The 57,671-nt window shown below is 57.4% G+C and carries 49 protein-coding genes and 3 tRNA genes (2 of these 52 cut by a window edge); 21 read left to right on the top strand and 31 right to left on the bottom strand.

From position 1 onward, the window contains the following. The 3 genes from TU74_RS01305 to TU74_RS01315 all read right to left on the bottom strand — a co-directional run. Positions 1 to 869 carry the 5' portion of a high-affinity branched-chain amino acid ABC transporter permease LivM gene (locus TU74_RS01305; RefSeq protein ID WP_047274095.1) on the bottom strand. It extends 388 nt beyond the left edge of the window, so the window shows 869 of its 1,257 coding nt (coding positions 1-869); its start codon is at positions 867 to 869; its stop codon lies off the left edge, out of view. Next, the gene (livH, locus tag TU74_RS01310) at positions 866 to 1,789 is read right to left on the bottom strand and encodes a high-affinity branched-chain amino acid ABC transporter permease LivH (RefSeq protein WP_047274097.1); all 924 of its coding nucleotides are present in this window, start codon (positions 1,787 to 1,789) and stop codon (positions 866 to 868) included. Before livH ends, TU74_RS01305 begins: the two co-directional genes overlap by 4 nt. A gap of 248 nt (positions 1,790 to 2,037) precedes the next feature. Beyond that, entirely contained in the window at positions 2,038 to 3,159 is a 1,122-nt protein-coding gene (locus tag TU74_RS01315; protein WP_048374663.1) for a branched-chain amino acid ABC transporter substrate-binding protein, read from the bottom strand. 364 nt (positions 3,160 to 3,523) lie between these two features. Here TU74_RS01315 and TU74_RS01320 point away from each other — a divergent pair, with 364 nt between their 5' ends. After that, positions 3,524 to 3,829 (top strand): DUF2288 domain-containing protein, encoded by a 306-nt coding sequence (locus TU74_RS01320; RefSeq protein ID WP_047292627.1) that lies wholly within the window; start codon positions 3,524 to 3,526, stop codon positions 3,827 to 3,829. 147 nt (positions 3,830 to 3,976) lie between these two features. On the opposite strand, the gene TU74_RS01325 is transcribed toward TU74_RS01320, so the two are convergent. The 3 genes from TU74_RS01325 to rapA form a co-directional block, all read right to left on the bottom strand. Beyond that, on the bottom strand, positions 3,977 to 6,160 hold the full coding sequence (locus tag TU74_RS01325) for a hypothetical protein (RefSeq protein ID WP_047292530.1): 2,184 nt from the start codon (positions 6,158 to 6,160) through the stop codon (positions 3,977 to 3,979). Positions 6,161 to 6,373: 213 nt separating this feature from the next. Further along, on the bottom strand, positions 6,374 to 8,578 hold the full coding sequence (locus TU74_RS01330; protein WP_048374665.1) for a putative bifunctional diguanylate cyclase/phosphodiesterase: 2,205 nt from the start codon (positions 8,576 to 8,578) through the stop codon (positions 6,374 to 6,376). Positions 8,579 to 8,838: 260 nt separating this feature from the next. After that, on the bottom strand, positions 8,839 to 11,685 hold the full coding sequence (rapA, locus tag TU74_RS01335) for an RNA polymerase-associated protein RapA (protein ID WP_048374666.1): 2,847 nt from the start codon (positions 11,683 to 11,685) through the stop codon (positions 8,839 to 8,841). Positions 11,686 to 11,857: 172 nt separating this feature from the next. On the opposite strand from rapA, the gene TU74_RS01340 reads away from it, so the two are divergent. The 3 genes from TU74_RS01340 (at position 11,858) to ccoM (ending at position 12,687) form a co-directional block, all read left to right on the top strand. After that, positions 11,858 to 12,193 carry a hypothetical protein gene (locus TU74_RS01340; RefSeq protein WP_048374668.1) on the top strand — a complete coding sequence of 112 codons (336 nt, stop codon included), beginning with the start codon at positions 11,858 to 11,860 and terminating at the stop codon, positions 12,191 to 12,193. 76 nt (positions 12,194 to 12,269) lie between these two features. Continuing rightward, complete coding sequence (locus TU74_RS24410; protein ID WP_088500173.1) at positions 12,270 to 12,431, top strand: hypothetical protein; 162 nt, start codon at positions 12,270 to 12,272, stop codon at positions 12,429 to 12,431. Between the two features lie 142 nt (positions 12,432 to 12,573). Beyond that, entirely contained in the window at positions 12,574 to 12,687 is a 114-nt protein-coding gene (gene ccoM, locus TU74_RS24865; RefSeq protein WP_019411060.1) for a cytochrome c oxidase subunit CcoM, read from the top strand. A gap of 190 nt (positions 12,688 to 12,877) precedes the next feature. On the opposite strand, the gene TU74_RS01350 is transcribed toward ccoM, so the two are convergent. From TU74_RS01350 to TU74_RS01370, 5 genes are all read right to left on the bottom strand, one after another. After that, positions 12,878 to 14,350, bottom strand: a complete 1,473-nt coding sequence (locus tag TU74_RS01350; RefSeq protein WP_047278665.1) for an inorganic phosphate transporter — start codon at positions 14,348 to 14,350, stop codon at positions 12,878 to 12,880. A gap of 429 nt (positions 14,351 to 14,779) precedes the next feature. Next, positions 14,780 to 14,980, bottom strand: a complete 201-nt coding sequence (locus tag TU74_RS01355; protein WP_047274113.1) for a hypothetical protein — start codon at positions 14,978 to 14,980, stop codon at positions 14,780 to 14,782. 855 nt (positions 14,981 to 15,835) lie between these two features. Continuing rightward, complete coding sequence (gene adeC, locus TU74_RS01360; RefSeq protein ID WP_047278661.1) at positions 15,836 to 17,287, bottom strand: AdeC/AdeK/OprM family multidrug efflux complex outer membrane factor; 1,452 nt, start codon at positions 17,285 to 17,287, stop codon at positions 15,836 to 15,838. Next, on the bottom strand, positions 17,284 to 20,445 hold the full coding sequence (locus TU74_RS01365) for an efflux RND transporter permease subunit (RefSeq protein WP_048374670.1): 3,162 nt from the start codon (positions 20,443 to 20,445) through the stop codon (positions 17,284 to 17,286). The genes adeC and TU74_RS01365 overlap by 4 nt, the downstream gene beginning before the upstream one ends. 3 nt (positions 20,446 to 20,448) lie before the next feature. Further along, positions 20,449 to 21,600: an efflux RND transporter periplasmic adaptor subunit gene (locus tag TU74_RS01370; protein ID WP_047274117.1), complete on the bottom strand. Its 1,152-nt coding sequence runs from the start codon at positions 21,598 to 21,600 to the stop codon at positions 20,449 to 20,451. A 267-nt stretch (positions 21,601 to 21,867) separates the two neighbouring features. Between TU74_RS01370 and TU74_RS01375 the strand changes: the two genes are divergently transcribed. The 3 genes from TU74_RS01375 (at position 21,868) to TU74_RS01385 (ending at position 24,250) form a co-directional block, all read left to right on the top strand. Next, positions 21,868 to 22,539, top strand: coding sequence for a TetR family transcriptional regulator (locus TU74_RS01375; RefSeq protein WP_048374672.1), 672 nt, complete (start codon positions 21,868 to 21,870; stop codon positions 22,537 to 22,539). Positions 22,540 to 22,919: 380 nt separating this feature from the next. Further along, on the top strand, positions 22,920 to 23,618 hold the full coding sequence (locus TU74_RS01380; RefSeq protein ID WP_047274119.1) for a CoA transferase subunit A: 699 nt from the start codon (positions 22,920 to 22,922) through the stop codon (positions 23,616 to 23,618). 2 nt (positions 23,619 to 23,620) lie between these two features. Continuing rightward, positions 23,621 to 24,250, top strand: coding sequence for a CoA transferase subunit B (locus tag TU74_RS01385; protein WP_047274121.1), 630 nt, complete (start codon positions 23,621 to 23,623; stop codon positions 24,248 to 24,250). Positions 24,251 to 24,378: 128 nt separating this feature from the next. Here TU74_RS01385 and fdxA read toward each other — a convergent pair whose 3' ends face one another. Together fdxA and mutS are read right to left on the bottom strand one after the other, a co-directional pair. Next, positions 24,379 to 24,702 (bottom strand): ferredoxin FdxA, encoded by a 324-nt coding sequence (fdxA, locus tag TU74_RS01390; protein WP_047292542.1) that lies wholly within the window; start codon positions 24,700 to 24,702, stop codon positions 24,379 to 24,381. A 130-nt stretch (positions 24,703 to 24,832) separates the two neighbouring features. After that, on the bottom strand, positions 24,833 to 27,412 hold the full coding sequence (mutS, locus tag TU74_RS01395; protein ID WP_047274125.1) for a DNA mismatch repair protein MutS: 2,580 nt from the start codon (positions 27,410 to 27,412) through the stop codon (positions 24,833 to 24,835). Between the two features lie 192 nt (positions 27,413 to 27,604). Between mutS and TU74_RS01400 the strand changes: the two genes are divergently transcribed. The 5 genes from TU74_RS01400 to recX all read left to right on the top strand — a co-directional run bounded on the left by TU74_RS01400 (position 27,605) and on the right by recX (position 31,204). Continuing rightward, positions 27,605 to 28,327, top strand: coding sequence for a LexA family transcriptional regulator (locus tag TU74_RS01400; protein ID WP_047292544.1), 723 nt, complete (start codon positions 27,605 to 27,607; stop codon positions 28,325 to 28,327). Positions 28,328 to 28,600: 273 nt separating this feature from the next. Next, the gene (locus tag TU74_RS01405; protein WP_047274129.1) at positions 28,601 to 28,915 is read left to right on the top strand and encodes a phage holin family protein; all 315 of its coding nucleotides are present in this window, start codon (positions 28,601 to 28,603) and stop codon (positions 28,913 to 28,915) included. 111 nt (positions 28,916 to 29,026) lie between these two features. Next, a complete protein-coding gene (locus tag TU74_RS01410; protein ID WP_048374675.1) occupies positions 29,027 to 29,527 on the top strand; it encodes a CinA family protein in 501 nt (166 codons plus the stop codon). A gap of 83 nt (positions 29,528 to 29,610) precedes the next feature. Continuing rightward, the gene (gene recA, locus TU74_RS01415; RefSeq protein ID WP_048374676.1) at positions 29,611 to 30,729 is read left to right on the top strand and encodes a recombinase RecA; all 1,119 of its coding nucleotides are present in this window, start codon (positions 29,611 to 29,613) and stop codon (positions 30,727 to 30,729) included. 7 nt (positions 30,730 to 30,736) lie between these two features. Next, positions 30,737 to 31,204, top strand: coding sequence for a recombination regulator RecX (recX, locus tag TU74_RS01420; RefSeq protein WP_048374678.1), 468 nt, complete (start codon positions 30,737 to 30,739; stop codon positions 31,202 to 31,204). A 100-nt stretch (positions 31,205 to 31,304) separates the two neighbouring features. Here the strand turns inward: recX and TU74_RS01425 are convergent, their stop codons facing one another. Next, positions 31,305 to 32,405 carry an LOG family protein gene (locus TU74_RS01425; protein ID WP_047292550.1) on the bottom strand — a complete coding sequence of 367 codons (1,101 nt, stop codon included), beginning with the start codon at positions 32,403 to 32,405 and terminating at the stop codon, positions 31,305 to 31,307. Positions 32,406 to 32,611: 206 nt separating this feature from the next. Then, a complete protein-coding gene (locus tag TU74_RS01430) occupies positions 32,612 to 33,022 on the bottom strand; it encodes a PA3611 family quorum-sensing-regulated virulence factor (RefSeq protein WP_047278646.1) in 411 nt (136 codons plus the stop codon). Positions 33,023 to 33,249: 227 nt separating this feature from the next. Here TU74_RS01430 and TU74_RS01435 point away from each other — a divergent pair, with 227 nt between their 5' ends. The 3 genes from TU74_RS01435 to TU74_RS01445 all read left to right on the top strand — a co-directional run bounded on the left by TU74_RS01435 (position 33,250) and on the right by TU74_RS01445 (position 35,384). Continuing rightward, positions 33,250 to 34,002 (top strand): tRNA-uridine aminocarboxypropyltransferase, encoded by a 753-nt coding sequence (locus TU74_RS01435; RefSeq protein WP_047279228.1) that lies wholly within the window; start codon positions 33,250 to 33,252, stop codon positions 34,000 to 34,002. A 295-nt stretch (positions 34,003 to 34,297) separates the two neighbouring features. Further along, complete coding sequence (gene erdR / locus TU74_RS01440) at positions 34,298 to 34,948, top strand: response regulator transcription factor ErdR (RefSeq protein ID WP_048374680.1); 651 nt, start codon at positions 34,298 to 34,300, stop codon at positions 34,946 to 34,948. A gap of 73 nt (positions 34,949 to 35,021) precedes the next feature. Then, entirely contained in the window at positions 35,022 to 35,384 is a 363-nt protein-coding gene (locus TU74_RS01445) for a diacylglycerol kinase (protein ID WP_047274143.1), read from the top strand. Here TU74_RS01445 and TU74_RS01450 read toward each other — a convergent pair. Further along, a complete protein-coding gene (locus tag TU74_RS01450; protein ID WP_048374682.1) occupies positions 35,381 to 36,307 on the bottom strand; it encodes a LysR family transcriptional regulator in 927 nt (308 codons plus the stop codon). The genes TU74_RS01445 and TU74_RS01450 overlap by 4 nt on opposite strands. Positions 36,308 to 36,424: 117 nt before the next feature. On the opposite strand from TU74_RS01450, the gene fpr reads away from it, so the two are divergent. Then, the gene (gene fpr, locus TU74_RS01455; protein ID WP_047274148.1) at positions 36,425 to 37,204 is read left to right on the top strand and encodes a ferredoxin-NADP reductase; all 780 of its coding nucleotides are present in this window, start codon (positions 36,425 to 36,427) and stop codon (positions 37,202 to 37,204) included. 64 nt (positions 37,205 to 37,268) lie between these two features. Here the strand turns inward: fpr and tsaA are convergent, their stop codons facing one another. The 5 genes from tsaA to rimO form a co-directional block, all read right to left on the bottom strand. Beyond that, the gene (tsaA, locus tag TU74_RS01460; RefSeq protein WP_048374683.1) at positions 37,269 to 37,964 is read right to left on the bottom strand and encodes a tRNA (N6-threonylcarbamoyladenosine(37)-N6)-methyltransferase TrmO; all 696 of its coding nucleotides are present in this window, start codon (positions 37,962 to 37,964) and stop codon (positions 37,269 to 37,271) included. A gap of 52 nt (positions 37,965 to 38,016) precedes the next feature. Then, the gene (locus tag TU74_RS01465) at positions 38,017 to 38,478 is read right to left on the bottom strand and encodes a YehS family protein (protein ID WP_047274152.1); all 462 of its coding nucleotides are present in this window, start codon (positions 38,476 to 38,478) and stop codon (positions 38,017 to 38,019) included. A gap of 75 nt (positions 38,479 to 38,553) precedes the next feature. Beyond that, positions 38,554 to 39,264: an rRNA pseudouridine synthase gene (locus TU74_RS01470; RefSeq protein WP_047274154.1), complete on the bottom strand. Its 711-nt coding sequence runs from the start codon at positions 39,262 to 39,264 to the stop codon at positions 38,554 to 38,556. 50 nt (positions 39,265 to 39,314) lie between these two features. Further along, complete coding sequence (locus TU74_RS01475) at positions 39,315 to 39,800, bottom strand: GNAT family N-acetyltransferase (protein ID WP_048374685.1); 486 nt, start codon at positions 39,798 to 39,800, stop codon at positions 39,315 to 39,317. Positions 39,801 to 39,904: 104 nt separating this feature from the next. Continuing rightward, positions 39,905 to 41,242, bottom strand: coding sequence for a 30S ribosomal protein S12 methylthiotransferase RimO (gene rimO / locus TU74_RS01480; protein ID WP_047274158.1), 1,338 nt, complete (start codon positions 41,240 to 41,242; stop codon positions 39,905 to 39,907). A 291-nt stretch (positions 41,243 to 41,533) separates the two neighbouring features. On the opposite strand from rimO, the gene TU74_RS01485 reads away from it, so the two are divergent. Further along, complete coding sequence (locus tag TU74_RS01485; protein ID WP_047274160.1) at positions 41,534 to 43,435, top strand: potassium transporter Kup; 1,902 nt, start codon at positions 41,534 to 41,536, stop codon at positions 43,433 to 43,435. Positions 43,436 to 43,502: 67 nt separating this feature from the next. Here TU74_RS01485 and TU74_RS01490 read toward each other — a convergent pair whose 3' ends face one another. From TU74_RS01490 to TU74_RS01510, 5 genes are all read right to left on the bottom strand, one after another. Further along, complete coding sequence (locus tag TU74_RS01490; RefSeq protein ID WP_047292563.1) at positions 43,503 to 44,783, bottom strand: virulence factor family protein; 1,281 nt, start codon at positions 44,781 to 44,783, stop codon at positions 43,503 to 43,505. Continuing rightward, on the bottom strand, positions 44,783 to 47,425 hold the full coding sequence (gene mprF, locus TU74_RS01495) for a bifunctional lysylphosphatidylglycerol flippase/synthetase MprF (RefSeq protein ID WP_048374687.1): 2,643 nt from the start codon (positions 47,423 to 47,425) through the stop codon (positions 44,783 to 44,785). Before mprF ends, TU74_RS01490 begins: the two co-directional genes overlap by 1 nt. A gap of 259 nt (positions 47,426 to 47,684) precedes the next feature. After that, positions 47,685 to 47,761 (bottom strand) — tRNA-Met (locus tag TU74_RS01500). Between the two features lie 147 nt (positions 47,762 to 47,908). Next, positions 47,909 to 47,985: transfer RNA gene (locus TU74_RS01505), tRNA-Met, on the bottom strand. Positions 47,986 to 48,183: 198 nt separating this feature from the next. Continuing rightward, positions 48,184 to 48,260, bottom strand: a tRNA-Met gene (locus TU74_RS01510). A gap of 284 nt (positions 48,261 to 48,544) precedes the next feature. Here TU74_RS01510 and dinB point away from each other — a divergent pair. Then, on the top strand, positions 48,545 to 49,612 hold the full coding sequence (gene dinB / locus TU74_RS01515; protein ID WP_047274163.1) for a DNA polymerase IV: 1,068 nt from the start codon (positions 48,545 to 48,547) through the stop codon (positions 49,610 to 49,612). Positions 49,613 to 49,620: 8 nt separating this feature from the next. Here dinB and TU74_RS01520 read toward each other — a convergent pair whose 3' ends face one another. The 4 genes from TU74_RS01520 to TU74_RS01535 form a co-directional block, all read right to left on the bottom strand. Continuing rightward, complete coding sequence (locus tag TU74_RS01520) at positions 49,621 to 50,574, bottom strand: hypothetical protein (RefSeq protein WP_047274165.1); 954 nt, start codon at positions 50,572 to 50,574, stop codon at positions 49,621 to 49,623. 19 nt (positions 50,575 to 50,593) lie between these two features. After that, positions 50,594 to 52,309, bottom strand: a complete 1,716-nt coding sequence (locus TU74_RS01525) for a proline--tRNA ligase (protein ID WP_048374689.1) — start codon at positions 52,307 to 52,309, stop codon at positions 50,594 to 50,596. Positions 52,310 to 52,412: 103 nt separating this feature from the next. Then, positions 52,413 to 53,957: an AmpG family muropeptide MFS transporter gene (locus TU74_RS01530; RefSeq protein ID WP_047274169.1), complete on the bottom strand. Its 1,545-nt coding sequence runs from the start codon at positions 53,955 to 53,957 to the stop codon at positions 52,413 to 52,415. 42 nt (positions 53,958 to 53,999) lie between these two features. Further along, complete coding sequence (locus TU74_RS01535) at positions 54,000 to 54,353, bottom strand: MGMT family protein (protein ID WP_047274171.1); 354 nt, start codon at positions 54,351 to 54,353, stop codon at positions 54,000 to 54,002. A 165-nt stretch (positions 54,354 to 54,518) separates the two neighbouring features. Between TU74_RS01535 and TU74_RS01540 the strand changes: the two genes are divergently transcribed. Then, entirely contained in the window at positions 54,519 to 55,532 is a 1,014-nt protein-coding gene (locus tag TU74_RS01540) for a DUF481 domain-containing protein (protein WP_048374692.1), read from the top strand. 123 nt (positions 55,533 to 55,655) lie between these two features. Here the strand turns inward: TU74_RS01540 and TU74_RS01545 are convergent, their stop codons facing one another. Continuing rightward, positions 55,656 to 56,414, bottom strand: coding sequence for an SDR family oxidoreductase (locus TU74_RS01545; protein ID WP_048374694.1), 759 nt, complete (start codon positions 56,412 to 56,414; stop codon positions 55,656 to 55,658). Positions 56,415 to 56,570: 156 nt separating this feature from the next. Between TU74_RS01545 and TU74_RS01550 the strand changes: the two genes are divergently transcribed. Together TU74_RS01550 and TU74_RS01555 are read left to right on the top strand one after the other, a co-directional pair. Further along, the gene (locus TU74_RS01550) at positions 56,571 to 57,296 is read left to right on the top strand and encodes a HugZ family pyridoxamine 5'-phosphate oxidase (RefSeq protein WP_048374696.1); all 726 of its coding nucleotides are present in this window, start codon (positions 56,571 to 56,573) and stop codon (positions 57,294 to 57,296) included. A gap of 71 nt (positions 57,297 to 57,367) precedes the next feature. Next, positions 57,368 to 57,671, top strand: partial view of an FxsA family protein gene (locus TU74_RS01555; protein ID WP_048374698.1) — the 5' portion only. 170 nt of this gene lie beyond the right edge of the window; the window shows 304 of its 474 coding nt (coding positions 1-304); it begins with the start codon at positions 57,368 to 57,370; the stop codon falls past the right edge of the window.

Genomic DNA, 57,671 nt, shown 5'->3' on the forward strand with positions numbered 1-57,671 from the left:
CGGCCGATCGGCATGCGCAGCAAACGGTTGATCACGAACAGCACCAGCAGCACCAGCAGTAACGCGATCAGGTACAGGAAAATAACCTTGTTGATCGAGTTATAGGGGATGCCGAAGTATTCGTGGAATGTCTGCATCCCCTCGGCAGCGGTGCGGTCGAAACTCAATCCGAACAGCGTGGGCTTAGGGATGTTGCTGATGCCGTTGGGGCCGCCGGTGATGTCGGTCAGGTTACGCAGGAACAGGCGAATGATCTCGCCAAAGCCCAGGGTCACAATGGCCAGATAGTCACCCCGCAAACGCAAGACCGGGAACCCCAGCAAAAAGCCGAAGGTGGCAGCCATCAGGCCCGCCAGTGGCAGGCACACCCAGAAGCTGAAGCCAAAAAAGTGCGACAGCAACGCGTAGGTGTAAGCGCCGACGGCATAAAAGCCGACATAACCCAAGTCCAGCAAGCCCGCGAGCCCCACCACGATGTTCAGGCCAAGGCCCAGCATCACGTAGATCAGGATCAGGGTCGCAATGTCCACCGCGCCACGCGAGCCATAGAACGGCCACACCAGTGCCACTACCACCAGACCGAGGATGATCCAGCGCTGAGTGCTGGGCAATGTCAGAAAGTTAGTGGCTTTGGCAGGGACTTTCGGCAGGTTGGGCGACGCTTTCCAGGCTGCGCTCAATTGCTGGTTGAACAACACGCGCACAAACATCAGCAACGAACAGAGGGCGATCACGCTGAGCGTGAAGGTGCTGGTGTTGTGAACTTCGATGTTGATGCCGACGATGGTCAGTTTCAGACCCAGTACCGGGTAGGCCACAGCCCAGACCAACAGGGCGCTGAAGAACGCCGATTTAAGATTCCTAGTCATACTTTTTCGATCTCCGGACGCCCCAGAATGCCGGTCGGACGGAACAACAGCACCAATACCAGCAGGCCAAACGCCACAACGTCTTTGTATTGGTCGCCGAAAATATCAGCGCCAAAGGCTTCAGCTACCCCCAGTACCAGCCCGCCCAGCATGGCGCCAGGAATGCTGCCGATACCCCCCAGCACGGCGGCGGTAAAGGCTTTTAGCCCCACCAGAAAACCGGCGTTGGGGTTGATCACACCGTATTGCACGCTGATCAGAACCGCCGCGACGGCGGCCAGAGCAGCACCAATCACAAAGGTCAGCGCAATCACGTTGTTGGTATTGATGCCCAGCAGGTTGGCCATCTTCATGTCTTCGGCACAGGCGCGGCAGGCGCGGCCCAAGCGTGAACGGGAGATGAACAGCGTCAGGCCCAGCATGGCCAGGAAGGTGACGATGAAGACCACAATCTGCATGTAGGAAATAACCACTTCGCTCGCGCCACCCGGCCCGAAGGTGAAGCCTCCCGGAATCAGGTTCGGGATGGATTTGTCTTTTGAGTCCTGTGACAAGAGCACCATGTTTTGCAGGAAGATCGACATACCAATGGCAGAGATCAAAGGGATCAGGCGATTGCTGCCGCGCAACGGACGGTAGGCAACCCGTTCGATGCTGTAGCCGTAGGCACTGGTCACCACAATGCTGGCGAGGAACGCTGCCGTCATCAGCAACGGCACGCTGTCCAGCCCCATCATGGTCAGTCCGGCAATGGCGATAAACGCGATGTAGGAACCAATCATGTACACCTCGCCGTGGGCGAAGTTGATCATTCCAATAATGCCGTACACCATCGTGTAGCCGATGGCGATGAGGGCATAGGTGCTGCCAACGTTGAGGCCGTTAACCAGCATTTGGAAAAAGTGATAGATGTCAGGCATTACCAAGCTCCTAAAAACCTGAGACGCATTTCACTGGTGGAGTCATTTTCCGGACTTGGCGGTGCGGATTTGCATCCACTTGGCGCACAAGCCTTCTCCCAGCGAACCGCTGGTGACGGTTTTAAAGATTTTCAGGTGGACAGGCTTTCGGATCACGAAAACGCAGCCCCAATTCAGTCCAACGAACGTCCGTAAAACAAAGCCCACCGCTGTGCAGTGGGCTTCGTTGTCAGATCAACACGCGGCCCTTATTGAGGGCTGACTTCGGTTTTAGGTTTGCCGAAATGCCATTCGTAGACGACGAATTTGAAGTTCTTCACGTCGCCTTTCTCGTCGAAGGTCAACTCGCCGGTAGGGGTTTTGAAAGAACCTTTGTGGATGGCTTCTGCCACTTTGGCCGGGTCTTCGCTCTTGGCTTGCGCGATACCTTGCGCAATTACTTCTACAGCCGCGTAGGCCGGAAATACGAACGGGCCGCTGGGGTCTTGTTTCTTGGCAGCGAAAGCTTCAACCAATGGCTGGTTTGCCGGGTCCTTGTCGAATGCTTGCGGCAGGGTTACCAGCAGCCCTTCGGAAGCGCTCTGAGCGATTTGCGAGATAGAGTCATTACCCACGCCTTCAGGGCCCATGAACTTGGCGTTCAGGCCTTTTTCTTTAGTCTGACGCAGGATCAACCCCAGTTCCGGGTGGTAACCACCGTAGTAAACGAAATCGACATTGGCTTGCTTGAGCTTGGCAATAACCGAGGAGTAGTCTTTTTCGCCAGCGTTGACGCCTTCAAAGACAGCGACCTTGACGCCTTTGTCTTCCAGGGTCTTTTTAACGGCGGTGGCGATGCCTTCACCGTATTGCTGTTTGTCGTGCAATACCGCGACGACTTTCGGCTTAACGTGATCCGCGATGTAGTTACCGGCAGCAGGGCCTTGGGCGCTGTCCAGACCGATGGTGCGGAAGATCATTTTGTAACCGCGAGCGGTGATTTCCGGGCCGGTGGCGGCCGGGGTAATCATGATGATGCCTTCGTCTTCGTAAATGTCCGAAGCTGGCTGAGTTGAGCTGGAGCACAGGTGACCGACTACAAATTTGATGCCGTCATTGACGACTTTGTTGGCAACGGCAACCGCTTGTTTCGGGTCGCAGGCGTCATCGTAATCAACCGCTTCAAGCTTTTTGCCATCAACACCGCCCTTGGCGTTGATTTGTTCGATGGCCATCTTGGCGCCCGAGAACTGCATGTCGCCATACTGGGTCAGAGGGCCGGTCTTGGCGCCGGCAATACCGATCTTGATGGTGTCTGCGGCAAACGAATGGCTGGCAACGCCGGCCAACACCATAGCGGCAAACAGTTTAGTCATATGCTTAATAGCCATCTTTATTGTTGCTCCACTCTTCTGTTGTAATTTTTATAGTCCTGGAAGCCAAGGCAGCCGGACCGGGTCTGTTTCTGAGCGAAAATCCCGGCCAATCCCCCCCTGCAACTGTACCGGTACAGTGTAGAGCGGCCCTTCAGCGATTGAATAGCGGGCTGAAGAGGGAAAAACCGAGAAATGTCGCCTAAACGAAAGACAGAGACAGAATGGCGGCGAAATGGCAGGGGCTTTATTAACAGGATGTTGCTGTCGTGCCCCCGCATGCCTCGTCCCCGTCGCTTTCTTCGTGCTCCCACCTGAATCCGGGTTTTTCTACCAGGTCAGCAGCGCTATCATTGCGCCGATTTTTTACCTGGTGGACCCCATGATCGAAGAACCTAGCACCCTCTATGCCAAGCTGCTCGGCGAGACCTCAACAATCGAATGGAAAGCGCTGGAAAAGTTTTTCGCCAAAGGTGAATTGCTGTGGGTCAGCGACGATGTGGACTTGATCGAAGCGGCGCAGGCTGTGAGCCAGGATGAGGCAGGGAAAGTGGCGCAGTGGATGGCCGAGGGAGGCCTCGACAAAGTGTCTGATACGCAGGCGTTAGACTTTGCCGAGCGTGATCCGGTGCTGTGGGCAGTGGTGGTTTCGCCCTGGATCTTGATCCAGGAAAGGGCAGCAAATTAATGCTGCGCACCAAAATCGGGCGATGCTGAGGCGCAAAACGCTCACGCTCAAGTGTGTAGGCCAGTAACCGCTTGCCCGATAGTGGCCAGTTGCCGTAGAGAAACGCCACAGTGAGTGCTGTGGCGTTTTTTTATCTGCTGTGCGGCCTCAGTACGCGGTTTTACCAGTGTGACTGTTGAGCGAGATGATCCGGGTTTTGCCGATACGGTGGCGATAGATCTCGCGCAGGTATTTGATGGCTTTTTTCACGCAGTCGCGTGACAGGCGGATGTCGTTGATAGAGACAAATTTGTCTTTATCGTTGATCAGCTCGCGGTACTTCTTTTCGTACATCGGTTTGATGGCGTACCAGTTGGTGTCGAGGATTTTCGCCGGGTTTTCAAACGCGTTGAGCAGTTCATCGATCCGGCTTTCATCGAAGTGCTCACCCGTGATGAACTCCAGCACCGAATCGTCGAGCGTGTCGTCAAACCGGTAAGGGTTACGGGCAAAGCAGCGTTTGATAAAGGCCACGATCAAGGTCAGAAAATCATCCGACAAACATGGGCTTTTCGCGATCAGGGTCGTCAGCGACAAGTTGGCCGAGGCGCCAATCACCAGCGCATAGCGCTTGAGGGTGGTGTTGGGGAACAGGCTGTTGAGGTGGGTCTTGAGGCGGTTCAAGTCCATGTACGACAGCTTGTAGTCCTTGGGCAGCGACACGATGGACACCACCGATGAGCAGTTCTTGAAGAAGTGCAGGTCATGCAGAGCGGCGGCGTCATACCCCGAGTGCTTGTATTGTTCCAGCGCTGCACGGTAGCGCTGAGACTCGATGGGCAGCAGGCTGATGCCTTCGATGGCCTGGGTGTCCTTGTTGAAATGCGGCAAATCGATGGAACGGAAGAACAAGTCATCGATGTCCAGTCGCGGCGGCTCTTTTTCGAACACTTTAAATTTGTCTGTGCCCGGTACGGGCTGTTCAGGCACCACCGATTCTGCATAAGCAATGGCCACAGGCCCGGCCAGACTCATGAACAAGTCGTTGGCGTCGAGGCGGATGGTTTCGCCAATGTCGATCCCGGCGCGTCGGAAGTAATTCTGATCGTAGTCTGTGGTGACTGCCTGGGCCGTCAGAATGTTGAAGATCTGTTGCGAGATATATTGGTTGGCGTGCTTTTCCATCGCGTTGACGTCGATGTTCTGAATCGTGCCGTCATCGCTTTGTTCGGCATAGCGCATGATGTCGTTGGATATCAGCATCATCGCGTTCCAGGGGCGAATACGCCCCATGACACTGGCTTCGCTGCAGTCTTCATTATCGAAGTTGTATGAGAAGTCCCACTCTTCGGACAGGTACTTACACAGCAAACGACCGGCGTTGATGTGCAGCGCCTCGGACATTTCGCTGCGGTGATCCGAGATGTTCGGCAACACGCAAATGCCGCTGGTGAAAATGGGCTCGAAGACAAAGGCGTGGCCGCTTTTACTGTCGTGTTCATCCGCGGGCTTCGTGTCGAACGTTTTGTTCATGTACGAGAACTGTTGAGCCAGGCCGAACTCCGAGGCCATGCCCGAGCCCGTACCGCCCCCAGCGCTGAAAATCGAGAAATACAGACGCGACTGGTTGGCCTTGATGCCGCAGGAGTCGATCAGGTAGGAGTGGATCAGCTTCCAGTCGGGGCTGGAGAAGCGCTGCGCATCTTTATTGAGAATAATCTTGGCCAGGTACTGACCCAAAATAGGCGCATTACCCGCACCACCTGCGTGAACTTCCGACAAGTCCATGATTTTCATTTTGCTGTAGTCGCGGATGAAGTTACTTTTTTCGCTCTTGCGCGAAAACCGGATGCGCCCGGCGATGTCCTTGTCCAGATCCCCCAGCAGCACCAGCGGCTCGACCAGAAATACGGGTTTGGTCGGCTTGCTGTGTACCAGGCGCAGGTTATTGCGAATCCACTGTCCGGGGCTGTAGCGCTTGTCTTCGTGGCGCGGATCGACCGTACTGAATTCGTTGAGGTAGAAGGTGCGGGCGTTGTACACCAGTTCGGCGACATCCAGCGCAATGTTGGAACCGCAACGGCCCAGCCCGATCAGGCACACCGAAGGAAATTGCTGTTCGGCGCGGTGCTCGTTGTCGCCCTCGATCAGTTCTGGCTGCGGGAACACGATGTCACGCAAGCCGTCGAGGTTATCGAGAATCCGGTCGGTGTTGGTCTCGGTGAAGTACAGGTACTGCTGAGTCGCCAGTGGCTGCTGGCTTGAATAACTGTTCGATGAACGTTGGGGCTCGTTTATTGTTTTTAGAGACACGTCAGAGACCAAGGGTGTCGCATTATTGTTCGACGTCATTGTTTGCCATCTGTCTGGGCTGGACGACTGCTGAGGGACATTCAACAGGCCAATACGAGGGTGGTAATCGCGTATTTACGGGGCGATCAGGCGTTCGCGGCGCTTAATCCCTATTTTGTATAAGGCTTTTAAACGGCGCGGATAGAAAAGAATCGGCCTGAACCGTGGGTTCTTTAATGACTGTTTTCGGTCCGTTGCGAGGATGCTGGCAATTTACTGGCTTGAGAGCTGTAAGGGACTGAAATCAAAGCTCGCCAAGGGGCTTGTGTTGAGCGCCTGCAGCAAGCTGTGCAGCGCCTCAAAAGGAACGGGGTGGCTGAGCAGGTGGCCCTGAATAAAGTCGCAGTTGTACTGATTGAGGAATGCGAATTGCTGATTGGTTTCTACGCCTTCGGTGACCACTTGCAGGTGCAGGGTGTGAGCCATGACGATGATGGCCTGAACGATCTCCATGTCCTGGCTGGAATTGGGGATGTCTTGAATGAAGGATCGATCAATCTTCAACGTGTTCAGTGGCAGGCGTTTCAAATAGGCAAGGGAAGAGTAGCCGGTGCCAAAGTCGTCGATTGACAGGGAAACGCCCAGCGAGCGGATTTGGCGCAACAGGTGAGATGTATTGCTGATATTGCCCATCAAGGCGTTTTCAGTGACTTCCAGTTCCAGACGATTGGCACTCAGGCCGCTTGAGCGCAGAGCGCTTTCGACTTCGTCGCCCAGCGCTTCGCGCACCAGATTCAACGCCGAGCAGTTCACGGTAACGCTGATGTCCGTCCAGCCCAGCGCCGTCAGCGCGGCCATGTCATGGCAAGCCTTGCGCAACACCCAGTTATCGAGTTCTGCGATCAGGTCATTGGCTTCTGCAACATGAATAAAACGGTCCGGGCCCAGCAGCCCGTGCTCCGGATGTTGCCAGCGGACCAAGGCTTCAAGTTTGGCAACCTGCCCGGTTTTCAGGTCGAAGATCGGTTGATAGTGCAGGAACAGCCCGTGATCGCCGCGCATGGCCGTGCGCAGTTCCTCCTCAATCTGCAATTCAAGCGAGGCGCGGGCTTTCAGGCTTGAACTGAAAAAGTGCAGGCTGTTGCGCCCGGCGTCTTTGGATTGATACAGCGCCAGGTCGGCATGCTTGAGGAGTTCGTCAATCGTGGTGCCATCATCGGGGAACACGCTGATCCCGATGCTGGTGGTCATGACCATGTGGCGGCCCGCCAGCTCAATCGGCTCTTTCATTTTGAGCATGATTCGCTGGGCCATGTTTCGGGCTTCTTCGCGGCTGTTCAGGCTGAACAGGATGCAAAACTCATCGCCGCCAAAACGCGCCACGACGTCTTCATGATGACGGGTTGCGCTTTTGATTTGCGCGGCAATCACCTTGAGAAGCTCATCACCGGCATCATGACCCAAGCTGTCGTTAATGCGTTTGAAGTGGTCAATATCCAGAAACATGACCGCCAGCATGCTGTTATTGCTGGCGCGTTCAATCAACTTTTCGGCAAACAATTGATTGAAGCCACGACGGTTGATCAAGTTGGTCAGCGGATCGTAATGCGCAACTTGTTGCAATGAGGCGCGCGCCTGATCCAGTTGGCTAAGCAGCGCGTTGACGCGCCTGAGGTCATGTTCTTTGAGTTGCAGTTTTTTATCGACCAACGCTGCGCTGATGGTGCTGCCGATTAATAGAAGGGTGATCAGCGCTACCGTCAATGCCAGTTGCCAGTGATTGTTTTCGATGGGTGCGTTTAACGTGCCATCTGACGGGGCATAAGTGTGCAATGCCCACATCCCCACGAAATGGACACTGAGAATGGCCAGACCGGCGACCAAGCTGATGAAGTACTTGAAAAACTGATGCACCAGACCGCTGGCGCTACGCAGCGCACGGGCCAGCAGCAATGATGCATAACAGGCTGAAACGGCGATCAGCAACGACAGCACGAACAGCATGGGGTCGTAGTGCTGCAAATGGCTGGAGTGCATGGCGGACATGCCCACGTAATGCATGGCGCAAATGCCTGAACCGAACACCAGCGCGGCAACTAGAAGGCGGGCGCGTGTTACGTGGGGTTTTACTAAAACCTGCATGGCGATGACGGCTGACAGCAGTGCGATAAACAGCGACCCGATGGTAATGCTCAAGTCGTAATGCACGTTGAGCGGGGATTGGAAAGCCAGCATGCAGATGAAATGCATGGCCCAGATGCCGCCCGCCAACGAACTTGCACCCACCCAGCGCCAGACAGTTTTGGCAGCCGGTTTCTCTGCGTTGCACGCCCGTTCATACATATGCAACGTCGCCAGGCACGCGGCGCAGACAACCAAAAAGGCAAGAAACACCAGGTACGGGTTATGGCTGCTGGCTATAAGCAGTTTTCCGTTGGCGGTGTTGTCTTCAATAAACTGCAGGCCCAGCCATTCCATTGCATGCCTCAACACTGAGTGCAGGGTGCTAGTCGTCAGGCGCTAGCTTGTCTGAAGTGTAGAAGGGGGAATGTAGGAAGGCGGAATGATGGCAAGATGATGCTTACCATTTTGCTATTAGCAGCAGGTTTTTATAGCCAAACTTGCTGGCAATCAGCGATTAGACGCCGGTCGGGTAAGAGCGCTGAGTCTCTTACCCGATCCTTAAGTGACTGACGGGCAGACCGTTGCAGTCTGGCGCAGTGACGAGCGTTTTAGGGTTAGCCTGCGACCAGAACGCGAATGGCCTCAAGACGCAGCGCTGCTTTTTCAAGCATGGCCAGGCCCTGTTCACGCTGTTTACGCAATGCCACGAGTTCGCTGTCACGCACGCTCGGGTTGACGGCCTGCAACGCGGTCAGGCGTGCCAGTTCTTCTTCGGTATCAGCGGCCAGACGACGCTGGGCCTCAGCGACACGTTCAGCATGACGCGGCGCAATTTTGGCTTCACCGGCGTTGATCTTTGGCGTGAGCTGGTCGCGCTGAGCCTGCACGAACTTGTTGGCGCTGGCACGTGGCACGCTTTCAAGTTGTTCATTCAGGGTTTCGAACGACACGCGCGAAGACAGGTCGTTGCCGTTGGCGTCCAGCAGGCAGCGCAGGGCAGCAGGGGGCAGGTAGCGGCCCAATTGCAGGGCGCGCGGGGCAACCACTTCGCTGACGTAAATCAGCTCAAGCAATACCGTGCCCGGCTTGAGTGCCTTGTTTTTGATCAGCGCCACGGCGGTGTTGCCCATCGAACCGGACAACACCAGGTCCATGCCACCTTGCACCATCGGGTGTTCCCAGGTGATGAACTGCATGTCTTCGCGCGACAGTGCCTGATTGCGATCGTAGGTGATGGTCACGCCTTCGTCGTCACCCAGCGGGAAGCTCGCATCCAGCATTTTTTCGCTGGGCTTGAGGATCAGGGCGTTTTCGGAGTGATCCTCGCTGTCGATGCCGAACGCGTTGAACAGGGTTTCCATGTAGATCGGCAAGGCGAATTGATCGTCTTGCTCAAGGATCGCCTCCACCAGCGCTTCGCCTTCACCTGCGCCGCCTGAGTTCAACTCCAGCAAGCGGTCGCGGCCGGTGTGCAGTTCTTCTTCAAGACGTTCGCGTTCGGTACGGGCTTCGTCGATCAGGGCTTGCCACTGGTCATCGTCGGCGGCTTCGAGCAACGGCAGCAGGCGCGGGCCGAACTGGTGCTGCAACGCGTTGCCGGTCGGGCACGTGTTGAGGAACGCGTTAAGCGCTTCGTTGTACCACTGGAACAGACGCTGTTGCGGGCTGGTTTCAAGGTACGGCACGTGCAGTTCGATCACGTGCTTTTGGCCGATACGGTCGAGACGGCCAATACGCTGTTCCAGCAAATCGGGGTGCGACGGCAGATCGAACAACACCAGGTGATGGGCAAACTGGAAGTTACGGCCTTCACTGCCGATTTCCGAACAGATCAGCACTTGAGCACCGAATTCTTCGTCAGCGAAGTACGCCGCGGCACGGTCGCGCTCCAGGATGTTCATGCCCTCGTGGAACACCGTGGCCGGGATGCCGGAACGTACGCGCAGGGCGTCTTCAAGGTCCATTGCGGTTTCGGCGTGGGCGCAGATGACCAGCACTTTGGTGCGCTTGAGCATTTTCAGGGTGTCGATCAGCCACTCGACGCGAGGGTCGAAATTCCACCAGCGTTGTTCTTCGCTGATGTCCGGCTGCGACTGGAAGCTGACTTCGGGGTACAGCTCGGGGTGATCGCCCAGCGGCAATTCCAGGTATTCGTCCGGGCAGGGCAGGGGGTAGGCGTGCAGTTTGCGCTCCGGGAAGCCCTGAACAGCGGCGCGGGTGTTGCGAAACAGCACGCGGCCCGTGCCGTGACGGTCCAGCAGTTCACGCACCAGACGTGCGCTGGCCTCGGCATCACCGGCGTTGACTTCAGCCAGCAAGGCATCGCCTTCAGCGCCGAGGAAGCCGTGAATGGTGGCATGTGCTTGCGGCGACAGGCTGCCTTTGTCCAGCAGCTCCTGCACCGCCTGAGCCACGGGGCGGTAGTTTTCACTTTCGGCCCTGAAGGCCGCCAGGTCGTGGAAGCGGTTGGGGTCGAGCAGGCGCAAACGGGCAAAGTGGCTGTCCTGACCCAACTGCTCCGGGGTCGCGGTCAGCAACAGGACGCCAGGGATGGTTTCGGCCAACTGTTCAACCAGCGCGTACTCGGGGCTGACGTTGTCTTCGTGCCAGACCAGGTGGTGGGCTTCGTCGACCACCAACAGGTCCCAGCCGGCGGCGAACAGCGCGTCTTGCGCCTTTTCATCGTCCACCAGCCATTCCAGCGCTACCAGCGCCAGTTGGGTGTCTTCAAACGGGTTGCTGGCATCGCTTTCGATAAAGCGTTCTTCATCAAACAGCGCGACTTCAAGGTTGAAGCGACGACGCATCTCAACCAGCCACTGGTGCTGCAGGTTCTCGGGAACCACGATCAGCACGCGGCTTGCACGACCGCTCAGCAACTGGCGATGAATCACCAGGCCGGCTTCGATGGTTTTGCCCAGGCCCACTTCGTCAGCCAGCAGGACACGTGGCGCAATGCGATCCGCGACTTCACGGGCAATGTGCAATTGGTGGGCGATTGGTTGCGCCCGTACGCCACCCAGGCCCCACAGCGGCGATTGCAGCTGGCGGCTGGTGTGCTCAAGGGTGTGATAACGCAGCGAAAACCAGGACAGCGGGTCAATTTGCCCGGCGAACAGACGGTCGCTGGCCAGACGGAACTGAATGAAGTTGGACAGTTGGGTTTCGGGCAGGGTAACGACTTCGTTTTGCTCGTTAAGGCCGTGGTACACCATCAGACCGTCGACATCTTCGACTTCGCGCACGGTCATCTTCCAGCCTTCGAAGTGGATGATGGAATCACCCGGCGAGAAACGTACGCGCGTAAGCGGTGCGTTGCGCAGCGAATATTGACGGGTTTCGCCAGTGGCCGGATAGAGCACGGTCAACAAGCGACCGTCCTGTGCCAGAACGGTGCCTAAACCTAGCTCAGCTTCGCTGTCACTAATCCAGCGTTGCCCCGGTTGATACTGCTGCGCCATGCTGCCTGACTCCCGCTTTGAAAAAGCCGAGTATATTAACGGAACGAGGGCCTGAGACCAAAGGTCTCTGATAAAAACCTGATCGACGTCCTTCAGGCTGCTGCCGGATTTAACGGGCGCCTCAAGTCAATCGGCGTCGGGCCGACAGCCTGAAAACAGGAGAACAATAATTATGCTGCCGCCGATCCTTCCCATCAGTGTGGTGCCCGTCACATCCCAGCAGGACCCGGTGCGCCCGCGTCCGGATATTCCGCCCGTGGTGCCAGCGCAAGCCAGCTCGGGTGACAGCACGATCAACTTGAAGAATCAGGACCCCGATCAGGCCTCGCTGTTGTTGCGCGAAGAGCAACGACGCCAGCAGGACAAGCGTCGGCGTGAGTCGCGCGATCAGACTCAAGAGGTGGTCATCGTGCCGGGCGATGAATTGAATGAAGACAATACCGTGCCCGTCTCGCCGCTGATCGACGGTGCGCCGCGTCAGGGCCAGTGGGTGGATATCGAGGTCTGAATTTTTTCTGGTCAGCTCGGCTGGCGCGCCGCATTATGGGCCCTTGCCGACACATTGACAGTGATCCGATCCCGTTATGAACCAAGACAGCAAGCTGGTAGACCTGGGTGCCGAACGTGCCAAACGCGTGCATGACCTCAACGAAAAGCGCCTTAATGAAGTACGCCAGGCGTTTGAGCAGGCCTGGCCCCTGACCAGTCCCAAGAAAAAGCCAAAGAAAAAGCCTAAAAAACGCTGAACTGCGGCGTTTTTCCTGATCTGCGTCAACTATTCCCCCTAACGTCCTCGAAGCGGTGGTCACTATTGATCCCGGTCAAGTTCCTCGCCTGCGCGTCTGGTTATTCTGGCTTCACACAAACAAACACGCGCAGGAGGCCGTCATGTTTCTCGATAATGTGGTTATCGCTGGAGTACTTACCGTCGGCCTCATGGTCCTGTTTTTCGCGGGTTTGGGCATTTTTATCTGGAAAGACTCCCAGAAGCGCAATAAGTAGCGCCGGGTCTTTTCGGTACGCGAGCACGCAAGGCATTTTGGGCGACTTCGGTCGCCTATTTTTTTGCGTGTGTGTTTTGTGCAGGGGCGTGTCGTTATTGCCAGGCCATGCCGCAAGTGTCCGTTGAGTGCCTGCGTCAGGCAAAAAAAAGGTACGCCCCGGGGCGTACCTTTTTTAGTGCGTTTGCCGCTTAGGCGAGCGCTTTGGACGCCAGCCAGAACAACGCAGCTGAGAGTGCAATCGTTGCGGGTAACGTCAGCACCCATGCCATCAGAATCGTCTTGATGGTGTTGCCTTGCAGGCCACTTTTGTTCGCAACCATAGTGCCCGCGACACCCGACGACAGAATGTGAGTCGTGGATACCGGCAAGGCGAAGATGTTGGCCAGGCCAATGGCAAAGGTGGTGGTGATCTGTGCCGCCATGCCCTGTGCGTAGGTCATGCCTTGTTTGCCGATCTTCTCGCCGATGGTCTTGACCACGCGTTTCCAGCCAACCATGGTGCCCAGGCCCAAGGCCAGGGCTACCGCCAGAATCACCCAGAACGGCGCGTATTCAGTGGTGGCCGTCAGGTCTTTGCGCAGTTTTTCGAGGTCCGCTTTCTCGCGTGGCTCAAGCACTGGCAATTTGCTGACTTTCTTCGCGGTGTCATCCAGGCAAAGCAGGTAACGACGGATCTCGATACGCTTCTCGGCCGACAGCGACTGATAGTTCTCGACACCTTTCAACGAACTGAGCAAGGCCGCGATGGTCGGCTCGGTTTGTTGCGGGTTGCAGCGGAACTCGCCCGGCAAGTCGTCTTTCACGCTTTTACCCAGCGCCAGGAACTCGCTGAGGCTCGCGTGATTGCGTTGATAGAACTGACTCAAGTGCAGGGTCGCGTCGCGTGTGCGTTCGATCTGATACGTCGTGCTGTTGAGGTCCAGTACGAAGGCGCTTGGCACGATACCGATCAACACCAGCATGATCAGGCCGATACCTTTCTGGCCATCGTTGGAGCCGTGCACGAAGCTCACGGTCATGGCCGAGATCACCAGTACCAGACGGTTCCAGAACGGCGGATGCTTCTTGTCATCCAGCTTGCGGCGTTGCTCGGGCGTCTTGTGCATCTTGGAGTTCGGACGCCACCACTTAAGGCCTACCAGCAGTAAACCGGCGACAACAAAGCCTGCCAGCGGCGAGAACACCAGCGAAGCACCAATGTCGATTGCCTTCTGCCAGTTCACGCCATCGCTCACCGGGATGCCGGTGATCAATGCGTTGGCCAGGCCTACACCCAGGATCGAACCGATCAAGGTGTGGGAGCTGGAGGCCGGGATGCCGAAGTACCAAGTACCCAAGTTCCAGGTGATGGCCGCTGCAAGCAGTGAGAACACCATGGCCAGGCCATGTCCGGTATTCACATTGACCAGCAGTTCGACCGGTAGCAAATGGACAATGGCGTATGCCACACCCACACCACCCAGCAAAACGCCAAGAAAATTGAACACACCGGAAAAGAACACCGCCAGGTGAGGCGGCATGGCTTTGGTGTAGATGACAGTCGCTACCGCATTCGCGGTGTCATGAAAGCCGTTGATGAACTCAAACGCGAGAACAAAGGCTAGGGCGAAGAAGAGGCTGACAAGAACCCAGGCATCCAATCCGCTTAATAGATCGATCATGAAGGTTTTCTGACACGGTCATAAAGGGGGCCGGATTATGCCAGAAAACCTTGGTAATCGATGCACTAGCTGCCCGTTGGTAACATCTGTAAATGAAAAAACTTGTCAGACCGGTCAGCGTCAATGGGTCGGAAAACGCTTCCAAGCCACTGATAACAAAGGCTCTACGCTGTTTGGCAGACAAGCGCTGGCCTTTGGAACAGGTCTGAGTGGGGCGTATGAAATTTCTTTTTTGCGGTGTTTAGCCGCAGCCTGTTCTTGTCAGAGGCCTGAAAATCCCAAGCGAGCGCTACTGAGTGGCTTCAGTTGCACGATCCGGCTTGCATTGCGCACCTTGAACACAGCCGTTCGTACAGGTTGATGGGTGCACACGCCTTTGGCGGGTTTACCCTACAGGCCGGTTTCGGCAGGGCGCAGACGAAGCCCCTGTCAGGGGGCCTCGGGTTTTAACTCTTTTTCAATTTTCTGGATTTCTTGTGTGAAGGCCTGGTCAAGCAGGCTGGCGCGCTTGCGCCATGGCTTACGCTCGGGCTCGGGTTGAGCTGCGTAAGTCGTCACTTCACCACCGTAAACGTCCTTGTAACGTTGCTCCTGACGCTCAAGTTCAGCGCGCAGTTCGTCTTTCGTCACAGTGTTACCTAATTAAGTAGAGTTTGAATCGGTTGATGCGTATTGGCCGTGTACGTCGCTCATCAATAAGCCGGCTATTAAACCGCCATGTCCCACGCACCGGGACGCTTTAACTGTCCTGTTAAAGTTTGCGACTTCACCCTTTTTAAAAAGCCACGCAACACTCAATCGCTCGGTGACCGTCCTGGCGCTGAATGGGCCAAGAAGAGGCGGTTGAGAGAGTGGCAATTTAGCCCGCGTGTAGACTGTTCTGTGCTGCGTCTGAACAGTGGCTGCTACTATCGCCGAAGCTGTTCGGGCACGTCAACTTCCATGAGTGACAAAACAGCAGGTTATCGGACGAAAGAAACAAACGTATTGAATGATTAATCAATGAGCGTCTTTCAGGAGCCAATAACTTCTGAGGAGGGGGTGTTCTTGGATAAGTGAAGTGTGGATATAGAACGCGCGTTCTATATCCACACGGTACGGGTTGCACGTGCGCAAAGAGCGATGGGTGAAATCACCCTGCGCGTTCAGTCAGGTAGTTAAATGGCCAGGCAACTGAGGCGGATCAATCTTTCAGGGCCGCTTATACAGTGCTGAACCGCAGCGGCGACTATCAAGTTTGCATATCCTACGGTTGCCATAAGGGCTAAGCATCGTTGCGCAAAGCAGCATGTTGGGTCGGGATCTGATATCCATTAATAAGGCAGTCAGGACTTTAAGCCATGTATTTCATTTTCACGCCCACTGGAGTGATCTACGGGCAAGGCACGTCAGGGGAGAAAATGCTCAGCGCGTTTAGGTAAATTCACCGCCCTTGAACACACAAACCCGCCAAAAGGCGGGTTTGTGTGTTTAGCAGTTTCTCTATCAGGCCTTCGGCGGCTCGGACGAGATCGGGCGGTTTTGCCCGGTCTGTTCGTACCAGCCGCCACCCAGCGCCTTGTACAAATTGACTTCACTGGTCAGCTGCGAAAGGCGGTCACTGATCAACGATTGTTGCGCGCTGAACAGGGAGCGTTGTGCATCAAGGAACGTCAGGTTGCTGTCGACACCAATCCGATAACGACGCTCGGCTAACCGGTAGTAATCCTGGTTGGCGTTAACGAAGTCCGTCTGGGCTTGCAACTGTTGATTGTAGGTCTGGCGCGCTGCCAGGCCGTCAGATACTTCCTGGAATGCTGTCTGGATCGCCTTCTCATACTGCGAGACGGTGATGTCCTTCTGGATTTTCGAGTAGTCCAGGCTGGCGCGCAAAGCCCCTGCGTTAAAGATGGGCAGGTTGATTTGCGGCGAGAAGAGCCAAGTGCCCGAGCCTCCCTTGAACAGCCCCGACAGGTCCGGGCTCAAGGTCCCGGCATTGGCGGTGAGGCTGATGCTCGGGAAGAACGCGGCACGTGCGGCGCCGATATTGGCATTGGCGGCCAGCAACTTGTGCTCGGCTTCCAGAATGTCAGGACGGCGTTGCAACAAATCTGAAGGCAGGCCTGCCGGTACTTCGGTCAGCAGATCAGCAGCGAGCGGTTTGCTTGCGGGCAGGTTCTGCGGAATGCTCGTGCCGAGTAGCAAGGCCAGGCTGTTCTGATCCTGAGCCACTTGGCGCGTGTAGCGGGCCAGTTGAACCTTGGCGTTTTCCACCGAGGTCCGCGACTGGCTGACTTCCAGCGCCGAAGCAACGCCCACCTCATTGCTGCGCAAGGTGAGCTTGTAGCTCTCATCGAACGCCTTGAGCGTGTCTTCAGTCAGCTTGAGCAGCTCTTTGTCGGCTTGCCAGGTCAAGTAAGCATTGGCGACGCTGGCAACCAGACTGATCTGAGTGGTGCGTCGGGCTTCTTCGGTCGCAAAGTAGTTCTGCAAGGCCTGATCGCTCAGGCTGCGAACGCGGCCAAACAGATCCAGCTCGTACGCGCTGACCCCGAGGGTCGCCGAATATTGGCTGGTGATGCCTGACTCGCCCGTTTGCGACAGGCGTGCTGGCATCCGTTGACGGCTGCCGCTGGCATTGGCCGTCACTGCCGGGAACAGATCGGCACGTTGAATACGGTACTGCGCGGCATACGCATCAATGTTCAGGGCCGCGACCCTAAGGTCGCGGTTGTTCACCAGAGCTGTCTGAATCAACTGTTGCAGGGCCGGGTCGCGGAAAAACTCACGCCAGCCTTGTTCTGCCGCCGCTTGAGCCGGCGCTTCGTTAGGCTTGTAGGCCGGGCCTTGCGGGTACTGCGCTGCTACCGGGGCTTCAGGGCGCTGGTAGTCAGGGATCAGCGAGCAGCCGCCCAGCGTAAACGCTGCTACGGCGACTGCGAGAAGCGACTTGCTCATTGGCCAGCCTCTTGATTTGGAGTTTTAGTCAGGTCCACTTTCTTTTCCGGGTCGTTGTCCTTGCCGCTGCCGAAGGACGACACCGCGACGAAGAACAGCGGCACCCAGAACACGGCCAGAACAGTTGCAGTGATCATACCGCCGATCACACCTGTACCAATGGCGTGCTGGCTACCCGAACCTGCGCCCGAAGAAATGGCCAGCGGGATAACGCCCAGTACGAACGCCAGCGAGGTCATGATGATCGGGCGCAGACGCATGCGGCAGGCTTCAATGGCGGCTTCGGTCAAGGTTCGCCCTTGTTCGTGCAGCTCTTTGGCGAACTCGACGATCAGGATGGCGTTTTTCGAGGCCAGACCGATGGTCGTCAGCAAGCCCACCTGGAAGTACACGTCGTTGGACAGCCCCCGCAGGCTAGTGGCCAGCAGTGCACCGATAATCCCCAGAGGCACCACCAGCATGACCGCAATCGGAATCGACCAGCTTTCATACAGTGCCGCGAGACACAGGAACACCATCAACAAGGAAATCGCATACAGCGCAGGTGCTTGCGAACCTGACAGACGCTCCTCGTAGGACAGGCCGGTCCAGGAAATACCGACGCCTGCCGGCAGCTTCTTGGCCAGTGCTTCGACTTCAGCCATGGCTTCACCACTGCTGTAGCCGGGTGCCGGGGCGCCCAGGATTTCCATGGCTTCTACGCCGTTGTAACGCGACAGCTTCGGCGCACCGTAAATCCACTTGCCCTTGGCAAACGCAGAGAACGGCACCATGGTTCCTTCAGCGTTGCGCACATACCATTTTTTCAGGTCTTCGGGGTTCATCCGCGAGTCAGCTTCGCCTTGCAGATAGACCTTTTTCACACGACCACGGTCGATGAAGTCGTTGACATAGCTGGCACCCAGACCGATGGACAGGGTGTTGTTGATGTCGCTCAGACCTACGCCAAGGGCGCGGGCTGCTTCGTCATCGATTTCCAGCTGGTACTGAGGTTCATCGTTCAGGCCGTTAGGACGCACGCCTGCCAGGATTTTGCTCTGCGATGCCATGCCCAGGAACTGGTTACGGGCTTGCATCAACTTTTCGTGGCCAATACCGGCACGGTCTTGCAGGTACACGTCAAAGCCAGTGGCGTTACCCAGTTCCATAACAGCCGGCGGAGCAAAGGCAAACACCATGGCGTCGCGGAAGGTGGAGAAGTGCGCCTGAGCGCGTGCCGCCAGCGCAAATACGCTGTTATCGGCATCACGGTCGGCCCACGGTTTGAGCATGATGAACGCCAGGCCTGAGCTTTGGCCGCGACCGGCGAAGTTAAAGCCGTTAACGGTAAAGACCGAGGACACCGCCGCCGACTCGTCAGTCAGCAAGTATTCACGCATACGGTCAATTACGACCTGGGTGCGTTCAGCGGTTGTACCGGCCGGGGTTTGTACCTGAGCGAAGAGAACGCCCTGGTCTTCTTCCGGCAGGAACGAGGTCGGGATGCGGGTGAACAGGAACACCATGCCGACAACGATCAAGACATAGGCCAGCAAGTACGGCGCTTTGTGGCGCAGGATGTTGCCGACACCTTTCTCGTAGCGTTTTACACCGCTGTCGAATGTGCGGTTGAACCAGCCGAAGAAGCCGCGCTTGTTCTCACCATGGTCGCCTTTCTTGACCGGCTTAAGCATGGTGGCGCACAGGGCCGGGGTGAAGATCAGGGCAACCAGTACCGAAAGCGCCATCGCCGAAACAATGGTGATCGAGAACTGCTTGTAGATCACACCGGTCGAGCCGCTGAAGAACGCCATGGGCAGCAGTACGGCTGACAGCACCAAGGCAATACCGACCAGCGCTCCCTGGATTTGCTCCATGGATTTCTTGGTGGCTTCTTTGGGGGGCAGGCCTTCTTCACTCATGACCCGTTCGACGTTTTCCACCACCACGATGGCGTCGTCCACCAGCAAGCCGATGGCCAGTACCATGCCGAACATGGTCAAGGTGTTGATACTGAAACCGGCCGCCGCCAGGATCCCGAAAGTACCGAGCAATACCACTGGCACGGTCATCGTCGTGATGATGGTGGCGCGGAAGTTCTGCAGGAACAGGAACATCACCAGGAACACCAGCGCAACCGCTTCGACCAGGGTTTCAACCACCCCTTTGATCGAGGCCGATACCACGGGCGTGGTGTCGTACGGGTAAACCACTTTCATGCCGGGCGGGAAAAACGGGGCCAGGTCGTCGATGGTTTTATGCAGCGCCTTGGCGGTGTCCAGTGCGTTGGCACCGGTCGCCAGCTTGATTGCAAGGCCCGAGGACGGCTTGCCGTTGTACTGCGCGCTGATGCTGTAGTTTTCACCGCCCAGGGCGACTTCCGCGACATCATGCAAGCGTACTTGCGAGCCGTCGGTGTTGACCTTGAGCAGGATCTTTTTGAACTCTTCGGCAGTTTGCAGGCGCGTCTTGCCGATGATGGTGGCGTTCAGTTCCTGGCCTTTGACCGCTGGCAGGCCGCCCAGTTGCCCGGAAGACACCTGTACGTTCTGCGAGGAAATGGCGGATTTAACGTCAATCGGGGTCAGGTTGTACTTGTTCAGCTTGGCCGGGTCGAGCCAGATGCGCATGGCGTACTGGGCACCAAACACCTGGAAGTCACCCACACCTTCGGTACGGGAGATCGGGTCTTGCATGTTGGAGACGATGTAGTTGGACAAGTCATCCTTGTTCATGCTGCCGTCTTCAGACACCACGCCGATAACCATCAGGAAGTTTTTCACTGCCTTGGTCACACGGATACCTTGCTGCTGAACCTCTTGGGGCAGCAGTGGGGTGGCCAGGTTGAGCTTGTTCTGCACCTGCACCTGGGCGGTGTCCGGGTCAGTCCCTTGCTCAAAGGTCGCGGTGATGGTCATGCTGCCGTCGGAGTTACTTTCAGACGACACATAACGCAAGTGGTCAATACCGTTGAGCTGTTGCTCGATCACCTGAACCACGGTGTCCTGTACGGTTTGTGCCGAAGCACCCGGATAGGTCACGGAGATCGAGATGGCCGGTGGCGCGATGCTCGGGTACTGGTTGATTGGCAGTTTCAAGATCGAAAGTGCCCCGACCAGCATGATCACAAGGGCGATTACCCAAGCGAAAATCGGACGGTCGATAAAAAATTTCGACATGGTTTATTCCCCTTTACTGCCTGCAGCTTTTTCTGTTGCCGGGGCAGATGCCGGGGTTGCGCCTTGTGGTTTTTCCATGATTTTGACTTCAACGCCAGGCTTGATGAATTGCAGGCCGTCAGTAATCAGGCGATCGCCCGGGTTCAGGCCTTTCTCGACCAGCCAGTCGCTGCCCACGGTGCGCGATGCTTCAAGCACACGCAGCTCAACCTTGTTGTCCGGGCCGACAATCAATGCTGTCGGTTGACCTTTGAGGTTGTGGGTCACGCCCACTTGAGGGGCGAGGATTGCATTGCTGTCGATGCCGGCTTCCAGTTGCGCGTGCACAAACATGCCGGGCAAGAGGATTTCATCAGGGTTGGGGAATACGGCGCGCAAGGTCACCGAACCGGTGGTTTCGTCGACCGAGACTTCGCTGAATTCAAGGCGGCCTTCCTGACCATACTCACTGCCATCGGGCAGTGTCAGCTTGACCTTGGCGGCATTTTCGCCAGCTTTCTTCAGGCGGCCATCGGCGAGGTCTTTGCGCAGCTCCAGCATTTCAACCGACGACTGGGTCACGTCCACGTAGATCGGGTCCAGTTGCGTGATCACTGCCAGAGCATTGGCCTGGCCGCTGGTGACCAGCGCGCCTTCGGTGTAGAGCGAACGACCGATGCGGCCGGTCAGAGGTGCCAATACCTTGGTGTAACGCAAGTTGACCTGAGCCGTGTTCAGCGTGGCTTCAGCTTCAAGGCGCGCGGCTTCGGCGTTGTCGTATTCCTGGCGGCTTACGGCTTGCTCTGCGACCAATTGCTTGTAGCGGTCAGCCAGTGATTTGGCCGACTGTAAGGTCGCGCGTGCGCTCAAGACGGCACTTTCATAGATGGCCGGATCAATTTGATACAGCTGCTGACCGACTTTGACGTCAGAGCCTTCTTTGAACAGGCGCTTAAGAATAATCCCGTTCACTTGTGGGCGAACCTCGGCAGAACGGTAGGATGTTGTTCTGCCTGGAAGGTCGGTCGTCAAGGTAAAGGGCTGGGCTTTCAGCGTGACAACACCGACCTGAGGGATTTGGGGGGCAGGTGCCGCTTCTTCCTTTTTGCATCCGCTGAGCAGCGATGCCAGGGCGACGGCGGCAACCAGAGCGGTAACAGCTGGCTTGAATTGCATGAAGATCCTCGGGTCAGGCACGCGAAAGCGCACAAGAATAGTGGAAGGGTAAAGAAAGCTGTTCCGGGTGGATAAGTAGCTTGCTAAGGAATATACTTACATTCGTGTCTGTTTGTAAATAGCAGGGTTGTGTCGTTAAAGACATGTTTCAGCCCTTTTCATTGCGTGAGCTGTAGGCCGGGATAAGGCACAACAAACGCCACCCGATATAGGTCTTGGGGGCTTTTCAGAGCCGTTAGGACCACCCTGATTGAGGTTTTTATTGCCATGGTGCGTCGTACCAAAGAAGAAGCGCAGGAAACCCGCAGTGCGATTCTCGAAGCAGCCGAAAGGGCTTTCTATGAGCGAGGTGTTGCGCGCACGACGCTGGCTGATATCGCCACGCTGGCCGGGGTGACGCGAGGCGCGATCTACTGGCATTTCAGCAACAAGGCCGACGTTGTGCAGGCGATGCTGGACAGTTTGCATGAGCCTTTGGATGCGCTCGCTGAAGCCTGTAAGAGTCAAGACGAAATCGACCCGCTTGGCTGCATGCGCAAGCTGCTGATCCATTTGCTTCACCAAGTGGCAATTGATCCAAAAACTCGGCGAATTAATGAGATTTTGTTTCATAAGTGTGAATTCACTGACGAAATGTGCGATTTGCGACGTCAGCGCCAAGTGGCAATGATCGACTGCAACACTCGGATTGAGCTCACCCTGATCAATGCGATTCATCGGCACCAACTCCCCGAAACCCTCGACGTACGCCGCGCAGCCATCTGTTTTCACGCCTATATCGACGGTCTTATCGGGCAATGGCTGCTGGTTCCCGACAGTTTTGAACTTCATAAAGAAGCGGAGTCCTGGGTCGACGTGGGACTGGATATGCTTCGATTGAATCCGGGCCTGCGAACATCATACAAAACTGAATCAGAGTCTAGTTCCCTGCAGCCATAAGGCGAGAGAAGATTTTTGTCTGTGCAACGTTAAAATCACGTCGGTCTTTATATACGTCTAGGCGGCGGGTTTAAAATTAGCGAGCTAAGTATTTTGTAGGGCAATTGTTACGAGTTTGTTAAAGATCGTATCCGTGGCCCGACTTACCCGTCAAAGCGTTGCGCAAACGCGACACACCCTGCATTTATTTCTACGCCATCCACACTCATGGCTAGAGTTCCTTCGCCGCCTTCCCCTACACTCGGGCAACGCTCTGGCCTAAGGCTGGGGCAGCCAAGATCGGGGGGTGGGCGACAGCCGTTTTCTTAGGTGTCCGTCCTCGACTAAAGCAAGCAGGCCACAGGTGCCAGGCGCACCGTGGCCAATTCGAGGAATAACAAGTGAATAAGATTTACTCGAGTGCTGAATCCGCCTTGCAGGGGCTCGTCGAAGACGGGATGACCCTGGCCGTGGGCGGTTTTGGATTGTGCGGGATTCCAGAAGCCCTGATCGCTGCCTTGCGCGACAGTGGCAAGCGCGAGTTGACCGTGATCAGCAATAACGCCGGTGTAGACGGGTTTGGCCTGGGTCAACTGCTGACCACGCGGCAAATTCGTAAAATGATTTCTTCCTACGTGGGGGAGAACAAAGAATTCGAACGTCAGTACCTGGCCGGTGAGTTGGAGCTTGAGTTCACCCCACAAGGGACGCTGGCTGAGAAGCTGCGCGCGGGTGGCGCTGGTATTCCGGCGTTCTACACCAAGACCGGTTACGGAACCCTGGTTGCCGAAGGCAAAGAAACCCGCGAATTCGATGGCGAGTGGTACGTCATGGAGCGCTCACTGCGTGCCGACGTCGCACTGGTTAAAGCCTGGAAAGCCGATAAATCAGGCAACCTGCTGTTCAATAAAACAGCGCGCAACTTCAACCCGTTGGCCGCGATGGCCGCGAAAGTGTGTGTGGTCGAGGTGGAAGAAATCGTTGAAATTGGCGAGATCGAACCTGATCAGGTTCATTTGCCCGGGATCTACGTACAGCGGCTGATCCTCAATGCCACCCCGGAAAAACGCATCGAACAACGCACTGTGCGGAGCGCCTAAGTATGGCCTGGACTCGTGAAGAAATGGCGCACCGCGCCGCCCAAGAACTGCAGGATGGTTTTTACGTCAACCTGGGCATTGGTTTGCCGACGCTGGTGGCCAACTACATCCCGCAAGGTATGGACGTCTGGCTGCAAAGTGAGAATGGTCTGTTGGGGATTGGTCCGTTTCCCACTGAAGAAGAAGTCGATGCTGACTTGATCAATGCGGGTAAGCAGACCATCACCACCTTGCCCGGGAGCAGCTTCTTTAATAGCGCGGACTCTTTCGCGATGATTCGCGGCGGGCACATCAACCTGTCGATCCTGGGCGCGATGCAAGTCTCCGAGAAGGGTGACCTGGCGAACTGGATGATTCCCGGCAAGATGGTTAAAGGCATGGGCGGGGCCATGGATTTGGTGGCCGGAGTCAAACGCGTGGTGGTATTGATGGAGCACACCGCCAAAGGTGGCGCCCACAAACTGCTTAAGCAATGCGATCTGCCGCTCACTGGCGTGGGTGTGGTGGATCGCATCATCACCGATTTAGGGGTGCTGGATGTCACCGAGCAAGGGCTCAAGCTGGTAGAGCTGGCGTCGGGTGTTACCCGTGAACAATTGCAAGAAGCCACGGGGTGCGACATCGCAGGCTAATCAGCGCTAAGCCCGGCCTGCTTTGCAGTGGCAGGAGAGGCGTGCGGCCCGGATGAGGATTAAAGCGCAACGTCAAAACGTAAAAAGCCCCGGCTCGCAAGAGACGGGGCTTTTTAGTGCAGCGTGAATCAGCGCTCCAGGTGTTCGATCTTGCCTGGTTTGCCATCCCACTCTTCCGCGTCCGGCAGAGGGTCTTTGCGTTCAGTGATGTTCGGCCAGATTTCAGCCAGCTCCACATTCAACTGAATGAAATTCTCCATACCCGCTGGCACTTCATCCTCGGAGAAGATGGCTTGCGCCGGGCATTCAGGCTCACAAAGCGCGCAATCAATGCACTCGTCCGGGTGAATCACCAGGAAGTTCGGGCCTTCGTAAAAGCAGTCCACCGGACAGACTTCTACGCAGTCGGTGTACTTGCACTTGATGCAGTTGTCGGTGACGACGAAGGTCATTTCTAATTTTCTCCTCAGGCGGCGGCAGCGAAGCCCTTCCAGGTCGGGCTCGCCAGGCTCGGGAGTGGTATCTATTGGCCAGGCTAAAAGGCCAGTAGCATCCCGAACCGCGCGCGATTCTATCGCATGGTTAGATGCGTGTCTTTAATGTGTAGAGCAAATCAAGGGCTTTGCGTGGCGTCAGGTCGTCAAGATCCAGCTTGGCCAGGTCGTCCAGCACCGGATGCGCAAGGCTAGCAAACATATCGCTTTGCTGGGGCGCTGATTGTTTGCCTGGGGCCGGTGCAGGCACTTCATGGGGCAGGCTGGTGGTTTCGAGTCGGCTTAAATGTTCGCGAGCGCGAGTGATGACATTCGCCGGAACCCCCGCCAGTTGGGCCACCGCAAGCCCGTAGCTTTGACTCGCAGGGCCAGGCAATACGTGGTGTAGGAAGACAATGCGCTCGTTGTGTTCGGTCGCGCTCAAATGCACGTTGGCCACCAGTGGTTCGCTCTCTGGCAGCACGGTCAATTCGAAATAGTGGGTAGCGAACAGCGTATAGGCGCGCAATTGAGCGAGACGTTCTGCCGCAGCCCATGCCAACGACAAACCGTCAAACGTGCTGGTGCCACGGCCCACTTCGTCCATCAACACCAGGCTGCGCTCTGTCGCGTTGTGCAGAATGTTGGCGGTTTCGCTCATTTCCACCATAAAGGTAGAGCGTCCGCCAGCCAGGTCATCGCTGGAGCCGATACGCGTGAAAATCCTGTCGACCAACGACAGTTCGCAGCTGGCGGCCGGGACAAAACTGCCGATGTGCGCCAAGAGCACAATCAGGGCGGTTTGCCGCATGTAAGTGGATTTACCACCCATGTTCGGGCCGGTAATCACCAGCATGCGGGTGTTGTCATCCAGCGCCAGATCGTTAGCCACAAAAGGGGTGGTCAGCACTTGCTCCACCACCGGATGACGACCTTGTTGAATGCGCATGCACGGTTCTTCAACGAACCGCGGGCAATTGAGGTCGAGGTTTAAAGCGCGTTCGGCCAGATTACTCAGTACGTCCAGTTCGGCCAGTGCGGCGGCCGTGTCTTGCAGCGGCGGCAATTCACCGATCAGGGTTTCAAGCAGCGCTTCGTAAAGCATTTTCTCGCGGGCCAGGGCACGGCTTTTGGCGGACAGGGCCTTGTCTTCAAAGGCTTTGAGCTCGGGGGTGATAAACCGTTCGGCACCTTTGAGGGTCTGGCGGCGGATGTAGTCCGCAGGCGCCTGTTCTGCTTGTTTGCTTGGCAGCTCGATGAAATAGCCATGCACCCGGTTGTACCCGACCTTGAGATTGGCCAGCCCGGTACGGGCTTTTTCACGGGCTTCCAGGTCAATCAGGAACTGACCCGCGTTCTCGCTCAAGGCTTGCAGTTCATCCAGCTCGGCGTCATAGCCGGTTTTCAGCACGCCGCCGTCACGAATCACCGCAGGCGGGTTATCAATAATCGCTCTGTCCAGCAACGCAGCCAGTTCGGGATAGGTGCTGGTGGTGGCCGCCAACTGCTGCAAGTGCGGCGCATGCAAATCGAGCATGGCGTCTTGCAGTTCAGGCAGTGCGGCCAGTGCGTCACGAAGACGCGCCAAATCGCGGGGCCTTGCGTTGCGCAGGCCGATACGCGCCAGAATGCGCTCCAGATCGCCGATTTCTTTGAGCTGGGGCTGCAAGCGCTCGAAGCGATAGCCGTCCAGCAGGCAGGTAATCGAGGTCTGGCGTGACAGCAGTACCGGTAAATCGCGCAATGGACGATTCAGCCAGCGGGTCAGCAAGCGGCTGCCCATAGACGTTTGGCAGCGATCCACTACCGACTGCAGCGTGTTGTCGCGCCCGCCCGCCAGGTTGGTATCCAGCTCAAGATTGCGGCGGCTGGCGCCATCGAGCACCACCGTGTCGTCCAGGCGTTCGTGGCGCAGACTGCGCAAGTGGGGCAGGGCGGTGCGTTGGGTTTCCTTGGCGTAACTGAGCAAACAACCGGCTGCCCCAATGGCCAATGTCAGGTTTTCACAGCCAAAACCTTTGAGGTCTTGGGTGGAAAACTGCTGGCACAGGCTTTTCAAGGCCGAATCGCGCTCGAAGTCCCACGGTGCACGACGACGCACGCCACGGCGTTTCTCGGCGGGCAGGCCTTGAGGCCAATCGTCGGGGATCATCAGCTCAACCGGGTTGATGCGCTCCAGTTCAGCCAGCAGGTTTTCCCAGCCCTTGATTTCCAATACCGAGAAATTGCCGCTGGTGATGTCCAGAACGGCCAGACCAAACAAACGTTCATCGCCAAGAACGGCGGCAATCAGGTTGTCGCGGCGCTCATCCAGCAGCGCTTCATCACTGACGGTGCCTGGCGTGATAATCCGCACCACTTGACGCTCAACCGGTCCTTTACTGGTGGCCGGGTCGCCAACCTGCTCGCAGATCACCACCGACTCGCCCAGCTTCACCAGCTTGGCCAGATAACCTTCGGCCGCATGATAAGGAATGCCGCACATGGGAATCGCCTGTCCTGCCGACTGTCCACGTGCCGTGAGGGTGATGTCCAGCAACTTGGCAGCCTTCTTCGCGTCTTCGTAGAAGATCTCGTAAAAGTCGCCCATGCGATAGAACATCAACTGATCAGGGTGCTGGTTTTTCAGGCGCCAGTACTGCTGCATCATCGGTGTGTGGGAAGACAGGTCGGAAGTATTTTTACTCATCAGGGCTTAGGCGGATTCATTTATAAAAGAGGAGTGAAAAGCGGGTGCCGGGCACAGCTTTATGGCAATGGGCGCAAGGTTAACATGCCAGCGCCTTGCATCTACAGGCATGCTCGGCTCAGTCCGGCGTGTTGCTATATAGAGAAGAATTAGGATTTGCCAACGGGGCGCTTGCCCAGCAATATTCGGCCCATGCCTGAACGTACTGTTTCAATCGTCCTTAAAGCGCTGCTCGAACGGCACCACATCAGTGCCATGGCGTTGCATCGTCTGACCGGTGTCCCGCAATCCACGCTGTCCAGAATTTTGAGTGGCAAGATTGCCGAGCCGTCAGACCGCCATCTTTCAAAAATAGCCGCGTATTTCAATATCAGCACTGACCGCCTGCGTGGGCGTGAGGACCCAGTGCCTCACCCCGAGCCGCGGCATCCGGAGCTGCGTGATATTTGCCTGTGGGATGACGATACGCCCGTGGCCGATGACGAGGTGTCGATCCCGTTCTTGCGTCAGGTTGAGCTGGCGGCAGGTTCCGGGCGTTTTGCCATTGAGGAAAGTGAGCGAGCCAAGCTGCGTTTTGGCAAGCGCAGCCTGCGGCACAACGGTGTGCAATTCGATCAGGCGAAATGTGTAACGGTACGCGGTGACAGCATGCTGCCGGTCCTGCGTGACGGCGCAACAGTCGGGGTCAATGCCGGTAAACGTTCACTGGATGATGTTGTGGACGGCGATCTGTATGCAATCAACCACAACGGCGAGCTTCGGGTAAAACAGCTGTATCGCCTGGCGACTGGGCTGCGTTTGCGCAGTTTTAACCGCGACGAGTATCCAGATGAGGATTACCTCTATGCCGACCTTGAGGATGAGCAACTGGTGATTCTCGGCCATGTGTTCTGGTGGGGCATGTACGCCCGCTAAGACGCTTCTCCCCCCTAAAGCCTGCTCTCAGCAGGCTTTTTTTCGCACCTGAAAAGAAATGTCCTGCCCGGCTTGCGATTGCAGCTGACACTCATAAGCGAAGGAAAGAATATGCATCAGTGCATTGACTGTATATTCATACAGACATAATCTTGGTTTTATGGCTGCAGAGGTCGACCTTACGCAAGGATGTGGTGCGAGAGGAGCGTCAAGTGTTCAGCCTATAAGTCAGACATTGACGCTTTTCGATAAGGACTCAGGAGTGATGAAGCGATGAATGATCCGCAAGTTTTGTTGGATATGCCGGTGTTGCTGGTCGTCCTTCTGGCATTGGTGGGCGGTATTTTTGGCGAAATGTGGCGGGCCGACAAAGAGGGCGCGAGCGGATGGCCGCTGGTGCGCCGGCTGGCGCTGCGTTCTGGCGCTTGTATGGTGTGCGGGGTCTCGACGTTCATGCTGCTTTACGCGGCCGGCATGTCGGTCTGGGCCGCGGGCGCCTTGGGGTGTTTGACGGCACTGGCGGGCGCAGATGCTGCCATCAGCCTGTATCAACGTTGGGCTGCAAAGCGTTTGGGGGTTGACGGTTAGCCCTTTTGGGCTGACGAGCGCTCACCGCCTGAGGTGATGCCCGGCCCGTGGCGACCCGAATGGGGGTCGTGTAGCTTAGTGGCCCGAGTGAGCGCTTTAAAGGAGTCGATCGTGGATGAATTAACTCAGCTTGCGGCTGAACTTGGGCGGCAATTGCAGGTTCTTAATGCGCAGGTCACGACCGCCGAGTCATGCACCGGTGGCGCAATATCAGAAGCCATCACCCGTATCGCAGGCAGTTCGGCCTGGTTTGAAGCGGGGTTTGTTACCTATTCCAATCATCAGAAAACCAGGCAGTTGCAAGTGCCGGAGCCCTTGTTCGCCCAGGTCGGCGCTGTCAGCCGTGAAGTGGTAGAGGCCATGGCCCGCGGCGCACAAGCGCAGAGCGGGGCACGTTTTTCAGTTGCGGTCAGCGGTGTGGCAGGGCCCGGCGGAGGTTCTGCGGCCAAGCCGGTGGGCACGGTCTGGCTGGCCTGGGGGGGTGGCAGCGAGGTTTCTGCCGAGTGCAGGCATTTCCCGGGGGACCGCGACGAGGTCCGTCGGCAAACAGTCAAAGCGGCTCTGGAAGGCTTAATACGCCGAACGGTAAGAGAAATAAAAAATCAGGGGTAGGCGATCCTGAAACCCTGTGGAATAATACTGGCTACTTATACAGTTATCGGCCGCCAGGCCTTATTGATTACGAGAGGACTTTAATGGACGACAACAAGAAGAAAGCCTTGGCTGCGGCCTTGGGTCAGATCGAACGTCAATTCGGCAAAGGCGCCGTCATGCTGATGGGCGATCAGGACCGCCAGGCCATCCCGGCTATCTCTACCGGTTCGCTGGGTCTGGACATCGCGCTGGGCATTGGCGGTCTGCCAAAGGGCCGCATTGTTGAAATCTACGGTCCAGAGTCTTCCGGTAAAACCACCTTGACCCTGTCCGTTATCGCGCAAGCCCAAAAAGCGGGCGCCACCTGCGCATTCGTCGACGCTGAACATGCGCTGGACCCTGAATACGCCGCCAAGCTTGGCGTGAATGTCGATGACCTGCTGGTTTCCCAGCCTGACACCGGCGAACAGGCACTGGAAATCACCGACATGCTGGTGCGCTCCAATGCGGTTGACGTGATCATCATTGACTCCGTGGCGGCCCTGACGCCTAAAGCGGAAATTGAAGGCGACATGGGTGATACCCACGTGGGTCTGCAAGCCCGCTTGATGTCGCAAGCCTTGCGCAAAATTACCGGCAACATCAAAAACGCCAACTGCCTGGTGATCTTCATCAACCAGATCCGTATGAAAATCGGCGTCATGTTCGGTAGCCCGGAAACCACTACCGGTGGTAACGCCCTGAAGTTCTACGCTTCGGTTCGACTGGACATCCGTCGTACCGGTGCAGTGAAAGAAGGCGACGTCGTAGTCGGCAGCGAAACCCGGGTCAAAGTCGTCAAAAACAAAGTGGCACCTCCCTTCCGCCAGGCAGAATTCCAGATTCTGTACGGCAAGGGCATCTACCTCAATGGCGAGATGATCGAGCTGGGCGTATTGCACGGTTTCGTTGAAAAAGCCGGTGCCTGGTACAGCTATCAGGGCAGCAAAATCGGTCAGGGCAAGGCCAACTCGGCCAAGTTCCTCGATGAGAACCCGGACATCAAGGCCACCCTTGAAAAGCAGCTGCGTGACAAGCTGTTGGGCCCTATGACTGAAAGCGAACTGGCTGAAATGAAAGTCATGCCAAAAATGAGCAAGGCGGCCAAGCAAGCGGCAGCTGAGCAGGAAGCTGCCGAAATGGAGCTTGAAAACACCGGTTCGGACGACGACAGCAACTGATTGAGCCATGACAGCTGTTCTGGAAGACCTCACCGCCATCCGGCGATCCGCAATGGACCTGCTCGCGCGCCGCGAGCATGGTCGAGTCGAGCTGACGCGCAAATTGCGTCAGCGCGGCGCTTGCCCTGAGATGATCGACATCGCCCTCGACCGTTTAACGCAAGAGGGGCTGTTGTCAGAGTCGCGTTACCTCGAAAGCTATATCCGCTATCGCGCCCGTTCCGGTTACGGCCCTTTGCGTATTCGTGAAGAGCTCAACCAGCGTGGCTTGGCGCGGGGGGATATTGAGCAAGCATTGCGTGAGTCTGAAATCAACTGGCAAGAGCAGTTGAAAGAGGCGTGGCAGCGAAAGTTTTCCGGGTGCATGCCAGAAAATCCCAAAGAGCGCGCCCGTCAGGGGCGTTTCTTGAGCTATCGCGGCTACTCGCTTGAAATGATCGGTCGACTGCTGAGTGGCCGAGAGTTTGATGATTAATACGCCTATCACAGCGTTTGGCAGCAACAGCAGATAACAGCTGGTGTCGCTGCCAAGCGTTGTGAGGTACGCCAAGCCCTTCGTGTTCCAATGCATCCCATTAAGTGAAGGTTGTGCCCATCTCTTGGCTACAGCTCGCTCCTGATTGTTCAGCCCAGTTGCGTGGCAGGTTTATAAAATTTACCAGTTCACGCAGGCGGCCTTGATTGCGACCACTGAAAGCAAAACTTAAACGAGTCAAATGACTGAAGCCGGGCTCATCGTCGACGTGCTGATGGAAGCCATCGCTCAGGCAAATGTCTGCAAACGTTTGTCGAACCTGATGTAACGCCTCCTCATTGAGTGGGCGTTTCATGCGCACGGCAAAGAGTTTGTTCAGCCAGCGGGTCGAGTGGAAGTTGTTATAGAACTGGTTAATCTCGGCCACGGCTTCTTCGGGGCTGTGAACCAGCCGCATCAGCTTGAGGTCGTTGGGCAAGATGTAATGATTGGCTTCAAGGTGGTTGTGAACAAAGTCCAGCGCGCTTTGCCAGAATGTTCCGCCCGGCATGTCCAGCAACACCACCGGTACCAACGGCGTCTTACCCGTCTGAATCAGGGTCAGCACCTCCAGCACTTCATCCAGCGTGCCAAACCCTCCAGGGCACATGACCAGCCCGTCGGCCTCTTTGATGAAGAACAGTTTGCGCGTGAAGAAGAAGTGAAACGCCAGCAGGTTGGGGGTGCCAAGAATAGTGGGGTTGGCGCGCTGTTCGAAAGGCAAGGTGATGTTGAAACCCAGGCTGTGATCAGCGCCAGCGCCTTCGTGCGCGGCTGCCATGATGCCAGCACCGCCGCCCGTGATGACCATGAAATCTGATTGCGCAAGCGTGGCGCCCACTTCTCGGGCTAATGCATAGAGAGGATCTTCGATGGGGGTTCGCGCAGAACCAAATACTGTCACTTTGCGACGGCCCCGGAACTGCTCCAGTACCCGGAACGTCTTTTCCAGTTCGCGTATGGCTTGCAGTGTGATTTTGGCATTCCAGCGATCAAGGTCGTCGTGGGCCATGCGCAACACGGTCATCAGCATTTCGCGATAGAGCGCGCGGTTGGGGCTGTCGGGTGCTATCAACTGCAGTTGAGCGTCTACTTGCGCCGCAATATCAAGGCTCAAGTGCTCAGGTTCAAAAGGGAGGGATTCATGGGGTTGGTCAGGCATGTACGTCTCCTTCAGCACAACATCCTTTGGGCGCTGCGAATGAGACAGCGCAGACACACCGTGTCAAAAGTGATGGCCTGATGATGGTCTTGCACCGCCAAGGCTGGCAACCGCTAATTACTTGAAGCGCATGAAGAATCGTAAAACGTGCAGAGACTGTTCACGCCGCATCGGTGTACGGCGTGCAGGTATAGAGGGCTAAACCGTTATTTCTTGCGCTGGCAGTTGTCGGCGCCGATGTCCTGAACCAGCACAGGCTTGTTGGTTTTATATTCCCGGATGTTAAAGCGCATGGTTGCGCCTTTGGCCATCAGCTTACGGAAGTTTGGATTGCTGCAAACGCTGCGACCCAGCTGGGGGATGGCCGCTTCTGGAGCGGAGCGCATCTGGGCGGCGAGGTTCGGACTCGCTTCCAGGTTATTGACCAGTACCGTGCCTTCAACAGTAAAGCCTTTGTCCAGCAAGTCGGCGTTGATTGCCCGTGGTTTGCCTTCGTTGCTTTTGTCAGCAACTTTGAGCAGGGTTTTGTTCAGGTTGAATTCTGCAAGAGAGGCCGCTTGTGCGCCCAAAGGCAGTGCGAGCAATAGAGCAACGGTCGGAATGATATAGCGCAGCATGAAACTCTCCTGATTCAGTGACGCAGGCTTTGACCCGCCACAGGTCTATGCGTTCAGTGGCGCGGGAGTATAGGTCAGCCTGCGCTGTCAGGAAATGCCTCACGTCACGGGCGCCGCCGTCAGGGCGTGGCCTCTGTTAGACTGCGCGCCTTTATTCAGTGAATCGACTCCTGCGCCCATCCGAGGCGAGCGGGCGATCTGCCCCTTAAGTAAAAAACATGACCCTGATGACTTTTTCCCCGAATGCAGTCGCCCGTTTACGAGACGAGCGAGAAGAGGAAAGCACTAAACCCTACCTGTCCCGCGGCTCACGCGCGCCCCGTTGCCACACCTGCCGGGTGATCGCGAGTCATTGCTTGTGTCGCTGGCGACCGCAGGTCAGCACGCGGGCGGGCGTGTGCCTGATCATGACCAAAAAGGAAGTGTTCAAGCCAAGTAATACCGGGTGGTTGATTGCGGATGTGGTGAGTGACAACTACGCCTTCATTTGGTCGCGTACCGAAACCGATCCGGGCTTGCTGGCGTTACTGTCCGACCCGCAATGGCAACCGTATCTGGTGTTTCCGGGTGAATATGTCGAGCCTGAGCGTGTGACCCATAGCGTTGAACTCGACAGTGCCAAGCGTCCGCTGTTTATCCTGCTGGACGCGACCTGGACGGAGGCGCGCAAGATCTTTCGCAAAAGCCCCTACTTTGATCGGTTGCCAATTCTGAGCCTGTTGCCCGAGCGTTTGTCGCGCTATCGACTTCGCCGCTCTACCCGCAGCGAGCATTTATGCACCGCAGAAGTCGCGAGCCTGTGCCTGGATCTGGCCGGCGATACCCAGGCGTCCACTGCGCTGGACGCCTACTTCGATGTGTTCAGCCAGCACTACCTCGATGCCCGCAATCAGTTGCCGATCAACGAAAGCAGCGCAGCGCACCGTGAGCTGGACGTTTTCTGTAAAAGACCTTCGCCAGAATCGCTCTCAATAGACTAAAGAAGTAGCGCTACAATTTTCAGCAATGACAGGGTGTGTCAAAGAGTCGCGGCCTTGCAGGTGTGCTGGATGTCAGACAGGGCTCAAAGGCGACGTCTGTTTTATCCTTGACCCTCTTGCATTCGCTGGGCATGCTTGGCGCCGATTCGGGCGCTGCTGCTGTTCAAACCCCTATTTTTCGCGACGTTTAGCGTAAAACGCGCCCTTTGACGCACGGTGTCGACACTGTTGCTCAAGTTGCCTTAGCGGGTACTGCAATGCGTCAGTACTCGCCTGAAACGGGATCATTTAAAAAATGGCCACATACGAAATCCTGATTGCCGACGACCATCCTCTGTTCCGCAGCGCCTTGCATCAGGCGGTGACATTGGGGCTGGGACCAGATGTTCGTCTGGTAGAGGTCGCCAGTATTGCCGAGCTGGAAAAACAGCTGGCCTTCAAGGCGGATTGGGATCTGGTGCTGCTCGATTTGAACATGCCGGGCGCCTACGGGTTTTCCGGGTTGGTACTGTTACGCGGGCAATATCCGCAAATTCCGGTGGTCATGGTCTCTGCCCAGGAAGAGGCTTCGGTGATGGTGCGGTCCCGAGAGTTCGGCGCCAGCGGGTTTATTCCAAAATCCAGCTCTTTGGAGCAGATTCAAGCGGCCGTGCGCGCCGTGCTCGATGGCGATGTGTCGTGGCCGCCACAGGCGTTCGAACAGGTTCAAGTGTCTGCTGAAGCCAAAGCGGCCAGCGAAGGTCTGGCCAGTTTGACGCCGCAGCAGTTTCGGGTGCTGACAATGGTCTGTGAAGGGCTGTTGAACAAGCAGATCGCCTATGAGCTGAGCGTGTCGGAAGCGACCATCAAGGCCCACGTGACGGCGATTTTCCGCAAGTTGGGCGTGCGTACGCGCACACAGGCTGCGCTGCTTTTGCAACAACTGGAGTCAATTTCGAGCCATTAATCGGTCGATCTTCACGCTTTTTTGACGAAGCGTGATCTAGCGTCCATTTCTCATTTCTTACGCAGTTACTTATATGTCGCCTTTTAAAGGGAAAACCGGTTTTAAAAGGATTTTGAACGCTGGCGGCTATTCGCTGGATGGCCTGCGTGCGGCCTTCACCGGCGAAGCGGCGTTTCGTCAGTTGGTGTTACTCAACGTGGTGCTGATCCCGTTGACGTTTTTCCTGAGTGTCAGTCGGGTAGAGCGTGCGTTACTCATCGCGGTGTGCCTGTTGGCCCTGATTGTCGAGTTGATTAACTCGGCCATCGAAGCCGCGATCGACCGTATCTCCCTGGACCTGCACCCGTTGTCGAAAAACGCCAAAGACATGGGCAGCGCCGCGCAGTTTGTGGTGCTGACCCTGATTGCAGTGGTGTGGGCGGTGATCCTGCTTTAAGCGATATTGGGCAGTACGATGTCGTCGCTGCGGTGTACCCCGGCGGTGAAGGCGCGGCACAGGTCCAAAAACTCGCGCATGGCGGAGGTCTGGTACTTCTTTTTATGCCAGATGAAATAAAACTGCCGCGCAAGGTCCAGCTCGGGGGTTTCAACCGCAACCAGACTGCCGCGTCGAAAGGCGTCGCGCAGCGCCAGGCGTGAGATGCAGCCAATGCCCAGCCCTGATTCGACGGCGCGCTTGATCGCTTCGGTGTGCTCCAGTTCAAGGCGGATGTTGAGCGCGCTTTGATGATGGCGCATGGCCTGATCGAAGGTGAGGCGTGTGCCGGATCCTTGCTCGCGCAGGATCCAGGCTTCGCGGGTCAGCTCTTGCAGAGTGGCGTGACCTCGCGCAGCCAGCGGGTGCTGCGGTGCGCAAAACACCACCAGCTCATCCTCCACCCAGCTCTGCACTTCGATGTCCGGATGGCTACAGTCGCCCTCAATTAGACCCAGATCAATTTCATAGTGGGTCACTTGCTGCACGATATGCGCTGTGTTTTGAACGATCAGTTTCACTTGGCTCTCGGGGTGAGCTTGCATGAAGCTGCCAATCAGCAGCGTGGCCAGGTAGTTACCGATGGTCAGGGTTGCACCCACGGTGAGTGAGCCAAAACCGGATTTGCCATTGAGCAAGTCTTCAATTTCTTTGGCCTGGTCCAAAAGCGCGACCGCCTGTGGCAGCAATTGGCGTCCCAAGGCATTGAGGCTAAGGCGCTTGCCGGCACGGTCAAACAGTTGGCAACTGGTCTGGCGTTCCAGTTCGGTAATCGAAGTACTGGCGGCGGACTGGGAAAGGGCCAACAAGCCAGCAGCGCGTGACACGCTCTCTTGTTGGGCGACGGTGACGAACACTTGGAGTTGTCTGAGAGTAAATCGCATATCGATATAACCGATAACCCTTATCTTGATAATTCAGTTAACAGATATTGTCCTCGCCATTAGAATGCTATGCAATCGCGCCCATAGTCAGCGCAGGCGAAATTAGGAGCCCCGTAGATGAGCAACATGAACCACGAACGTGTCCTCAGTGTTCACCACTGGAACGACACCCTGTTCAGCTTCAAGTGCACCCGCGACCCGGGCCTGCGCTTTGAGAACGGTCAGTTCGTGATGATCGGCCTGATGCAACCCAACGGCCGTCCGCTTATGCGCGCCTATTCGATCGCCAGCCCCAACTGGGAAGAGCATCTGGAGTTCTTCAGCATCAAGGTGCCGGATGGCCCGCTGACGTCCCAGTTGCAGCACTTGAAGGAAGGCGATGAGATCATCATCAGCAAAAAACCTACGGGTACGCTGGTGCTGGACGACTTGAAGCCGGGCAAGCACCTGTACCTGCTGAGCACCGGCACAGGCCTCGCGCCGTTCATGAGCGTGATTCAAGACCCGGAAACCTACGAGCGTTTCGACAAGGTCATTCTGTGCCACGGCGTGCGCTATGTGAACGAAGTCGCTTACCGCGAATTCATCACCGAGCACCTGCCACAGAACGAGTTTTTCGGTGATGCGGTACGCGAGAAGTTGATCTACTACCCGACGGTTACCCGCGAGCCGTTTGAAAATCAGGGGCGTCTGACCGACCTGATGCGCAGTGGCAAGTTGTTCAGCGATATCGGCCTGCCGCCGATCAACCCACAGGACGACCGCGCCATGCTGTGCGGCAGCCCAAGCATGCTGGACGAAACCAGTGAAGTGCTCAACAGCTTCGGCCTGACCGTTTCGCCGCGCATGCGCGAGCCGGGTGACTACCTGATCGAGCGCGCCTTCGTCGAGAAGTAACCGCGTCGTTCAACAAAAAGCCCGCGGGGTCCAAGGACTGCGCGGGCTTTTTGCTGTCGGGTACTTAACGCGCGGCAATGACCTCAAGTACGCGGATCATGTCCGGTTCCGGATAGTGCCAGCGCACATCCAGGTCCCAAAACTGTGCGCCGTACTCACGTTGCGCTGTTGGCGTCTGGTAGGCCGGACGCGGGTCTTGGGCCAGGCACTGTTCAATCAGTTCCACCAGCGGTTCCTGAAGACGCAGCCCGTGGCTCTGTGCCTGCTGCAACGCCGTGTCCGTCCAGCTCACAGGAATCAGCATCGGCGCTGCACTGGCCATGCTGTTACTCGCGCCGGCGATGATGTCGGCGTAAGGGACGTAGGGTTTGATATCGAGAATCGGTGTGCCGTCGAGCAGGTCGATGCCCGAGACATGCAGCCGATCAGCCTCGACCTTGTCCAGCTTGACCACGGACTGGCCTATGCCGTTCGGGCGATGGGTGGCGCGGGTCGCGAATACCCCCATGGAGGTGTTGCCTCCCAGGCGTGGCGGGCGCACCTTGAGCCGCGGCTTGTCCTCCAGGGCCTGATGGAACACAAACAGTAACCAGACGTGGCTGACCTGTTCCAGGCCTTGCACGGCATCGCCCTGATTGAACGGGGCGATCAGCTCCACGACGCCACGGGCCGCGGGCGCCAGTTGGGGCTGGCGCGGGATGGCGAACTTCTCCTTGAAGCAGGAGCGCACAAAACCTATCGCAGACACGTTGTAGGTCATGAAGTTGAAGCCTTGGGCAACGAGGACATGGGCTGTTTCAGTGCCTCAGGGTTTAGCCGCGAACACGCAGGGTCAGACCCTTGAGGAAGTTGCGCAACAACTGATCGCCGCAGGTGCGGTAATTGGTGTGGCCAAACTTGCGGAACAGTGCGCTCAGTTCTGGCTTGGACACCGGGAACCCTGCCGACTTCAAAATGGCATGCATGTCGTCTTCTTTGAGTTCGAAGGCCACGCGCAGCTTTTTCAGAATGGTGTTGTTGGTCACGGGCAGTTCCACCGGTACGGGTGGGCGGCTTTCATCCTTACCGCGCTTGAAGAACACCAGCCCGTCGAGGAAGTGCGCCATCACGTTGTCCGGGCAACGCACAAACCCTTCTTCTTCGTCTTTTTTCAGGTAAGTCAGCACGTCTTCTTTGGTGACGTCCAGCCCACCCAGCTTGATGATGTCGACCACTTTGTTGTCGCTGATGTCGAGCATGTAGCGCACGCTGCGCAGTACGTCGTTATGAATCATGTGAGCAATCCTGATAGTCAGCAGTGAGCACCGCAGGCGTGCTGCGGTGTCGAAATGTGCGGGGTTGAGCTGTCGTTAAAACTTTTCTTTGGCTGTCATGTAGCGCCATTGCCCGACGGGCAGCTTGCCCATCGACACGCCGCCAATACGGATGCGGCGCATTGAAATCACGGTCAGGCCCACGGCCTGGCAAAACAGGGCGATGACACCCGGCTGCGGGTTTTTCATCGCAAAGCGCAGGCGGTTTTCACTTTGCCAGCTGGCTTTGACCGCAGGCAGTTCGCGACCCTTGTAGGTCATGCCATGGTTGAGGCGATTCAAGCCATGAGGCGCCATCTCACCGGAGACTTCGACCACGTATTCCTGCTCGATCTTGCTCGCGTCGGCCGTCAGCTTGCGGACGATTTTCCAGTCCTGGGTAAACACCAAAAGACCGCTGGCGTTGGCTTGCAGCTCATTGCCCACGCTCAGGCGCAGGAAGTGGCCCTTAAGCGGGCGCTTGCCATAGCGGTGCTCTTCGCTCAAGGAGTCCGGGCCGATCAGTGCCATGGCACTGTCGGTGTCCAGCCCGGCGGGGGCATTCAGCAGAATGGTCACGGGTTCAGGCGCGGTGGCCTTGGCTTGCGGGTCCAGCTCGACTTTTTGGTTGTCGACCTTGAACTGCGGTTCGTCGATGACTTCGCCATCTACCGTGACCCAGCCACCTTCAATGAACAGTTCGGCCTCACGGCGGGAGCAGCCGACGAGTTCGATGAGGCGTTTGGAGAGACGTATCGGTTCAGACATGACAAGGGCCGTAATGTAATTGGGCGGCTATTGTACCCGCCTCGGGCCGGTTAAGCCCGGCAACATTTGTCCTGGCTTCGGGTTGCGCGCTTATATCGCAGGTGCAGCAGCGGATAGGGTTCGCCCAGACCGTCTGTTTCGCTGCGGCCGATCACTTCAAAGCCTTGTTTGAGGTAAAAGCCGATGGCCTGCGGGTTCTGCTCATTCACATCGAGTTCAGTCGCGTTCAGCTCATTGATGGCAAACATCAGCAAGCTCTTGCCCACGCCGTGTCCCCGGTAATCGGGGTGAATAAACAGCATTTCGACCTTGCGCGCCGCCACCCCGGCAAACCCCGCAATGCGCTTGTTCACAGGGTCGCGGCAGCACACCAGCATCACGGCATCCAGGTAGCGATGCTCCACCAGCTCTCTAAGCGCCTGAATGTAGCTGCGGGGCAAAAAATCGTGGGTGGCGCGAACCGATGCTTCCCACACATTGGCGAGTTCATTGAAATCTTTGAGGCTCGGTGTTTGAACGACCCAAGTCGGCTTCATTCTGAGCAGGTCTCCTCATCCGTGATTAAGGGCATGGCTTAACAATAGTCGTAAAAAAAGCCCTGACGCGAGCGCGGCAGGGCTTTTTGAGAGCTGATTGCGTGTTACAGCGCTTCAGCCCACAAGTCATATTCGTCCGCATCGGTGACACGGCACATGATCTTGTCACCCGGCTTGATGTCTTTTTCGGTGGCAATAAACACATTGCCGTCGATTTCCGGTGCGTCGAAGAAGCAGCGGCCCACTGCGCCTTGCTCGTCCACCTCGTCGATCAGGACTTCGATCTCCTTGCCGATTTTCATCTGCAAGCGTGCGGCGCTGATGGCTTGCTGATGCGCCATGAAGCGTTCCCAACGATCCTGCTTGATCTCGTCTGGCACGACGTCCAGGTCCAGATCATTGGCCGGTGCGCCTTCTACCGGCGAGTACTGGAAGCAGCCTACGCGGTCCAGTTGCGCTTCAGTCAGCCAGTTCAGCAGGTACTGGAAGTCTTCTTCGGTTTCGCCGGGGAAGCCGACAATGAAGGTTGAGCGGATGATCAGGTCCGGGCAGATTTCGCGCCAGTTCTTAATGCGGGCCAGGGTCTTGTCTTCGAACGCCGGGCGCTTCATTGACTTGAGCACTTTAGGGCTGGCGTGCTGGAACGGAATGTCCAGATACGGCAGGATTTTGCCTGCTGCCATTAAAGGAATCAGCTCGTCCACGTGTGGGTACGGGTAAACGTAGTGCAAGCGCACCCAGACACCCAGCGTGCTCAAGGCTTCACACAGCTCGGTCATGCGGGTTTTGACGGGGGCGCCATTCCAGAATCCGGTGCGGTATTTCACGTCCACGCCGTATGCGCTGGTGTCCTGGGAGATGACCAGCAACTCTTTAACCCCGGACTTGACCAGGCGTTGAGCTTCGTCCAGCACATCGCCTACCGGACGGCTGACCAGTTTGCCGCGCATCGACGGAATGATGCAGAAGCTGCAGCTGTGGTTGCAGCCTTCGGAAATCTTCAGGTACGCATAATGACGCGGGGTCAGCTTGATGCCTTGGGGTGGCACCAGATCGATCAGCGGGTTGTGATCCTGACGTGGCGGTACGACTTGGTGCACGGCGTTGACCACTTGCTCGTACTGCTGAGGGCCAGTCACCGCCAGCACGCTTGGGTGCACGTTGCGGATGTTGCCTTCTTCGACGCCCATGCAGCCGGTCACGATGACCTTGCCGTTTTCCTTGATGGCTTCGCCGATGACTTCCAGCGACTCCGCCTTGGCGCTGTCGATGAAGCCACAGGTGTTGACCACCACGACGTCGGCGTCCTGGTAGGTGGAAACGACATCGTAGCCTTCCATACGCAGCTGCGTCAGGATGCGCTCGGAGTCGACCAGCGCTTTCGGGCAACCCAGAGAGACGAAGCCAACCTTGGGGTTGGCTGGCGTGGTAACGGTGGACATGGCGAACCTCGGTATGTAGTGACGTTACATGCCCGTAAAGGCTGCACGACGAACGGACGCTTGATGCGCCTCTAGTGAAAAAAAGTGCGCAATTTTAGCTATGGTCAACGCACTTGACCAGCGTTATACGGGGATTTACGACGAGTGCTGCGCTATGCTGCGCGCCGTTGCGAAAGTAGGGTTTTTAACCTGCGATTTTTCGTAGATAACAGTCAGACAATCAGCGCATGCTGCCGATCAAGCGTAGCGCTCGCCATTAAGTAACGTAGACCAGAGTTGTAGGAGTGGTTGATGGGGCAGGCAAGTAGTCAGGCGGCAGAAAGCGGGCATTCCACAGCCAGGCCGATTGGGATGCTGGTTGCAGCAGTCGGGGTGGTCTACGGCGACATCGGGACCAGCCCGTTATATACCCTCAAAGAGGTGTTTTCCGGTGCTTACGGGGTTCAAGTCAACCACGACGGCGTATTCGGCATTTTGGCGCTGATCCTCTGGTCACTGATCTGGGTGGTGTCAATCAAGTACGTGCTGTTTATCTTGCGTGCCGACAACCAGGGCGAGGGCGGCATCATGGCCCTGACCGCACTGGCACGTCGTGCCGCGTCTCCCTATCCCAAACTGCGCACGATGCTGGTCATCCTTGGGCTGATCGGCGCGTCGTTGTTTTACGGCGACAGCATGATCACCCCGGCCATTTCTGTGTTATCGGCAGTCGAGGGGCTTGAACTGGCCTTCGACGGGCTGGAGCACTGGGTGGTGCCGCTGGCCTTGATTGTGCTGGTGTTGCTGTTTTTGATTCAGCGTCATGGCACCGCCAGTATTGGCAAGCTGTTTGGCCCGGTGATGGTGGTGTGGTTTGTGGTGCTGGGCGGCTTGGGTATCCACGGGATCGCGCAACACCCTGAAGTGCTCCATGCGCTGAACCCAATATGGGGCGTGCGTTTCTTTGTGTCCCACCCGGGCATGGGGGTGGCCATTCTGGGTGCGGTGGTGCTGGCCTTGACCGGTGCCGAAGCGCTGTATGCCGACATGGGGCACTTCGGCCGCAAACCGATTGCCCGTGCCTGGTTCATTCTGGTGCTGCCAGCGCTGGCGCTGAACTACTTCGGTCAGGGTGCGCTGTTGCTGGAAAACCCCGAAGCTGCGCGCAACCCGTTTTATCTGCTGGCCCCGAGTTGGGCGTTGATTCCTTTGGTGGTGCTGTCGACGCTGGCCACGGTGATCGCGTCGCAGGCGGTGATTTCAGGGGCGTTCTCCCTGACCCGTCAAGCCATTCAGTTGGGGTACATCCCGCGCATGCATATCCAGCACACCTCGAGTGACGAGCAGGGCCAGATTTACATCGGTGCCGTGAACTGGTCGCTGATGGTCGGTGTGATTCTGCTGGTGCTGGGCTTTGAGTCCTCGGGCGCACTGGCTTCGGCCTATGGCGTGGCGGTGACCGGCACCATGCTGATCACCAGCATTCTGGTGTCGGCTGTGATGCTGTTGCTGTGGAAATGGCGGCCGATCCTCACGGTGCCGATTTTGGTGGGTTTTTTGCTAGTGGACGGGCTGTTCTTTGCTGCCAACGTGCCGAAAATCGTGCAGGGCGGGGCCTTCCCGGTGCTGGCCGGCATTGTTCTGTTCGTGCTGATGACCACCTGGCGACGGGGCAAGCAATTGCTGGTGGACCGTCTGGACGAAAACGCATTGCCGCTGCCGCTGTTCATCAGCAGCATCCGCGTGCAGCCCCCGCATCGCGTGCAAGGCACGGCCGTGTTCCTGACCGCAAGGCCGGATGCCGTGCCCCACGCGTTGCTGCATAACCTGCTGCATAACCAGGTATTGCATGAGCAAGTGGTGCTGTTGACGGTGGTCAACGAAGACTCGCCGCGGGTGCCAGCCGAACGGCGTTTTGAAGTGGACGCGTATGGCGACGGGTTTTTCCGGGTGATCCTGCACTTTGGCTTCATGGACGAGCCCGATGTGCCGCAAGCATTGAAGCTGTGTCATCTGGACGAACTGGATTTCAGTCCGATGCGCACCACGTACTTCCTCAGTCGCGAGACCGTGATTCCCTCCAAACTGGTGGGCATGGCGCGCTGGCGCGAGGGGTTGTTTGCGTTCATGTTGAAAAACGCCAACGGCAATCTGCGGTTCTTCAAATTGCCGGTCAATCGGGTGATCGAGCTGGGCACACAGGTCGAAATCTAGCCTGAAAAAAAGCCCGGCCTCGCAAGAGGTCGGGCTTTATTGTGTGCGGCTGTCAGCGTTATGAGCGTTACTGAGCGGCGGCCTGATGCGTCTTGATCAGGTCGACCAGGCGCTGGGCCAGGGCCGGGTAGTTTTCATCGAAGTGATGACCGCCGGGCAGCTTCAAGCCTTTGCCTACAGCGGTCTTGGCCGTACAGCCGCTTTCGTCGACTTCCTCTTCGCCATAAATGCACACCACCTTGGCGGCGGGCAGTTTGGCCATTTCCGGGCCGGTGTCGGCTTCGGCGCCCGCTTTGCCGAGCCAGCCATCGACGTGGATCTCGAAACTGCCGCTGCGCGCAAAAGCCAGTAGGAGGATGGAGTCAACCCGGTTCTGTTCGGCTTCCGGTAAACGGTTATACGTGGCGGGCAGTACGTCAGCGCCGAACGAATAGCCCACCAGGACAAAGCGCTGGGTGCCCCATTTCTGGCGATAGTGCTGCATCAGTTCAGTCAGGTCGGTGGCGCTCTGTTCCGGGGTTTTGTGCTGCCAGTAGTAGCGCAGCATGTCGATGCCTACCACCGGAAAGCCGATCTTGGCCATTTCGCCCGCCACGTCGCGGTCCAGGTCACGCCAGCCACCGTCACCGGACAGGAACAGGGTCACGGTGTCGTTTTGCTGGCCCGCGGGCACTTCAACCACGGGCATGTTCAACCCGCCGTTTTCCGTGCCCACCAGTAGCTTGCGCAGCTCGTTGCTCAGCACTTGCGCAAAGTGGATGTCGTAATCGCTGATGCTGGTCTGTGCGTTCGGTTGATCGCGCACGAAAGCAGCGCTTGGATCGTCGGGGTTGTCGTTCCAGGCCACCAGCCAGTTGCCGTGGGCTGCGGACGCGGGCAGCGGCAGGGCGCACCCCGGCTGTTCCAGTGCGAAACCCACCGACACTGCCCGGGCGTTGTCGCTGGTTTGCCCGGCGAGCCAGCGCCATGCCAGGCTGGCACCGGGGCCAATGCCGCTGACCAGCGTGGCAGGCCCTTTGAGCTGGCTCAGGGCGCTTTGCAGGGCTTGCTGTTGCAGCGTGCAGTCAGCCTTGGGCACGATCACTTGAACCAGCTGCGCGGCCCCGCCACGGCTCAATGCCAGCAGTTGCTTGTCATTCAGCGCTTGGTCAGCGGGCGTGGCGATGACGACCTGTGCGCGGGCCTTTTCGCCCGGCATGACGTTTGTCAGTGTGGAGCCGTCGGCTTGAGTGACATGTTCGATTGTGGGTTCAGGCGCGGGGCGGTTCCACCCTGTATACCCGCCTGCGGCCAGCGCTACAACGACCACCAGAGTTACCAGCAACAACCGCCAGGAACGATGTTTCATTAACGTTTCACCAATCCAGTCAAGCCGCCCGCGATCAGGGCGGCGGTATCAGCCAGTGCGACCAGCGGATCAAGCCCGGCAGGCACGGCCATGTATCGAGGTTCCCAGTCGGGCTGGAATTTGTCTTTAAAGCGGCGCAATCCCTGAAAGTTGTACAGGTGCTCGCCGCGCTGGAACAGCATTGAGCCCAGGCGCTGGGTCAACGGCGCGCCGCGCCGGGGTTGCAGGCCCGACAACGGCACCATGCCCAGGCTGAAGCGGGCATAGCCGTGCTTTTTATAGTGTTGAATCAGGCCGACCATCATGAATTCCATGGTCAGTTTCGGCGCGTCCGGGTGTGCGCGCATCAGGTCCAGGCTCGACAGCTCATGGCTGTGGGTCTCCAGCAGGTTGGCAAAGGCCACCGGCTTGCCTTCGAAACGAATGATCGCCACCCGAAAATGCCGAATGTACGCTTCGCTGAATCGCCCGAGGGAGAAGCCTTTTTCACGCACGTTTTTGCCAGTCAGCCACGCATCGGAAATCACCTTCAGTTCATCCATCGGTGCCTCGCCCGGCTCGTGGATCTCCAGTGACAGCCCGTCACGGGTGCCGCGGTTCCAGGTGTAGCGCAGGTCTTTCATCTCTTTGCCTTTGGCGTCGAGATCAAAGCGGTGCAGGTCGACGCGGGCTTCTTCGCCAAGTTTGATCGCGGTCAGACCGATGTCCATGTAGAACGGCAGGTTTTCAGCGCGCACCTGATAAAACACCGGGCGGGCGTGGAAGGTGTCGCACAGGTCGCGAAATTGCCAGATCAGTTCGGCGCGTTGCTGATTGGGGCCGATGGGGTCATACAGCGCAACAAGGCTGCGACCGCGACGGTCATACATCAGAAAGGCGTTGGCGTCCGGGTGGAACAGCAACGCTTTATCGCCGGTCAGGGCCAGACCGCCGTCAGGTTGATCGGAAGCGAGGAGGATTTTCTCTGCGCGTTCCAGCTCGCTGGCATCGGGCAGATGGATCACCGGGCGGGCCGTGCGCAACAACCAGGTCAGCGACACCACCACCAGCACCACTGCAGCGCCCAGCAGCGAGCGCAAACCGCGAGGTGCGTCTGCGTCCAGGGTGAACTGCCACCACAACTGATGGCTATAAGGCACATCTTGGTAGGCGAACAGCAGCAGCCAGATCGAGGCCGCCAATACACACAGGCTGGCAACCAGATAAAGCGGCGAGAACGGCAGTTCGGTCAAACGGCTCGGGCGGTAGAACGAGCGGCGAAACAGGGCCAGCAAACTGGCTGTGAGGGTCAGGATGCAGGCTTCTTCCCAGTCGAAGCCTTTGAGCAGCGACAGCACGGCGCCGACCAGCAGCAAAACGGTGGTGAGCATCCAGGCGGCCGATAAACGTCGGCGCAAGCCTTGAGCCAGCAACAGACACAGCACGCCAATCAGGCTGGCGCCAAAGTGCGACGCGTCGATCAGGCGATGAGGGATGAGAAAGCCGATGTGCTCCAGGCGCGTGTCGATTTCAGGCGTGGCGCCGGAGAACAACAACACGACGCCGGACATGAACACCAGAATCGCCAGAATCGGTGCCGCAAGCCCAGAGGCTACGCGCAGGCTTTGGCGGGTCTGGATCAAGCGTTGCGCTTCATTGATTAGCAGCATCAGGCAGGCAATGAGCAGCGGCAATATCACGTAGATCATGCGATACAGCAGCAACGCCGCGGCCAGTGGGGCGGCGCCGAGCGTGTCGGCAAACGCGGCCAGCAAAATCGCTTCGAACACCCCGACCCCGCCGGGGACATGGCTGAGCACGCCTGCGGCCAAGGCCAGCAGATAGACCAGCAGGAAGGCACCGAAAGGCGGTGCTTCTGGCAGTAACAGATAGAGCACGGTGGCAGCGGCAGCCACGTCCAGCGCGGTAATCAGCAGTTGCAGCCATGTCAGACGCAGGCTAGGCAGGCGTAGGGTGCGTCGGCCGGCTTTAACCAGCAGGTTGTCGGGGATCGGTTGTTCGGGCAGGCGTCGGCGGTAAATGCCCAGCGCCAGCAGGCCGAACAATGCCAGTACTGCGATGGCAATCGCCCCCAGTGCATAAGTTGGAAGGTGCAGGGCGGCAGAGGCGGCGGGCAGGTTGCTTAGTGTCGCGAGGGCTGCCAGCGGCGGTAGAGCGCATCCCAGTGACAAGCTGGCGAACAGCGTCATGTGTGCGACTTCCGAGGCGCCTACGCCTTCACGCGCATACAAACGGTAGCGAACCGATCCGCCGGAGAGCAGCGACAGCCCAATGGCATTGCCAATCGCAAAGGCAGTAAACCCGCCAAGCGCCAGGGTCTGGGGCGGCAGTTTGACACCTGCGTAACGGCTGGCTGACCACTCGTACCCCAGCAAAATGACAAAGCCGACTGCTGTGGCAGCCACGGCGCCAAAAAGTGCGGGTTTGGGCACTTCCAGAATCGAGTCGTGCAATGCGCTCAGGTCCAGCTCACTGAGCAAGTGTCGACACGCGATCAGGGCGATTGCGAACAACAGCAGGGTGAGGGCAAGTCCAATGGGCTGACGGTATTTGCTCAGCAAATCCAGCCAGTGCAAACGCGCCGCGGCAATGGGCTGGGCTGCAGTAACGGAGTCTTTTGGGAGTGGCGAATTATCGGGCATCAATCACCTCGTGGATCGTGCGCGATAGGATGGATGCATCGACTCAAGTTACCAATCCTTTTGGTTAAAATATTTTGAAATACTTTCAGCCGTTTGCCTGAGGTTCAGGTTGCGAGGTTGAAAAGAGGGGCGTCGTGGGGATTGAGCATAGGCGGGCGAACTTTCAGAAATATGTCGTTTATTGTCAATAAACGCCTGGCGCTCACTTTTTGAGCGCACACAAAAAAGGCCACTCTTTCAAGTGGCCTTCTTCGATGTTTGGTTGCGGGAGCCGGATTTGAACCGACGACCTTCGGGTTATGAGCCCGACGAGCTACCAGACTGCTCCATCCCGCGTCTGTGTGGGCGCATTCTACAGAGGAACTCAAATGTGTCAACGTCTAATTGACTCTGCGGTCGAATTAGACGGGTTTGCGTGACGGTAAGGGTAAAAGTAGACGCGCACAAAAAAGGCCACTCTTTCAAGTGGCCTTCTTCGATGTTTGGTTGCGGGAGCCGGATTTGAACCGACGACCTTCGGGTTATGAGCCCGACGAGCTACCAGACTGCTCCATCCCGCGTCTGTGGGGCGCACTCTACAGTGATGAGCTGAGGAGTCAACCTTTAATGCATAAATGCAGGCAATTAGATGAAATGCTGCCGGTTGTCTGCGTGAATCAAACGCGGGAACGAAATGAGTGATGCCGGGCGCCGCAGGGTACGCAGAAACTGACGCGCACAAAAAAAGGCCACTTTTTCAAGTGGCCTTCTTCGATGTTTGGTTGCGGGAGCCGGATTTGAACCGACGACCTTCGGGTTATGAGCCCGACGAGCTACCAGACTGCTCCATCCCGCGTCTGTGGGGCGGATTCTACAGCGATACGCACATGTGTCAAACGTTAATTTAGAAAAAAGTGTTCTGGTTCAATTGGTTAGGCCGTGATTGAAGTTATATGAGGGCCTGCAGGCCACGTGATATGGGGATTTGCTCTATTAAAGTGGCGAGTTCGATAGGGGAAATAAATATGTGCCGCTGTAGAACCACGCTGGTCGGGGAGGCTGAAGACTACTGGTGCTATATACAGTTGCGGATGACATACTGGCGACCCGCTTTGAACCTTAGAAAGAACGCCGCCCCACATGACGCAGCGAAAAATCATTCATGTCGACTGTGACTGTTTCTACGCCGCCATTGAGATGCGTGATGATCCGAGCCTGGCAAACAAGCCTATGGCGGTCGGAGGCTCAGCAGATCGGCGGGGCGTGATCTCAACGTGCAACTATGAAGCGCGGGCTTATGGGGTGCGATCGGCCATGTCCTCGCGGCATGCGCTGAAGCTGTGTCCTGATCTGGTGATCGTGCATGGGCGGATGGACGCTTATAAAGAAGCATCCCGCGAGATTCACGGCATCCTGCGCGATTACACCGAGTTGATTGAGCCGTTATCGCTGGATGAGGCTTATCTGGATGTGTCGGACAGTCCGCACTTCGCCGGCAGTGCCACGCGCATTGCTCAGGATATCCGGCGCAGGGTTTCCAATCAGTTGCACATCACGGTCTCGGCCGGGGTGGCGCCTAACAAGTTTCTGGCAAAAATCGCCAGTGACTGGCGCAAGCCCAACGGGTTATTTGTGATTACCCCAGATCAAGTGGACGATTTTGTCTCTGCGCTACCGGTCAACAAGCTGCATGGCGTTGGCAAGGTGACCGCCGACAAGTTGGCGCGGCTGGGGATCGAGACCTGCCTGCAATTGCGTGACTGGAGCAAGCTGGCGCTGGTGCGTGAATTCGGCAGCTTTGGTGAGCGGTTGTGGGGGCTGGCGCGAGGCATTGATGAGCGCCTGGTGCACAGCGACAGTCGCCGTCAGTCAGTCAGTGTTGAAAACACCTACGACGTCGACTTGCCGGATCTGGCGACCTGCCTGGAAAAACTCCCGGAACTGCTCGACACCTTGAATGGGCGTATCGGGCGGCTGGACGCGAGTTACCGTCCGGGCAAGCCGTTCGTCAAAGTGAAATTTCACGATTTCACCCAGACCACGCTTGAGCAGTCGGGGGCCGGAAGGGATCTGGAGAGTTATCAGGGCCTGTTGAGCCAGGCCTTTGCGCGCGGCGCCAAACCCGTTCGATTGCTCGGGCTTGGCGTGCGCTTGCAGGATTTGAGTACCGGGTTTGAGCAGTTGGAGTTATTTGACGGGCGCTCGTAGCGCGCCCCTCAACTTACGCCGGGGTCTGCGACCAGCCGACCGGCATTTTTGGTCAGAGACTGAAGGAATTCACGCTGCAACTCAGGATCGTTGCGTGTGAGTTCGATCAGGCTCTGTTCCAGTTCGCTGGCTTCTTCTTCAAGGCCTAACTCAGACAAGCGTTTGACCCGATGCACCCATTGGTTGACATCGTCACCCTCAAGGTCGTCGAAGATCAGGTTGTGCGCTTCCAGCAGTTTGCCGCGCAAGTGGCTGCTGATTGAGAGGGTTGAGTCGGAGTGCGTCTCGTCCTGTGCGTCCTCTACCGTGATCGTCAATTTGCCGACGTGGTTGAGATCCTGTTCGGCAAAAGGGCCGTCCAGCAGGTTGAGGCGTAACACGCCATTGCGGTCAGTGGTCAGTTCGTGGGTCTGTTTCCCCGCTGTCACCGCTACGGGACGTTCAGCCCACGGCAGGCTGGAATACTCCAGACGAGAATCGCGCTGGACGTCTTCGATCCCGGCCAAGCTCTGTTGGGCCCGTCCATTGGATTGCACGTTCATGGCCGGATTCAGCCCGTCAACGCCATAGCTGAGCCAGTCTCTGGTGACGCTGTCCGGCAATTGCCCGAACATGAAGATGTTCAGCACATTGGCACCGACCCCCGCAACCACTGCCACGGCCCCCAACGGCACCTCGTAGATTTCTCTCCAGGGCTGGTAAGGGGTGTAGCGGTCGTAACGGCGGGTGACATCGAACTCGGTGACTTCGAAGGTCTTTTGCTCGTTGATGCGCACACGACGTTGCGGCAACTCCAGAACAGCCGGCGAACCCACATCGATGAGCAGGCTGTGGGACAGCAGTTTGCGCTCGATGCGCTCCTCGTGCTCGCTGCGTTGCGACATGTGGTTGGCACAGCCGTTCAACAGCAGGGCGCCGCACATGGCGGCGCCCCCGAGGGTTAAGGTACTTCGATTGAACATGGCGTCTCTATATTCGGGTTCAGCGACGGATGCGTGCCTGAAGGAAGGCCAGGACGTCAGCCACGGGCAGGGCTTGCGGCTCTGCTTCGGTGCGACTCTTGTACTCCAGGTTGCCTTCGGCCAGGCCACGGTCGCTGACTACGATGCGGTGCGGGATGCCGATCAGTTCCATGTCGGCAAACTTGATGCCGGGGCTGGTTTTCTTGTCGCGATCATCCAGCAGCACTTCAAAACCTGCCGCTGTCAGTTGGGCATACAGGGTGTCAGTGGCTTCGCGCACCGCTTCGGTTTCGTAACGCAGCGGCACCAGCGCCACCTGGAACGGCGCCAACGCATCGCTCCAGATAATGCCGCGCTCGTCGTTATTCTGCTCGATGGCAGCGGCAACCACGCGCGACACGCCAATGCCGTAGCAGCCCATGCTCAGCGTGACCGGCTTGCCGTTCTCGCCCAGCACCTGACACTTCATGGCTTCGCTGTACTTGGTGCCCAGCTGGAAAATGTGCCCCACTTCGATGCCGCGCTTGATTTCCAGCGTGCCTTTGCCGTCCGGGCTAGGGTCGCCCGCCACGACGTTACGCAGGTCGGCAACCGTCGGTACTGGCAGATCACGCTCCCAGTTCAGGCCGAAGTAATGCTTGTCGTCGATGTTCGCGCCTACGGCGAAGTCGCTCATCATTTCGACCGAGCGATCGATGATGCAAGGCAATGGCAGGTTCAACGGGCCCAGCGAGCCTGCACCGGCACCGATGGCCTCGCGCAGTTCGGCATCGCCCGCCATGACCAGCGGGCTGGCCACCAGCGGGTGGTTGGACGCTTTGATTTCGTTGAGTTCGTGGTCGCCACGGATGACCAGCGCAATCAGCTTGCCTTCTTCGGCAGCGTGGACGATCAGGGTCTTGACGGTTTTCTCAATCGCCAGGCCATGGCCTTCGACCAATTGCTGAATGGTTTTGGCGTCCGGGGTGTCCACCAGGCGCAGCGTTTCAGTGGCAGCCGGGCGCACGGTTTCAGTTGGTATGGCTTCGGCTTTTTCAATGTTGGCCGCGTAGTCAGAGCCGTTGCTGAACACGATGTCGTCTTCGCCCGATTCAGCCAGTACGTGGAACTCGTGGGAGCCGGCGCCGCCAATGGAGCCGTTATCGGCTTCAACCGGACGGAATTTGAGGCCCAGACGAGTAAACACGTTGCAGTACGCCTGATGCATGCGGTCGTAAGTAACCTGCAGCGAGGCGTCGTCTGCGTGGAAGGAGTACGCGTCCTTCATGATGAATTCACGGCCGCGCATCAAGCCGAAACGGGGACGGATTTCGTCACGAAACTTGGTCTGGATCTGATACAGGTTGATAGGCAGCTGCTTGTAGCTGTTCAACTCGTTGCGGCACAGGTCGGTGATCACTTCTTCATGGGTCGGGCCCACGCAGAACTCACGGCCATGACGGTCTTTAAGGCGCAGCAGCTCGGGGCCGTATTCTTCCCAGCGCCCGGATTCTTGCCACAGTTCGGCCGGCTGGATGCTCGGCATCAGCACTTCCAGAGCGCCTGCAGCGTTCATTTCTTCACGAACAATGGCTTCGGCCTTGCGCATGATGCGCAGGCCCATCGGCAGCCAGGTGTACAGGCCGGAAGCAAGTTTGCGAATCATGCCTGCGCGCAGCATCAGCTGATGGCTGATAACGACCGCGTCCGATGGCGTTTCTTTTTGTGTGGCGAGCAAATATTGACTGGTGCGCATGGTTAGCCGGTGCCGTTGCTGATGACTAGAAATGACTGGGCATTGTACGGGCGAGATGTGCTTGCGTACAGGCCGGGCGGGGGAGGCTGGCTCCCCCGAGTGTTTACGGGGCTTTTTGGAGGTCGACAGGCGGTTTTTGCCGTGCGCGGCGGCTCTCTTGATACCAGTGCAGGCTGATCAGCAGCAGCGTGGGGATGCCCATCACCGCCGTAATGATGAAGAAGTTGTGGTAGCCGAACTTCTCGACCAGAACCCCGGAGTAACCCCCCATCAGACGCGGCAGCAGCAGCATGATGGAACTGAGCAGCGCGTATTGAGTGGCGGAAAACTTGAGGTTGGTCAGGCTCGACAGGTAGGCCACGAACGCCGACGTGGCGAGGCCGGAGCTGAAGTTGTCGAGTGAAATCGTGACAATCAGCATCTGCAAGTTCGGGCCCATGTCGGCCAGCAGCATGAACAGCAGGTTCGTCCCGGCCGACGCCGCGCCGCCAATGAGCAGGATCGGCAAGATGCCGAAGCGCACGATCAGCAGGCCGCCCATGCCTGCGCCCACGAGGGTCATGATCAGGCCAAAAATCTTGCTGACCCCGGCAATCTGATCCTTGGTAAAGCCCTGGTCGATATAGAACACGTTGGCCATGACGCCCATGACCGTGTCAGACATGCGGTAGGTGGCGATCAGGCCGAGCAGCAACAATGCTTGCCACCGATAACGCACGATAAAGTCGTTTACAGGGGTAAGCACGGGCGCCAACCCGCGTCGTCCGATTGAAGACAGGCACATCGCGGTCAGCAGGGTGTAAAGAATCGCACGCAGAAAAGCTCGGTCTTCCAGCAGTAAATCAAGAGGTGTCTGGTCACCAAAGAGCACACTTGCGAAATCGGTGTTGTAGAGCTGGGTAAACATCGCGGGGAACGAGACCAGCAGCACAATCAGTACGAATACCGATGCCAGTTGATGGCCGAAGCCGTATCGCCCGGCGGACAACTGCGTGCGCAGGGGCACGGGCGGTTCGCGCATGAAAAAGGTGGTCAGCAGGGCCGGGACCATCAGCACCCCGAACAGCACGTAGGTGCCGGTCCAGGCGGAGTGTTTGTAGTTAAACCCGGTGGAGCCGAATCCTTCCGCGAAAAACAGGGCGCCGGCCGTGGCCAGCAAGGCGGCTACCCGATAGCCCGACATGTAGCTGGCGGCGAGTGCGGCCTGACGGCTGTCTTCTGCAATCTCCAGGCGGTACGCGTCGACGGCAATGTCTTGGGTAGCCGAAGCAAAAGACACGACTACGGCAATGGCAATCAGCCAGGACAGATGTTTTTGCGGGTCACAGAAGCCCATGCCGACCAGGCCCAGAATGACCAGCGACTGCGACAGAACCAGCCACGAACGGCGGCGGCCGAGCCTGCCCAGCAAGGGCAGGCGCCATTGGTCGAGCAGGGGTGACCACACCCACTTAAAAGCGTATGCCAGGCCGATCAGGCTGGCATAACCAATGGTTTCGCGGGCCACACCGGCTTCGCGCAACCAGACGGAAAGCGTTGAGAACACCAGCATGTACGGCAAGCCGGCGGCAAAACCGAGCAACAACAGCACAAGAGTCGAGGGGCTGGCATAGGCAGCGAGCGCGGCGCGCCAGGTTTTACGGGGCATGGGCTGGAGTCTGCCTCAGGTTACGGAAACAAAGGGCGCACTCTAACCGCAGTGCTCTATCGGGCGCCAGCCATGGCGTTGTATATCCACGCGATTATTCACAATGCTCAGCCCTTCATCGCGAAGCCGCGCGCGCTGCTCATCCCCTGACGGCGAACCTGCTGGCAAACTGATACGCCCGCCCGCGGCCACGACACGGTGCCACGGCAAGCGCGAGCCTTCCGGTAGCTGGCTGAGTGTGCGCCCGACCCACCGCGCTGCCCGGCCCAGGCCCGCCAGCCCGGCGAGCTGACCGTACGTCACCACAGAGCCAGCGGGCACCTGCATCAGCGTTGAGTAGAGGGCTTCGCGCCGAATATCGGCCGGCGTTTGAGTGGGAGATGGGTCGCAATTCACGTCAGGTTTCTTTGTCGACTTGGCTGGGGTGTATAGCTGAAGGCATTTCTGTCAATTGGACTAATGAAGGAACTACATCCTTTTCAGCCGGTCTTTCTTTGCCTGGGGCGTGTCCATCTGGATAATGCCGGCATTCTTTCGCAAACCTGAGTTTCGCATCTGCTTATGTTGTCCAGAACCCTGTTATGCCTCGCTGTGTTGAATGTGTCCACGCCTTTGCTTGCTGATACGGTCTGGTTGAAAAACGGCGACCGCCTGAGCGGCAAAATCAAAGTGTTTGATGGCGGCAAGTTACTCATTCAAACCAAATATGCGGGGGCCATTCCCATTGATTGGAAAGAGGTTAAAACCCTTGAGAGCGATCAGGAGTTATTGGTCAAACAGGATGCGTACACGGGCGAAAAAGCCAAATCGCTAAAAGCAGCCGAGGACGGCAAGGTCACGCTGACCAATGGTGATGCACCCAGAACGGTCGACCTGGCAAGCATTCAGCAGATCATCAAGCCCAAACCGGTGATCGAAGATCTGGTCTGGAAGGGCAATATAGATGTGGCCCTCGACTACAAACGTGCCGACAAAGACACCGACGACTACGACATCGACTTTAAAACCACTGCCCGTCACGGTGCCTGGCGTCATCACGCTGAAGGCGAATATAACCGCGAGTTCCAGAACGATGTGGTCACCACGGATAACTGGAGCGCTGAATACGCCCTTGACCATTTCATTGATGAAAAGTGGTATTGGCAAGGTCGCCTGACGTACAAGCGTGACAAGGTCGAAGATATCTCCCGTCAGCGCACCGTGGGTACGGGTCCTGGCTATCAGTTCTGGGATGACGAGCTCGGCGCGTTCTCACTGGGCTCACTGGTGAACCGCACGGATTACGAATATTCAGACGGCAAGAAAGACAACTTCTATTCCTTGGCCATGCGTTGGGACTACAACCGTTATTTGCTGGGCAAGACGGTGTCGCTGTTCACCAATGGCGAAGTGGGCAAGCCGTTGTCCAGCGCCTCGGATTATAGCCTTGAGGCTGAAATCGGCCTGCGTTACAAAGTCACCGAATGGGCCTCCCTCAACCTTAAGGCTGAGAAAGACCTGGTGGGCAGTGGCAGCGGGACGGACAACACGCTCAACAAAACCCGATACACCGCAGGTTTTGGTGTGACCTGGTAATCAGTCAGGTGAGGCGCATCGGCTGCCAAAACTGCCTGTACGGGCAGCTTCGGCGCCTAATGCTTGCTGCGTGAATGGCATTGCCTGAAACAACTGCCCGGACGGGCGGGGTGCAATCGCGGGTTAAATTCGCAGCCCGCCATCCAGCTCCAGGATTCGGCCGCTGTAGTAGTCGTTTTCAAAGATATAAGCCGCTGAATGAGCGATTTCTTCGACTTTGCCCATGCGTTTGAGCGGGATGAACGACGTCATTTTCTCCAGGGCTTCCGGTTTCATGCCCAGGGTCATTTCAGTTTCGATGAAGCCCGGTGCAATGCCCGCGACCCGAATGCCATAGCGCGCCAGCTCTTTGGCCCAGGTCACGGTCGCAGCGGCTACGCCAGCTTTGGCCGCCGAGTAGTTGGTCTGGCCCACGTTGCCGGCCCGCGAGATGGACGAGATATTAATAATCGCCCCCTGATTGTTCAGCTCAACCATTTTGGCGGCGACTTCGCGGGTGCACAGGAACACACCGGTCAGGTTCACATCAATCACCGCCTGCCACTGCGCCAGGCTCATCTTGGTGATCTCGCCGTCTTTAACCTTGAGCAACATGCCATCGCGCAGGATGCCGGCGTTATTGATCAGGCCGTGGATTGCACCAAAGTCATCGGCAATCTGTGCCACCGTTTGTGTGACTTGCTCTTCATTCGCCACGTTGCACAGATAGGCCCGGGCTTCGACGCCCTGGGCCTGGCAGGCCGCTACGGCGACTTCGAGCTTTTCGAGGTTCAGGTCAACCAGCGCCAGCTTTGCGCCTTTGGCCGCCAGATACTCGGCCATGGCACGACCTAGCCCTTGGCAACCGCCAGTGATAATGATTACTTTGTCTTTAAGTTGCATGACAGCCCTCGGCAGCAATTCATCGGAGTGATTCCTTACACCGCCTTTGATCGACGCCGGGGGAGTGGTCGTCTATCAAATACAGCCCTGAGTGCGGGTGTACTGCATGCCCTGAACTCGTCCGTTTTCGACGGATTTTTTATAAGGAGTCACAGATTGAGCGTTGAAGCTGCCAAGCATGCCCGAGAATTACTGCTCAAGGAATACCGTGGAGCACTGGCGACGCAGTCCAAGGCGATGCCGGGCTTCCCGTTCGGCTCGGTGGTGCCGTATTGCCTGGACGATCAAGGCCGTCCCTTGATTCTCATCAGCCGCATTGCCCAACACACCCATAACCTGCGTCAAGACCCCAAGTGCTCGTTGATGGTTGGCGAGCGTGGGGCAGAGGACGTACAGGCTGTAGGGCGTTTGACCGTGATGGCCGAAGCCGAGCAGTTGACTGATGCAGCGGCCATTGAAGCGGCTGCCGAGCGTTATTACCGCTACTTCCCCGAGTCCCGCAGCTATCACACGGCCCACGATTTTGATTTCTGGGTGCTAAAACCGGTGCGCCATCGTTATATCGGCGGGTTTGGTGCCATCCACTGGCTGGATCAGGTGACGTTGGCCAACCCGTTTGCCGGGCAGGTCGAGCTGCGCATGGTTGAGCACATGAACGACGACCATGCCAATGCCATTCAGCATTACGTGCAGTTAGCCGGGTTGCCGCAAACCACACCTGCCGTACTGGTCGGAATAGACAGCGAGGGCATGCATTTGCGCATCGGTGAGGGGCTTTATTGGCTAGGCTTTCCTGAGAGCTGCAACACCCCGATACAAGCGCGCGAAGCCCTGGTTCTTCTGGCCCGCGCCAGCGAATGGCCGAAAAAACAGCCAGCCTGACCTTGAATTCAGCGCCAAGCGCCGTCATCTAGGTTGAGTTGGAAGATATTCTTCCGGAGAGGAATCATTTGATGCGCGCTTTTCTATTGCTCTTTCTGTTGTTTCCCGTGCTAGAGCTGTACGTCTTTTTCAAGGTCAGCACCGCGATTGGTTTTTTCCCCGCGTTGTTGCTGATCATTGCTGGCTCCATGCTGGGGATTCTTGTGGTGCGGGTCGCCGGATTGGCGACGGCACTCAGCGCGCGCGAAAGTTTGAATCGCGGCGAGTTACCTGCCGAACAAATGCTCCACGGTTTGATGATGGCGTTGGGCGGTGGCTTGCTGGTGCTGCCCGGCTTTATCAGCGACATCGCCGGTTTGCTGTTGCTGCTGCCAC

The organism is Pseudomonas lundensis (genome assembly GCF_001042985.1).
Classification (GTDB): Bacteria; Pseudomonadota; Gammaproteobacteria; order Pseudomonadales; family Pseudomonadaceae; genus Aquipseudomonas; species Aquipseudomonas lundensis.

Bases quoted from the DNA above. Each gene is read 5' to 3' on its own strand.
- livH (WP_047274097.1), bottom strand. From the start codon at position 1,789: ATGCCTGACATCTATCACTTTTTCCAAATGCTGGTTAACGGCCTCAAC.
- TU74_RS01315 (WP_048374663.1), bottom strand. From the start codon at position 3,159: ATGGCTATTAAGCATATGACTAAACTGTTTGCCGCTATGGTGTTGGCC.
- TU74_RS01320 (WP_047292627.1), top strand. From the start codon at position 3,524: ATGATCGAAGAACCTAGCACCCTCTATGCCAAGCTGCTCGGCGAGACC.
- TU74_RS01325 (WP_047292530.1), bottom strand. From the start codon at position 6,160: ATGACGTCGAACAATAATGCGACACCCTTGGTCTCTGACGTGTCTCTA.
- TU74_RS01330 (WP_048374665.1), bottom strand. From the start codon at position 8,578: ATGGAATGGCTGGGCCTGCAGTTTATTGAAGACAACACCGCCAACGGA.
- rapA (WP_048374666.1), bottom strand. From the start codon at position 11,685: ATGGCGCAGCAGTATCAACCGGGGCAACGCTGGATTAGTGACAGCGAA.
- TU74_RS01340 (WP_048374668.1), top strand. From the start codon at position 11,858: ATGCTGCCGCCGATCCTTCCCATCAGTGTGGTGCCCGTCACATCCCAG.
- TU74_RS24410 (WP_088500173.1), top strand. From the start codon at position 12,270: ATGAACCAAGACAGCAAGCTGGTAGACCTGGGTGCCGAACGTGCCAAA.
- ccoM (WP_019411060.1), top strand. From the start codon at position 12,574: ATGTTTCTCGATAATGTGGTTATCGCTGGAGTACTTACCGTCGGCCTC.
- TU74_RS01350 (WP_047278665.1), bottom strand. From the start codon at position 14,350: ATGATCGATCTATTAAGCGGATTGGATGCCTGGGTTCTTGTCAGCCTC.
- adeC (WP_047278661.1), bottom strand. From the start codon at position 17,287: ATGAGCAAGTCGCTTCTCGCAGTCGCCGTAGCAGCGTTTACGCTGGGC.
- TU74_RS01365 (WP_048374670.1), bottom strand. From the start codon at position 20,445: ATGTCGAAATTTTTTATCGACCGTCCGATTTTCGCTTGGGTAATCGCC.
- TU74_RS01370 (WP_047274117.1), bottom strand. From the start codon at position 21,600: ATGCAATTCAAGCCAGCTGTTACCGCTCTGGTTGCCGCCGTCGCCCTG.
- TU74_RS01375 (WP_048374672.1), top strand. From the start codon at position 21,868: ATGGTGCGTCGTACCAAAGAAGAAGCGCAGGAAACCCGCAGTGCGATT.
- TU74_RS01385 (WP_047274121.1), top strand. From the start codon at position 23,621: ATGGCCTGGACTCGTGAAGAAATGGCGCACCGCGCCGCCCAAGAACTG.
- fdxA (WP_047292542.1), bottom strand. From the start codon at position 24,702: ATGACCTTCGTCGTCACCGACAACTGCATCAAGTGCAAGTACACCGAC.
- mutS (WP_047274125.1), bottom strand. From the start codon at position 27,412: ATGAGTAAAAATACTTCCGACCTGTCTTCCCACACACCGATGATGCAG.
- TU74_RS01400 (WP_047292544.1), top strand. From the start codon at position 27,605: ATGCCTGAACGTACTGTTTCAATCGTCCTTAAAGCGCTGCTCGAACGG.
- TU74_RS01405 (WP_047274129.1), top strand. From the start codon at position 28,601: ATGAATGATCCGCAAGTTTTGTTGGATATGCCGGTGTTGCTGGTCGTC.
- recA (WP_048374676.1), top strand. From the start codon at position 29,611: ATGGACGACAACAAGAAGAAAGCCTTGGCTGCGGCCTTGGGTCAGATC.
- recX (WP_048374678.1), top strand. From the start codon at position 30,737: ATGACAGCTGTTCTGGAAGACCTCACCGCCATCCGGCGATCCGCAATG.
- TU74_RS01425 (WP_047292550.1), bottom strand. From the start codon at position 32,405: ATGCCTGACCAACCCCATGAATCCCTCCCTTTTGAACCTGAGCACTTG.
- TU74_RS01430 (WP_047278646.1), bottom strand. From the start codon at position 33,022: ATGCTGCGCTATATCATTCCGACCGTTGCTCTATTGCTCGCACTGCCT.
- TU74_RS01435 (WP_047279228.1), top strand. From the start codon at position 33,250: ATGACTTTTTCCCCGAATGCAGTCGCCCGTTTACGAGACGAGCGAGAA.
- erdR (WP_048374680.1), top strand. From the start codon at position 34,298: ATGGCCACATACGAAATCCTGATTGCCGACGACCATCCTCTGTTCCGC.
- TU74_RS01445 (WP_047274143.1), top strand. From the start codon at position 35,022: ATGTCGCCTTTTAAAGGGAAAACCGGTTTTAAAAGGATTTTGAACGCT.
- TU74_RS01450 (WP_048374682.1), bottom strand. From the start codon at position 36,307: ATGCGATTTACTCTCAGACAACTCCAAGTGTTCGTCACCGTCGCCCAA.
- fpr (WP_047274148.1), top strand. From the start codon at position 36,425: ATGAGCAACATGAACCACGAACGTGTCCTCAGTGTTCACCACTGGAAC.
- tsaA (WP_048374683.1), bottom strand. From the start codon at position 37,964: ATGACCTACAACGTGTCTGCGATAGGTTTTGTGCGCTCCTGCTTCAAG.
- TU74_RS01465 (WP_047274152.1), bottom strand. From the start codon at position 38,478: ATGATTCATAACGACGTACTGCGCAGCGTGCGCTACATGCTCGACATC.
- TU74_RS01470 (WP_047274154.1), bottom strand. From the start codon at position 39,264: ATGTCTGAACCGATACGTCTCTCCAAACGCCTCATCGAACTCGTCGGC.
- TU74_RS01475 (WP_048374685.1), bottom strand. From the start codon at position 39,800: ATGAAGCCGACTTGGGTCGTTCAAACACCGAGCCTCAAAGATTTCAAT.
- rimO (WP_047274158.1), bottom strand. From the start codon at position 41,242: ATGTCCACCGTTACCACGCCAGCCAACCCCAAGGTTGGCTTCGTCTCT.
- TU74_RS01485 (WP_047274160.1), top strand. From the start codon at position 41,534: ATGGGGCAGGCAAGTAGTCAGGCGGCAGAAAGCGGGCATTCCACAGCC.
- TU74_RS01490 (WP_047292563.1), bottom strand. From the start codon at position 44,783: ATGAAACATCGTTCCTGGCGGTTGTTGCTGGTAACTCTGGTGGTCGTT.
- mprF (WP_048374687.1), bottom strand. From the start codon at position 47,425: ATGCCCGATAATTCGCCACTCCCAAAAGACTCCGTTACTGCAGCCCAG.
- dinB (WP_047274163.1), top strand. From the start codon at position 48,545: ATGACGCAGCGAAAAATCATTCATGTCGACTGTGACTGTTTCTACGCC.
- TU74_RS01520 (WP_047274165.1), bottom strand. From the start codon at position 50,574: ATGTTCAATCGAAGTACCTTAACCCTCGGGGGCGCCGCCATGTGCGGC.
- TU74_RS01525 (WP_048374689.1), bottom strand. From the start codon at position 52,309: ATGCGCACCAGTCAATATTTGCTCGCCACACAAAAAGAAACGCCATCG.
- TU74_RS01530 (WP_047274169.1), bottom strand. From the start codon at position 53,957: ATGCCCCGTAAAACCTGGCGCGCCGCGCTCGCTGCCTATGCCAGCCCC.
- TU74_RS01540 (WP_048374692.1), top strand. From the start codon at position 54,519: ATGTTGTCCAGAACCCTGTTATGCCTCGCTGTGTTGAATGTGTCCACG.
- TU74_RS01545 (WP_048374694.1), bottom strand. From the start codon at position 56,414: ATGCAACTTAAAGACAAAGTAATCATTATCACTGGCGGTTGCCAAGGG.